Raw genomic sequence first — 57,671 nt, forward strand, 5'->3', positions numbered from 1 at the left:
CTCCCCATCTTTTGGCCAGTTTCCGGGGTGGTTTAAGCTACTCTCTGCCCCTGCTGGTCGGTTTCGATCTGGTTGAAGTAGACCACGGCGGGCGGCTGTCCGCCATGGGCGGCGTGAGGCCGCTGGTGGTTGTAGAAGGTGATCCATTGGCCAACCCCGGCCTTCGCCTGCGAGCCCGTCTCCCAGGCGTGCAGATAGACGCACTCATACTTCAGGGACCGCCAGAGGCGTTCGATGAAGATGTTGTCGAGACACCGGCCCTTGCCGTCCATCGAGATCCGGGTGCCGATCCGTTTCAGCCGGTCGGTCCAGGCGAAGGACGTGAACTGCGACCCCTGATCGGTATTCATGATCTCGGGCGGGCCGAAGCGGTGGACCGCCTCGTTCAGCGCCTCGACGCAGAAGTCGGCTTCGAGCGTGTTCGAGATGCGCCAAGTCAGCACCTTGCGGGTGAACCAGTCCATGATGGCAACCAGGTAGAGGAAGCCCCGCCGCATCGGAAGGTACGTGATGTCGGCGCACCAGACCTGGTTGGGCCGTTCCACCCGCAGGCCACCCAACAGGTAGGGGTAGGTTTTGTGCCCCTTGGCCGGTTTGCTGGTGTTCGGCTTCTGATAAATCGGCATCAAACGCATGAGCCGCATCAGCCGCCGGATACGCTTCACGTTCACAGCGTGGCCCTCGTTCTGCAGGTGCCAGGTCATTTGTTGGACGCCGTAGAACGGGGTTTCGAGGAACTGCCGGTCGATCAGTTGCATGAGCGCCAGGTTCACTGCGGTCTCGCCCAGCGGTGCGTAGTAGAACGACGACCGCGAGATCGACAGCAGGCGGCATTGCGCCCCGACCGACAGCGTGGGGTGAGAGCGTTCGATCATCCCGCGCCTCACTTGCCGGTCCAAGGCTTGAGCTTTCTGGACAAAAAATCGTTGGCGACGGCCAGTTCCCCGATCTTGGCGTGAAGCGACCGCACCGTCTCCTCGTCGACCTCGGCCTTCTTCTTCCCGCCGCGCTCGAAAATGTCAGATGCGCCTTCAAGCAGCGCGCTCGCCATTGTTCTTGAACCAATGGCGCACAATGGCTCGCTCCACTGATGGATCATGGTCGGATGCACGCCGTATTCCGCGGCCAGCTCCGACACCGTGCGCTCGCCCTTCAGGGCTTCCAGCGCCACGCGAGCCTTGAAGCCCGCGTCATGGTTCCTGCGTTTCGACATGTTCTGATCTCCTCGTTCTTAGAGACCAGCAGACGTCAGATAGTAGCTTCCGTCACTGTCCGATTTTCGGGGAGGAGCTCAGTATATATTTGGAACACGCAACCAGTGTTATCGACAAAAACCTTATGACAAAACCTACCTGCCGAAAACGGTGGGTTTTGTCCGTTTCAGAGATACGGCGGATGCTCAAGGGCTTGGCGCGGTCAGAACCCACGGCAAAACTGCCGGTGTTCTGGCAGGTTTGTGGCCCGTCGCGCGCCACATGTGTCCCGCACAAACACCCCTCCCCCTGCGCCCCAAAAACCGGTTCCCCCTGCCCGCCTCCCGCTTCGGGGTCATTGGTCGCACGATTTGTCCGAAAACCGGTTCCCCCTCCCCGCCTCCCGCTTTAGGGTGCGCCGACTTCAACAGGCGGGCAGGACCACATGCAGATCACCATCGTCGGAGCGGGGCTTTCGGGGGCCGTGGCGGGGCGGACACTGGCGGAGGCGGGTCACAAGGTGACGATCCACGACAGCCGCCCCCATGTGGCCGGCAACTGCCACACCGAGCGCTGCACCGAGACCGGCGTCATGGTGCATCTTTACGGGCCGCACATCTTCCACACCGGCGATGCCGAGGTCTGGGAGTACGTCAACCGTTTCACGGCCTTCCGCCCCTACCGCCACCAGGTGAAGACCACGGTGCAGGGCGCGGTCTATGCCATGCCCATCGGGCTGCACACGATCAACCAGTTCTTCGGCAAGACCTTCCGCCCCGAGGAAGCCCGGCTGTTCATCGAGGAGCACGAGGCCGACCGGAGCATCCATGAGCCGCAGAATTTCGAGGAGCAGGCGCTGCGCTTTGTCGGGCCGCGGCTCTACGAGGCCTTCTTCAAGGGCTATACGGAAAAGCAGTGGGGCCTCAGCCCGACCGCCCTGCCCGCCTCCATCCTCAAGCGCCTGCCGCTGCGCTTCGATTACAACGACAACTATTTCGCGCATGCCTTTCAGGGCATGCCGGAAAACGGCTACACACCGATGGTGGAGGGCATCCTCGACCATCCGAACATCGACCTGCATCTGGGCTCCGCCATGGACGCGGCGTCGGCGGGGCGCGGCGATCACCTGATCTGGACCGGGCCTCTGGATGCCTATTACGGTGGCTGCTTTGGCCGGCTGGGCTACCGCACGCTGGATTTCGAGCGCTTCACGGCGTTCGGCGACTGGCAGGGCTGCGCGGTGATGAACTACGGCGACAAGGACGTGCCCTGGACGCGCATCACCGAACACAAACATTTCGCGCCATGGGAGGAGCACGAGGGCACGGTCCTCTACCGCGAGCGCTCCCGGGCCTGCGGGGCCGAGGACATTCCCTATTACCCGATCCGTCTGGCGGGCGAGATGGCGATGCTGGAGAACTACGAACGGCTGGCCGGGGCGGAGGAAAGCGTCACCTTCCTCGGGCGGCTGGGGCGCTATGCCTACATGGACATGGACGTGACGATCCGGGCAGCGCTGGATGTGTCGCGGGGGTTGGTGGAGCGGTTCGGGTGAGGCAGATCGGGCCCCCGACGGCCCATGCCGGGTGACACATTTGTTTTGGGAGCGGCCCTTTTTGCTGTATGCTCGATGAAGGATTTATCCTCGGGGCATCATCGGGAGAGGGCGAATGTCGATCCGGTCAATGGTAACAGCTGCGATCCTTGCCTTGTCAGGCACACAAGCCATCCAGGCGGCCACTCTCCACGACGAGGGTGTCAACGGCGATCTGAACTTCACTACGGCTTCCATCACGAGCGCCGGTGTCTACACGGTCAAGGCAACGACGACCCGCGGGTTCTCCGGTGCGGCAACGGATATAGATGTTCTGGATTTCACGCTAGACCCCACCCTGCAGATCGTTTCGGCAAGTGCGTTCATCTCCGGCTTCTCGTCTTCCGGAACAGGAACGTTCGGCCCTGCGATCGGCATGACCCAGAGCGGGCTGCCCGGTGTGATGTTTCAGCAGTCCTTCGGCTCGACAGGCACGCCAACCAGCACTTTCAACAACCTTCCTTCCACGCTGGGGCACGAGAACTTCCGCATCTCCGGACAAGGCGGATGCGGGGGATGCTCGACCGGCGCCTCCTATACCTATTCGTGGCAACTCGACTTCACGGTCGCGGCGATTTCGGAAGTTCCCCTCCCCGCGTCGGTGCTGCTTCTGCTGACAGGCCTGACAGCCTTGGGTGCGACACGGTCCTCGCGCAGACGCCGCGAGCCGAATGGGTGAATGTCCCCGGGATTGTGGCTTTCTGCCCGCGGTTCCCATGACGGGTTTGCGATATCATGCCGGGCTTGCAGAGCGGAATCCGGCAATCCTTCTTCCAGCGCCCCCACCCCTTTACCCGATCTTAGCCCTCCCCGGGGAACATGCGGTTCAACTGCATTTTCTTCAAAAAGGACGAATCCCCGGTGTCCCTGCCCCAACGCGCTCTTTCCTCCGTTCCGCAAGAAGTCACGCAGGAGGCCGAAAGCCTCGTGCGGCTCGCCACCGAGACGCCGCTGAGCGATGGCGGGCTCCGGACGGCGCATCTGCTCTCCGAGGCCCTCGCCCGCGATCCGCAGCATCACGAGGCCCGCATCCTGCGCGAGCGCCTCTTTCAGCTTTACGTCCCGCGCTGGCATTTCCCGATGCTGGCGGACCGCACCCGCAACCGCGCCTATGCCGAAGCCATCGCCCGCAGCGTGCGCCCCGGCGACATCGTGCTCGACATCGGCACCGGCGCCGGGCTGACGGCGATGCTGGCGGCCCGGGCGGGCGCGGCGCATGTCTATACCTGCGAGATCCAGCCCTTGATTGCCGAGGCCGCAAAACGCGTGATCGCCGCCAATGGCCTTTCGGAGCGCATCACGGTGCTGCCCAAACCCTCTCATGACCTCATCGTCGGCATCGACCTGCCGGAGCCGGCGGATGTGGTGATCTCGGAGATCGTCGATTCCGTGCTGCTGGGCGAGGGGGCGCTGGCGACGCTGAGCCATGCCATGCTGGCCCTCGCCCGTCCGGACGCCCGCGCCATCCCCGAAACCGGCCGCCTGATGGCGCAGCCGGTGGAGAGCGAGGGCCTGCTCGACCTCTGGCGGCCGGGCGAGGCGGAGGGCTTCACCCTCGCCCCCTTCCACCGCTTCGCCAGCGTGGCGCAGCTGCCGCCGAGCGACTTCACCGCCTGCGCGCCGCGCGCGCTTGGCCCGGCAACGACCCTCTTCGAGGCGGATTTCAGGCGGCCCGACACCCGCCCCGCCCGGCGCATGGAGGACCTGCCCTGTACCGCTGCGGGCACCATCCACGCGGTGCTGGCCAGCTTCGAGATGACGCTCTGCCCCGGCATCAGCCTTTCGAACGGCATCGGCGCGGGTGGGCACTGGGGGCGGACCGCCTTCCTGCTCGATGCGCCCAAGGTGGTCGTCCCCGGCGACGCCCTGCGCATCACCGCCCAGCACGACACGGCGCAGCTGAGCCTGTGCGTGCATGGCCGCATCGAAGGGCCCGCGCAGCCGGGCCCCCTGCGCATCCTGTAGGGTTGGGGGCCGGCAAAGCCCCCCACCGTACGGTGCCTTCGCAGGCTGGTAACGACTTGCTTCAATCCTTGGGCGCGACCCGGATCAGGAGCCCCCGTCATGAGCAACTCAGCCCGCCTTTCCCTGCCCTACCTCATGCCCGCGCAGGCGCAGAAGCATGTGACCCACAATGCCGCGCTGGAGCGGCTCGACATTCTCGTGCAGCTGACGGTCGAGGAATTCGACGCCAGCGCCCCGCCGATCACCCCCGTCTCCGGCGGGGTCTGGGCGCTTGGTCCCGCGCCTTCCGGCGACTGGGACGGCCATGGCGGCGACCTCGCCGCCTGGCTCGACAATGCCTGGACCTTCCTCACCCCGGCGGACGGCTGGACCGCGGTGGACAAGGCCACGGGCGCGCTGCGGATCTGCTCCGGCGGGACATGGACCCCGATGCTGCCGAGCGCGCTCGACAACATGGACGGCATCGGCATCGGCACCACGCATGACGCCACCAACCGCCTCGCCGTCGCCGCCGCTGCCAGCCTGCTGAGCCACGCCGGCGCGGGCCACCAGGTGAAGGTCAACAAGGCGACCGCAACCGACACCGCCAGCCTGCTGTTCCAGACGAACTGGTCCGGCCGCGCCGAGATGGGCACCACCGGCTCCGACAAGTTCGCGGTGAAGGTCTCCGCCGACGGCAGCGCCTGGACCCAGGCCCTGGTGATCGACGGGGCAAGCGGAAATGTCGGCTTCGGCACCGATGCGCCGAATTACGCGCTGCACGTCCACCGTCCCGGCGGCCAGGGCGCGGCGCTGCAGCTGACCAACGGCAACAGCGGCGCGAGTGCGACCGACGGGTTCTGGTTCGGCTATTCCAACATGGCCTATTTCTGGAACTACGAGGCCTCCGACATCCAGTTCGCCACCTCCAACGCCGCCCGCTTGACCATCAAGGCCGATGGCAAGGTCGGCATCGGCACCGCCGCGCCCACGACCACGCTCGACGTGGCCGGGCCGGTGCGCTGCGGCGCCTATACCACCGCGGCCCGCCCGAACGCGGCCACGGTCGGGGCCGGGGCGATGATCTTCGACACCGACCTGCAAAAACCGCTGTGGAGCGATGGCGCGATCTGGCGGCTGGCCGGCGGCAACGCCCCCTGACCCGGCCGCTTGCGGAACCCCCGGACCGGCGCAGCCTTCGGGCCGCGCCGATTTTCCCGTATCCGCTGCATTTTCGACCAGCTTTTCCACCCGGGGCCCCTCAAGGGGCCTTCGGCATATTGTGACCCCGGGACCTTTGGGTTAGAGACTGGGCTGCCGGGTGACAGGCCCTGGCAGAATGACCTTCCGAAGTCCAAGAGCCGAGTATGCCCTCAGCGATCCATGCGGTTATCATAAGCTGGGACGGCCAACACGAGAAGGCTCTGGAGATTGCCCGCCGGCTGGACGGGGCGGTGGACAGGCTTTCGGTGATCTATTCCAACACCGCCGGCACCTCCGAGGACGGCCCGGGCACCTGGGTGCAGGTGCCGCAGAGCTGGTTCTTCGGACGCAAGTTCCGCGCCGCGCTCGACCTCGTGGACCCCGGCGAGATCCAGCTGCAGGTCCAGGCGGATGTCTCCTATGACGACTGGCCGGGGCTGGTGGCCGATTGCGCCGCCGCCTTCGACCATCCCGGGGTCGGGGTCTGGGCCCCGGACCTGACCTGGACCCCCTACCCCACGCATGAGGTCGCCGAAGGCCCGTTCGACGGCACGCCGCTGACCCGCGTGGCGCAGACCGATGGCGTGGTCTGGGCGCTCGCTCCCCGCGTCGCCGAGCAGATGCGCAGCCTCGATTACACCCGCAACAATCTCGGCTGGGGCATCGACTGGGTCGCAATCAGCTATGCCCGGCAGGGCGGCCAGCACGCGGTGCGTGACACGAAGCACCGCGTGACCCATCCGGAAAGCCGCGGTTACCATGGCGGCGAGGCCGCGCAGCACATGAAGACCTTCCTGGCGCAACTGCCCGAAGCCATGCAAACGGATATCCTGACTTTGCACGCCCGGCTCCAGGATCGTAAGAAGGCCTCCTTTGAGCCCGCTCTCCCGGCGGGCATCACCAAACCCACATCAAAGACCCTTATGGATACCACCCAGATGTTCAAAACAAAGTCTGCCAAGACCAACCTGTGCGAAATTTCCTTTGCCGGGGGTACGGTCTTCGCCAAGGCGGGTCCGGATTTCCTCTCCGCCGGGCCGCATCTCGTCAGTGGCCGTACCGAAGTCTCCTTCGCGCCCGCCGATCCCGCCCCGACGCTCGAGGAGATCTCCCGCAGCTTTCCCCTCGCCGCCGCGCCGAAGGGCATCGGCGACCAGACCTTCAACGACCTCGGCGAATGGCAGGTGACCGGCTGGAACACCCTGCGCGTGGTGCTCGACCCGCATCTCGGCGCGCAGCCGGTGGCGCTTGGCGGGGAACTGACGCTGTCGCCCGCCGACGGGGATGTGATCTTCATGGCGGAGCTCGCCTGTCACCGGGCGCGCGGCGCACTGGTGCTGCGGCTCTCCGACACCGAGGGCCATCCGGTCTGGTCGGGCCGGGTCAATTTCGACCGCGCGGCGCTCGGCGGGGCCAATGCCGCGGGCTACCAGTCGGTGCAGATGCGCCTGCCCGCCCGCCGCACGGACCAGGTGCTGACGCTGGAGATCGACTACACCGGCGGCGACAGCACCGCGAACGGCGATCCGCATGTCTTCTTCGTGGCGCGGCCCTGCCTGACCCGGGCCGGGGCCTCGGGGCTCAAGACCCCGGTGAGCCTGCATCTCGACACCGACACCACCGGCACCGCCACCTGGTATCGCGCCGATCTCGACATCGGCAAGCTGAACCCCGGCGACGACATCACCCTCAAGGCGGGGGGCGGCTCGCTGCTGCTCCTGCCCGGGCACACCATCGGCGTGCACATCCACAAGGACTGGGGCCATGTGCTCGAGTTCCATTCCAACGGTCCGCTGCGCGCCGTGGCCTGGATCAACGGCAAGCCCGCCTTCCCGATCCGGCTCGAGGACGGCAACAACATGGTGCGGGTGCCGCAGACCTGGCTCACCGGCCAGCACAGCTGGCTGGAGCTGCGCGACCCTTCGGGCAACCGCGTCTACTGGGCCAACTGGTTCCTGCCGCCGCGCCAGCTCACCCCGGTGCCGGTGCTGCAGCACGAGGGCGCCAGGGCGATCGGCAGCGATCTCTTCCCGCAGTCGCCGCAGCGCTTCAAGGCGCTGCGCGCGCATATGAAGGCGGGCACGCCGGCGGAGCAGATGGGCCAGCTGTCGATGGCGCTGGAAGCGCTGGAGGCGGGCTACGAGAAGCTCAAGCTCAAACCGCTCGCCTTCCCGAAGGTCGAGAACCCGGACGTCAGCATCGTCATTCCCGCGCACAACAAGGTGAAGGTGACCTACGCCGGGCTCTGCGCGCTGCTCCTGGCCTGGAACAAGGCCAGCTTCGAGGTGATCCTCGTCGATGACGCCTCCACCGACGAGACCGCCACCATCGAGGAGCTGGTGAGCGGCATCACCGTCATCCACAACGAGGAGCCGCTGCGCTTCATCCGCGCCTGCAACGCCGGGGCGGCGCGGGCGAAGGGCAAGTACATCGTGCTGCTGAACAACGACACCGAGCCGACCACCGGCTGGCTCGACGCGCTGATCGACGGCTTCCGCCGCTTCCCCAAGGTCGGCCTTGTCGGCTCCAAGCTGCTCTACCCGGACGGCACCCTGCAGGAGGCCGGCGGCATCGTCTGGGGCACCGGCGATCCGTGGAACTACGGCAGCCGCCAGAACCCCAACGAGCCGCGCTTCTCCTATGCCCGCCAGGCCGATTACCTTTCGGGCGCCGCGGTGATGACCACGCGCGAGATCTGGGAGGAGGTCGGCGGGCTGTCGTCCTATCTCGAACCGATGTATTTCGAGGACACCGACCTCAGCTTCAAGGTCCGCGACGCGGGCTACACCACCTGGTTCATCCCCTCCTCCGTGGTCTATCACTACGAGGGCATGACCAGCGGCACCAGCACCGCCTCCGGCTTCAAGCGCTTCCAGGAGGTCAACCGGCCGAAGTTCAAGCGCCGCTGGGCAAGCGCCTTCCGCGGCTTCTCCAAGGTCGGCACCGCGCCGGACCTGGAAAAGGACCGCGGCATCGCGGGCCGCGTGCTCTTCGTCGACTACACCACGCCGACCCCGGACCAGAGCGCCGGCAGCTATGCGGCGCTGCAGGAGATCCGGCTGGTGCAGTCGCTGGGCTACAAGGTGACCTTCCTGCCGGAGAACCTCGCGCATCTCGGCGGCTATACCGAGGAGCTGCAGAACATGGGCGTCGAGGTCATCCTCTCGCCCTTCTACCGCTCCATCGACGAGTTCCTGCAGCAGCGCGGGGCGGAGTTCGACGCCTTCTACATCACCCGCTACCACGTGGTGAATTCCGTGGTCGGCCAGATCCGCGCCGCCAACCCGCAGGCGCCGGTTCTGATGAACAACGCCGACCTGCATTACCTGCGCCTGCTGCGCAAGGCCGTCGCCGAGAACGACGAGAGCCAGAAAGAGGCGGCGCGGGCGGTGCAGTCCGAGGAATTCGCCGCCATGCGCAGCGTCGACGCGGTGCTCTCCTACAACGAGATGGAGCACTCGGTGATCGAGGCGCAGTCCGAAGGCGCGATCAAGGTGCTGCCCTGCCCCTGGGTGCTCGACCTGCCGGAGAAGGTCCCGCCGCGCAAGGGCCGCGAGGGGCTGTCCTTCCTCGGCGGCTTCCAGCACCATCCGAACGTCGAGGGCGTCGAGTGGTTCGCGAAATCCGTCATGTCGCGGCTGGCCAATTCCCGTCCCGAGATCGCGCTGTCGATCTACGGCTCGCGCATGGGCGCGGATATCGAGGCGCTGGAGTCGCCGAACGTCAGGCCCATCGGCTTCGTCGACCAGGTCGAGGAGGCCTATGACCGGCACATGGTCTTCGTCGCGCCGCTGCTCTCGGGCGCGGGCATCAAGGGCAAGGTGCTGAGCGCGCTGGCCAGCGGCATTCCCTGCGTGCTGAGCCCGCTCGCCGCCGAGGGCATCGGCCTGCTGCATGGCCGCGACTGCCTCGTGGCAAGGACGCCGGAGGAGTGGGAGAGCGCCATCGTTCAACTCTACGACGACGCGGACCTGTGGCAGAAGCTGGTGACCAACGCCCGCGACCTCGCGGCGCTGCGGTTCTCCTTCGAGGTCGGCCAGGAGCAGATGCGCGATGCCTTCGAGGCGATCGGCCTCTTCTCCAGCGTCCCGCGCTGGTCCCGGTAACAGGTAAGAGTCAGGCCAGGTTTCATGCCGATCATCCGCATCTCGGGCAAGCTCGTCTATTTCGCCCATGTGCCCCGCGCCGCGGGGACCTCGGTGGAGCGCTACCTGCGCGCCCGCTTCGGCCCGCTGGCCTTTGCCGATCCTGCCTATCTCTCGGTGCCCGAGGCGCGGCGCTGGACCCGGTCCTCGCCGCAGCACGTCACGCGCGGGGCGCTGGACCGGCTGTTCCCGGAGGGCTTCTTCGACGCCAGCTTCGCCATCGTGCGCCACCCCTACGACCGGCTGCACAGTGTCTTCCTGCGCCAGCGCGACATCGAGAGCCAGATCCCGCCGGAGACCCCCTTCGGCGACTGGGTCTCGACCCTGCCGCAGCCGGAGGGTGCGCTCGACAACCACACGCGGCCGATGCTCGACTTCCTCCCGAAGGGCACGCGCATCTTCCGGCTGGAGGATGGCCTCGGACAGGTGGTCGACTGGCTCGACGATCTCGCCGGCAACAGCCGCGGCCCGCGCGAGATCGGCGTCTCCAACAGCCACTCCGAGCGGCTGGCCCTGATCGGGCGCGACCCGGAACCGCCGGTCCCGGATGTTGATGAAAGCCTGCGCAGGGCTATAATCGCGCGCTACGCCGAAGACATCTACTGGTGCGGGTACACGCCCCGCGCGGAAAGGCCGAGAATGACGAGACCCGAACAGCCGGAGCGCACGGTTGTCCTGCACTATCACCTGTTCAAGAACGCCGGCACCTCGCTGGACGAGATCCTCAAGCGCAACTTCGGGAACCGCTGGGTCACCCGCGAATTCTCCATGGCCGGCGGCGACAACAGCGCCGAACTGGCGCGCTGGATCGCGGCGGAAAAGGACGCGGTGGCCTTCTCCACCCACACCGGCCTCGGCCCGGTGCCGGAGGTGCCCGGCGTGCGCATCGTCACCGTCATGCTGCTGCGCGACCCGATCGCGCGCATCCGCTCCGCCTATCGCTTCGAGCGCCATCAGGACGCCGACACCTTCGGGGCGCGGCTGGCCAAGGAGACCGATCTCGAGGGCTATGTGCGCACGCGGCTGAAGAACCCGGCGGACCGCCAGTGCCGCGACTTCCAGTGCTCGCGCCTCGGCACGATGATCCCGGGCGAGGCGCCGGAGCTGGAGCGGGCCATCGCCGCGGCGCGCGAGCTGACGGTGCTGGGCAACGTGGCGGATTTCGACGGCACCCTGGTCAGCCTGGCCAGGGCGCTGAAGGACGACTTCCCGGAGTTCCACTGGGAGAGCGTGCAGGCCAACGTCTCGAAGCCGGCGAAGAAGGCGGAGGCCAACAGCGAGGAGGTCACCGAGCTGCTGAAGAAGGCCAACCAGAACGACCTGAAGCTGCTGCAGACGCTCTTCGGCTGAGCCGCCGCGCACCGCGGACCGGACGACAAAAGACCGCCGCCCCGCGAGGGACGGCGGTCTTGTTCTGCGCGGCCCGCGGGATCAGGCGAGGTCGGCGCGGGCGGCGGCGAGCAGGCGCTCGTCGTTGGCGTCCGGCGTGCGGCTCGCCACGTCCTGCTCCACCAGCGCCAGCGTCGCCGCGGATGTCAGCCGGTCGGGATCGAGGTTGTTTCCCCATTGCACCGGCATGGTGTCCATCTTCACGCCGTTGAGCCAGAGCGCGTGGCTGAGGTTGGCATGCGCCCGCGGCTGCGCCGGCCAGTCGGCCCAGTCGAGCGTGCCCGCCTCCACCGTGGTGTGGATCGCCCGGGCATAGATGTGCATCAGCTCCATGGTGGCGATCCCCGCCTGGTCGCCGATCACCAGCCCCGAGGACGGGTGCGTGCGATAGGGGAAGTCTGCATAGAACACCTTGTCCTGCGCGCTGTTGGCGATGATCCGGTGCCAGTTGAAATCGCGGGTGACGCCGTTCACCGCCTTGTCCGGGCGGATGCGCAGCGCCGCGTCGACCTCGATGCCGCTGTCTTCCAGCATGGTCTGGCAGCCGAGGATCTTGTGATACATCTTCTGCGGGTTGGAATAGCCCGTGAAGACGCCGGTCTCGTCATCCTCCACCCGCACATGCTCGATGGGGCAGCCGTAGACCGCCGCCAGCTCCTCGGCGGTGACGTTGCTGGCGTCGTCGAGCGTGGTCAGCGCCGGGTAACGCGCCTGCATCGCCGGATAGCCCATGTTGTTGGCCACCGCCTGATAGGCGACGAGGAATTCGCCGCCGAACATCCGCCAGGCCTGCGCCGGGGTCGGGGTCTTGCGGCCGATCTTCTTCCAGGTGTCGACGAAGATCACCGGCTCGGTGCCCGCCAGCAGGTTCTTCTGCATCTTCGGGAAGGCCAGCTGGTAGCCGCGCAGCTGGCCGGAGATGCAGACCCCCACCCGCGGCTTGCGCTCCAGCGCCAGGCGCGGCGCCGGGAAGCTGCGCTCCGGGTTGAAGATGGTCAGCCCGGTCAGCGCATCGGCATTGCCGCGATGCGCGATGTACCAGTCGTAAACCTGCGGCGCCCGCTTGCGGTGCAGGATCGCCAGCTGGTCGAGCACCCCGGTGGGCATCTCCTCCGGGCAGTCCGCGTAGCGCTCGGGGATGCGGTCCACCCAGCTCTCGGTGATCAGCGTCAGCGCGGTGTCGGGAAAGCCCAGCCCCAGCTTCTCGAAGCTCAGGATCACCTGCGGCGGCAGCACCCGCGCGGTGTAGTCGAAGCTGCCGTCGATGTAGAACAGCCGCATCAGCTCGGGCATCCGGTCGCGCCGGATGGTCCAGACCGCGGTGATCTCGCGGGCATGGGCGACGGCCAGCGCATCGGCCAGCGCCTCGCGCCGCACGCCCTCGACCCGGTTCAGCAGCAGCCGCACCAGCAGCACGTTCTTGGCGGTGCCCAGCCGGTCCGAGACCGCGTCGAGCAGCCTGCGGTGCACCATCAGGAAGGTGGTGTAGGCCTGCGGCGCGGCGACGAACTGGGTCGCGTTGCGCAGGATGAACTCCGACGGGAAGCGGGCCGCGTCGATGCTCGCCTGCTCGACCGAGATCACGAACAGCGTCTCGAGCCGCGGGTCGTCCTGCACCCGGCGCAGCAGGGTCTCGTCATGCAGGGCGACGGCGAGCAGGTGATAGAAGATCGGCACCGCCATCTGGTCGGCGTCGAAGCTGCACACCAGGTCGAGCACGGTGTCGTAGCGCCCGGCCTTGCGCAGCACGTCCAGCGCCCAGGCGTTGCAGAAGCGGTGCTGCAGCCGCCGCGCGTGGCGCTCTTCGGCATAGGCTTCGGCCATCGGCAGGGCGGTCTCGACCTGCCCGAAGGTCGAGGCATACTGGAAGATCGCCGCGCGCTGGATGTCGGTCGGCTCCTCGCCGACGATGGACATCAGATGCGCCAGCCCTTCGGCGTGCTGGCCGGCATTGGCCATCTTCTTCGCCTCGGCCTGCACCTCCTGCCATTCGGCCTCGGATAGAGAGGTCATGAAAAGGTCCTTTCGAAAGTCGTCAGCCACGCGGCGTCAGGTAGGCGTGCATGGCGGTCATCCGGCCTGCGTCCCAGGCGATCAGGTCGACCCCGTCGAGCACGGTGTCGCCGAGGGTCAGGGTGAAATGGATCGCCGAGGCATTGCCGTCGACGAGAATGCGGTGGGCCTCGAAGCTCAGGCCCGGGTTGCCGTCGAACAGCCCCTTGATATAGGCCAGCACCTCGGCCTTCGGGGTCAGCCCGGTGACCTCCGGGTCGGTCAGTTCGAAGCCCTCGGCCATGAAGCTTGCCACCTTGTCCAGATCGCGGGCGTCGAAGGCCGCCACATAGGCGGCGGTCAGGTCACGAATGTCGGTCATCGGCTTGTCTCCACCTTGATGTCGGTCACGTCTGTCACGGGCTCCAGCAGCACGCCCTTGCCCTGGTCCTTCACCCCGTTGAACAGCGGGCAGACGAAGAACAGGTCCCGGAAGGTCTGGCTCTCCGCGTTCTCCAGCCCGTGCGCCAGCGCGCGCAGGTAGGTCGGCAGGTCGCGGAACATGTAGGTGCCCGCGGAGGCATTGTCCGAGATCACCCGCTTTTCCGCGGCTTCCGCGAAGGCGCCGAAGGCGTCCAGCCGCAGATAGCTGTAGGCCGGGTTGTCCGCCTTGAAGGTCAGCGCGATGCCGCCGCAGCCGGGATTGGCGGCAAACACCGCCGCCGGGTCCAGCGTGCTGTCATAAAGGATGTCGGCGAGATCGACGACGATCGGCGCCGCCATCTCCGCCCCGGTCGCCATCCCGGCCAGCGCCGAGAGCGCCGCGCCGCGGGTGTAGCGCGACAGGAAGGTCACCGAGGCGCCCGGATACCACTCCGCCAGTGCCCCGGCGGCAAAGGCGCGGGTCTCCGGCGCGTCGATGAGCACAAACGAATGATCCTCCGGCTTCACCGCCCCGGCCCAGGGCCGGGAGGTCAGCACGCGGCGCAGCAGCGGCTGCCCGCCGAGGTCGATCTGAGCCTTGAGGGCGCCGCCGTCCCGGATGAAATCCGGACCGGCGAGGGGAACGATCACGCGCATCGCGGCTCAGTCCGGCCGGTCCTGCGACGCGGGCGCGCCGCGCCCGGCGAGGAAGGCGGTCAGGTCCTCGGGGGTGCCGAGGCCGGACATCGCGTCCATCGGCACCTCGTAGACCCCGATCCGCGCCCCGTTCGCGATCATGTAGTTGTACACCGGGCAGGTGTAGAACTCGCCGTTCACCCGCTCGTTGGCGGCGATCATGTCGGCGGTGGCCGAGACGAAATCGCGCCCGCGGGTGAACAGGTAGATGCCCACGGTGGCGAGATCGGAAATCGGCTTCTTCTCCGCCACCTCGGTCACCAGACCCTCGGAGTCGAGCTTGGCGAAGGACCACTTCGGGTCCATCGAGGGATCGCGGAACACGAGGATCGAGCCGTCGAGGCCGCGGTCGAGGCAGTCCTGCACGTAATCCGTCACGTCGAAATCGACGAGCTGGTCGGAGTTGGCCACCATCATCGGGCGGTCGTTGTCGAAGACCTTGCGCGCCAGCAGCACGGTGCAGGCGGTGCCCTCGGTCAGCCTGTCCACCGGCAGGATGTCGACACCGGCCTTCTCGAAGCCGTGCACGATGGCGGGCTGCGCCTCCATATGCGCCGCCCGCAGCAGCATGGTGACGCTGGCGCCCGCCGGGGCGACGTTGTCGATCACGTGGTCCAGCATCGGCCGGCCCTCGACGTCGATGAAGGGCTTGGGCTTCTTCCAGCCGGCCTTGGCAAAGCGGCTGCCCTCCCCGGCGGCGGGGATGATGACGTTGACGCTCTCGGCGGCCCTGGGGCCGGCGCGCAGGGCGGCGGCCAGCGGGCCGCGCTCGAACTCGGTGATGCGGGCGGGGGCGTAGAAGCTGTGATACTGCCGCCCGTCGATGGTAGAATACATCACGTCACCGCCATCCAGGATGGTCTGGTTGATCGCCGAGGAGATGAAGAAGGCGCCATCGACGTTCACGTCGTTCAGGATGGTCTTCTGCGCCGCGTCGAGGAACTGCCCCGCCTTGCGGAAGTAGTACAGCCCGGCGATGGCGGTGCGCGAGACCACCTTCTTCTCGAAGGTCTGGGCGACGCGGTTGTCCTCGGCCTCGACCACGTAGGACCAGCGCGGGTGGATGGAATCGAAAGTGATGACCCCGGCATCCGCCCCGGCCTTCTCGAAGCGCGCGATATGCGCGCCGAGATCGGCGGTGGTGATCTGGTCGGAGTTGGAGATCAGCAGCGGCGCCTCGGGATCGAGCGCGTCGATCGCCAGCAGGCAGGAGCAGAGCGCACCGGAGGTCTCGCCCATGCGCTCGACCACGCGGGTGCCGGGACCGGCGGCCAGCTCCACGGTGCGGTCGATGGAGAAGGCGCGGGCATCGTCGCGGTGCAGCACCACGGTGAACTTCGGGTCCGGCAGCTGCTTTTTCAGCTGGGTGATGACCAGTTCGATCATCGGACGGCCGGCGACCTCGATCAGCGGCTTGGGAAAGAAATAATCCTCCTCGGGAAAGAAGGAGGAGCGGGCGGACATCGGGATGAGTACTTGCATGGATCCGGGCCTTTTCGGCTTATGCGGCTTCGAGTTCGGCGATGCGGGCCTTGATGGCCTGGTAGGTCACATCGTCCGGCACGCCGATCTTCAGGAGGTTGCCGCCGCTGGCGATGGCCGCCTGGATGCCGTGGTCGTTGTCCTCGAGGATCAGGCATTCCTCCGGCTTCACGCCGAAGGTGTCCATCGCCTTGAGATACATCTCCGGATCGGGCTTGCCCTTCGAGACATCCTCGTTGGAGACCATCACGTCGAGATAGGGCTCGAGGGCGGAGAGCTTCATCATCGCCTCCACCGACTGGCGCACGGAGTTCGAGCAGACGGCGATCCGGTAGCCCTCGGCCTTGAGTTTCGACAGCGCGTACTGGTGGTTGAACACCGGCTTGCAGCGCTGGTGGCTGATTTCCAGCGTGTAGGCCTGCTTGAGCGCGTTCAGGAACTCGTGCAGCTGCTCCGGCAGGCCCCGGGCCTTGGAGAGCATCTTGAGCTTCTGCCGGGTCGGCAGCCCGTCGAAGGTCGACAGGTGGCTTTCGCGGCTGATGGTATAGCCGAAATGTTCCAAGGCACGGTTGAGGGCCTCGTAATGCCAGTCCTTGGCATCGATCAGCACCCCGTCCATGTCACATAAAATCGCTTTGATCATGGTCTATTCAGTCCCCAGAAGGTCGTATGCGTCTTGCGGCAGGTCGGTACAGAGCTCGAAGAGCGGGTTTTCGTGCAGCCCGGCGGCGGCGATGGCGTCCCAGAGCGCGTGGTGCGCGCGGCGGTGCAGCTCGGGCGAGACGATGCAGGCGCGATGGCCCGCCGCCATCAGCCGCTGCGCCTCGGCCACCTGCGGGAAATCGCCGGTGAAATTGTCCACCCAGACCCCGGCGGCGCGGTCGAGGAAGGAGGGCACCGCCTCGTATTCGCTGATCCGGGTGTAGGCCGGGAAGGTGTGGTTCAGGTAGCCGAGCGCGTCCGGCACCGCCATGTCGAAGGCATAGCAGTTGTCCAGCGCGGCGCCGGTCCGGCCGATCACCTCGAGCAGCGGCTTCTGCAGCCCGTCGGCCTTGATGTTGAGCGCAAGCCGGCCGTCCGCGCCGGACCGGGCATAGAGGTCGAAGAAGGCCTCGGCGGTCAGCACCTCGCCCACCGGCGGATCGTGCGAGACGACGACGGTGCCGTTCAGGTCGCGGAAGTCGGTCTCGATCCCGAAGCCCGCGTCCAGCGCGCGTTTCAAGGCCTCGAAACTGTTCTTCTCTTCGACGTCGGTCCACCAGCCGCGGTGCGCCAGAATGTTTGCGTGCTTCATAATCTTTTCCGGATCGCGGCCCGGCCCGTGGGGCCTGCCCGATCCTGCCACTCTCGCTCAGGATGCGCCCTGTTTGCCCTGTATCGCCGGGTACATCAATGGGCGAAAGGGCGCCCCGCGGCAATTGCGCGGCGCCGTGCCGGGGCGGGCCTTTGCAAACGCAAAAAGGGCGCGGTCCGGGTGGAGCGCGCCCTGCCTGTCCCGCCGGGAAGGCGGATCAGAAGATGTCGATACCCGCCGCGAGGCCCGCGGTGCTGGTCACCCCGGTCAGGGTGACGGTGTTGCCGTTGCCGAAGTCGAAATAGACGTTGCCCATGGCGTCGATATGGGCAAATTCGGCGATCACCTGCGCCTCGGTCAGCGCCCCGTGGGTGCCGCTCCAGAGCGCGCTGCGGAACTTCAGCACATCGCCCTCGGCCATGTTGAAGTCGGTGACCACGTCGGCGTCGAAGCTGGCGCCGAAGACGAAGCTGTCCGCCCCGGTGCCGCCGGTCAGCGTGTCGTTGCCCCAGCCGCCCCAGATGGTGTCGTTGTGGGCATCGCCGTAGATGCGGTCGTCATGGGTGCCGCCGAAGATCAGGTCGGTGCCGGCACCGCCATAGAGCGTGTCGTTGCCGAAGCTGCCGTCGATGGTGTCGGACCAGCCGCCGCCATAGATCGTGTCCTGGCCGCCGCCGCCGCGCAGGTCGTCGAAGCCCGCATCGCCGAAGATCAGGTCGTCGTCGCCGCCGCCGCCGATGGTGTCGTTGCCGGTGCCGCCGATCAGCGTGTCGTTCCAGCCGCCGCCCCAGATCGCGTCGTTGCCGGCGCCGCCGTCGATGCTGTCCTCGTGCAGGCGCCCGCCGAGCACGTCGTCGCCGTCGCCGCCGAGGAGCGTGTCGTTGCCGTTGTCGCCGCGCAGGTAGTCGTTGCCGTCGCCGCCGCTGAGGAAGTCGGACCAGCCGCCGCCGAGGATGGTGTCGTTGCCGGCGTTGCCATAGACCGTGTCGGCGCCGTCGCCGGTGCGGATGAAGTTGTCGGCGTTGTTGCCGGTCACCGTGTCGTTGCCGGCGCCGGTGATCAGGTTCTCGATCACCGTGCCGCGGGCGATGATCAGGTTGCCCTTCAGCCCGCCGACATCGGAGATGCCGGTGCCGTTCATGTCGATCTTGCCGCCGACGTTGGTGTAGGTCAGGTTCAGCGTGTCGATGCCGTCGCGGTCATAGATGGTGAAGGTCACCGGGCCGCCGTTGTAGACGCTGGTTCCCGCCCCGCCGGGCAGCGAGTTGAAGAAGGTGCCCATGTAGCCGCCGAGGTTGCTGTTGTCGCCCCAGACCGTGTTGCCGGAGGTCTGGCTGGCGGCATCGGGCGCGCCGTAGAGCCGCTGGATGGCGATGACGTCGACGATCATCGGCGTCAGCACGTCGGCATAGCTGGCCTGGATCGCGGTGTTGTCGATCTGGTCGAAGTAGGACATCACCGACATCTGCCAGCTGTCGTTGGTGAAGACGTTGTTCACCCCGTAGGTGGCATTGCCGTCATAAAGGCCCTGGTGCCCGAGGCCGAGCGCATGGCCGATCTCGTGCACATAGGTGGAGAAGGCATAGGAATCGACCGAGGCGCCGGCGGTGATCCAGCTCGAATGCACGTTGACCGTGGCGCTGGTGATGGCGCCGTTGGTGCTGCTCCAGTAGGAATAGGCACCGTAGTCGTGGTCGGTGAAGGTGATCTCGCCGCCGGAGCTGACCTCCTTGAACTGCAGGTCCGCCACCGCCTCCCAGGCCTGCAGCGCCCAGCGGGCCAGCTGCTGGCCGGCCGGGGTCAGCCCGGTGAGGTTGACCGTGATGACATTGCTCTTGGAGGTGTCCCAGGCCGCGCCGGTGTTGCCCTGGTCGGTCCAGTAGCCGTCGGTCAGATAGGTGGCCATCTGGTCCAGCGTGCCGGTGACCGCGCTGGCCGTGCCGGACCCCGTGGTCCCTGCCCCGATGGAGGCGGTGGCCTGCTGTCCGGCGTCAATGGAAATCTGATCGTTTGTCGGCATGTCTCTTCACCATTCGTCGTGCATCTCGGGTCCGGGCCGGCGCGGGGAGCGGGTGAGCGCCCGCTGTCCCGCCGCCGTCGGGTCGGACCCTTGTCTGACCAGTTTTTGTGGCCTGAATAGGGCCATGATCGTTCAATTTTATTAGGGTTTGGCGTATCCCGGCGGGGCGTCGGCAAGTGCCTGCAACACCGGCAGAAGCGCCGGATCGGAGGTCAGCAGCGCCTGCGCGAACCCGGGCAGCATGCCTGGCCGGAGGGTCGAATCCATGGCCTGCAGGCGCACTTCGGGGCCGGTTTGTGGCCCTTCCGTGTCACCCCTGTCCCAGGCCAGCTGCCCGCTCAGGCCCCGGTCCGACAGCGGGGTGAGCGCCACCGCCAGCCGCAGCCGCGCCGGATCGCCCGGCGCATCGCGGACCACCCGCAGCCCCGGCGCCAGCACCGCCAGCGCCTGCTCCATCGCGGCGCAGAGCGCCTCCGGATCCAGCCCCGCCGCCTGTGGCAGCCGGCAGTCGAGCCGCACGTCCGGGACCTGTGCCCCGCCCGCCTCGGCGCCCGCCGGCGCAAGGCAGCGCGCGGCGATGTAACCTGTCATGACAAGACCGAGCACAGCCCCGCGCATGGTCCCTTCCCCCTTGCCTTGCGGTCAGTCCGCAGAGCGGCGCGTCCTGACCCAGTCCAGAAAGGCGCGATCGGGATCGCGCCCTGCGTGGCGGCCCGCAGTGGCCCGCCATTCGGCCTCGAGCGCGTAGACATCCGCGCCGGGCCAGAGCGCCCGCGCAGCGTCGAGCGTCTCCGGCATCATTCCTGGCATGACCAGCGTTTCGGTTTCGTTACCTCGGCGGGTGAAATGATAAATATCGCCCCCCGCTTCAAGCATCTCGTAATCGGGCAGCTGGTTTTCGGCGGCCATCCGCCGCACCGCCGCGCGGAATACGCGGACCGGCGCCGCGCTGCCCGCCTTCTTGTGCAGCACCGGCAGGCTCACCTTCCACTCCGGCTGGCGGCCGCAGTGCTTGCGGGCAAGCTCGTAGACGCGCCGCTCCAGCGGCTTTCGGAGCCGGAAGTAATCGCGGCTGAGGGTCAGCACCGAACGCGCCTGCACCGCGCGGAACAGCCAGTCGCTGAGCGTGACGGAGACCGAGATCATCCGCCCGCCCTTCGAGCGGCGGCGGATCTCCCAGGCCTCGATCAGGCCGAAGCCGCTGGTGGTCTCCACCCCGCCGGTCTGGATGTTCGTGGTGATGCGCGTGCCGGCGAGCCGCTCGAAGGCTTCCTTGAGCCTTGTGTAGCCATCGCCCGAGGTATCGCGGTTGGTCGCGACGAGCAGGTCATGGGCGCGCAGCGTCAGGGTGCGGGCGATCTCGCGCCCGGCGTTCAGCGCGGCGATGAGCTGGCTGATGCAGTAGATGAGGATGTCCTTGTCGTGGATCGTCGCCCGGCCCCGGACCGAGGGCGTCACGCTGACCTCCACGCCATTGTGCTCGTAGCTCAGGATGCGCCGGTCGGGGCGCGTCGAGAGCGAGAAGATCGGATGTTCCATGGTGCCGAGATCATCCTTGAGGCTCGCCCCGAAGATGTCGCACACGAAGAAGTCGCCCGTGGGGTGGCGGTCGGGCAAAAGCCCCCCTGCACCTGCCTGTGTCATCACTGCCTGCCTCAAGCGGGGCTTTGCCCCTGCCGTTCCGTCCGCTCGTCTCGCCGTCTGCCGCGGCTGTTCCCGTCCCCGATTCCCTTCGGGGTTTCAGTGACACTCAGCCTAGAGTTATCCACAGCCTGCGTCCAGCACCCGAACGGGGGATCGGAGTCGGGCTTTCGGGGGAGCAGAGTCACCCTATCGGGGGTTCAGAGTCGTCTCTCCCGGTCGAGGCGGCAAAAATCCGAAGAGTCACAAGCGCTTGTCCGAAAGCCCCGTGTCCTGTAACTCTTCAATAACACAAAATAACTGGATATGCGGGGAGGATTGCCTGCCCGCTGTTCCCCGATTGCCACGGCATCCCCCGGACGAACCCCCTGATCTGCAAGGAAAATGAACCCGGTGTTCAGCTTTTCCTTCCATGTGCGCCGTTTTCCGCTACACTGGGGAAAAGAGCGCACATCACGGGGTTTCAGCAAACCCCTCAAGAGGCGCAGGCGGTATCATGAGGGCACCATGCGAGCAGAGACCAGGGGCGATCTGCCCCCCTATTTCAACATCAACCCGGACGAAGCGCTGAGTGCGCTTGGACGCCCCGCGACGACGCAGGGCTTTTTGTCCATCGCCCGCGCCTGCGAGGCCGGGCGCAGCGATCTCGCCACCCGGGGCCTTGAGGAAAGCGGCAGCCGCCAGCTCCGCCGCTTCTCCACCTGGGAGATCTGCCGTTACCTGATCCCCGTCGCCCAGGGCCATTTCCGCCGCGTCCTGAAACAGAACCCGGACCTGCCGCAGGGCCTCGCCGAGACCACCAGCGGCGCGAAGTGGTTCACCTTCGACGAGGTCCTCCGCCTCAAGGCGCATTTCGGCAGCGAAGGCTCGAAGTCCAAGGAATACCTGCCCTACCGCCCGAAGGGCCTGCCGGCGAAGATGGTCGCGGTCGCGAACTTCAAGGGCGGCGTCGGCAAGACGTCTACAGCGGCCCATCTCGCCATGTCCGCCGCTTTGGACGGCTACCGCGTGCTGGTCGTGGACCTCGACAGCCAGGGCTCCATGACGTCCATCTTCGGCGGCAAGGTCGAGGACGAATGGCAGACCGTCTTCCCCCTCTTCGCCCGCCATTACGCCAGCCACCTGCGCGAGGCCAACCAGCGCCGCGCCGACCTTGGCGAGGCCCCGGTGCCGCTTGACGAGACCCTCTCCGAGGCCCTCAAGGTCACGGCCACCGACCTCGTCCAGACCACCCACTGGCCGAACATCGACCTCATCGGCGCCCAGCTGAACCTCTACTGGGCCGAGTTCCAGGTCCCGGTCTGGCGCATGCAGGCGCGCGGATGGAAGCTCTGGGAGGCCCTCACCGAGAGCTTCGAGCGCGATGGCCTGCTGGACCAATACGACGTCATCTTCATCGACACGCCCCCGGCGCTTGGCTACCTGACGATCAACGGCCTCGCCGCCGCCGACATCCTGCTTGTCCCCCTCGGCGCGTCCTTCCTGGAGTTCGACTCCACCGGGCGCTTCTTCGACATGCTGCATTCGACCTTCGGCTCCATCGAGGAGGCGGAGAACCTCGCGGCCCGCGCCCTTGGCCGCACCGAACTCAATTTCGAATGGGACGCGGTCCGCGCCGTGATCACCCGCTATGACGGGGCGCAGCAGGCGGAGCTCTCCGCCCTGATGCAAAGCTACCTCGGCCCCACCCTCTCGCCGCACCGCCAGGACTTCACCGCCCTGATCGGTCAGGCCGGTGAACAGGTGCGCGGCATCTACGAGGCCGATTACCGCGATTTCAACCGCGAGACCTATGTACGCGGGCGCGAAACCTTCGACGCCACCTATGCCGCCTTCAAGCAGCTTCTGGTGGGCAGCTGGCGCCGCGACGAACTGGCGACGCAGGCCGAGCCGCAATCGGGGGCAGCGTGATGCCCCGGGGCAGCGTTCGCAGGGTTAACCATGTCCTAACGTCTCACCCGGAAAACCTGCAAGACGCGCTCAGAACGTCTCTCCCGCGGGACGCGCAGCGTTCCGCCGCGCCGATCCTCCCCCCAGGGGAGGCGCGATTGCGCCCCCCCTCGGATCGGCGCTTTCTGAAGGCCGTTTCAGAAAGGACGACCCATGGCTCGTAAACGCCTCACCCCCGCCAACCCGCTTTTCCTCTCTTCAGGCGAAACAGAGACTGTTTCCCCGCCCACCCGCGCCCCCATCGCCAACGTTGCCGCCGACAGTTCCGCCACGGCGGCGCTCGAGGTCATGGCCCGGGAGATGGCCGAGGCGCGGGAGGCCGGGCGGATGATCCTGCGCCTCTCGCTCGACCAGATCGACCTGACCCACCTCGTGCGCGACCGCACCGTGGTCAACGAGGAAGACATGGAGGCCCTCGTCACCTCCATCCAGAAGCGCGGCCAGCAAAGCCCGATCGAAGTGACCCCGCTGGGCGATGGCCGTTATGGCCTGATTTCCGGCTGGCGGCGCTGCAAGGCGATTGCCCGCCTGCGCGACTGGGAGGTGGGCGACGGCATGGTCCTGGCCCTCGAACGCCGCCCCGAAAGCGCCGCCGCCGCCTATCAGGCGATGGTCGAAGAGAACGAGATCCGCGCGGACCTCAGCTATTTCGAACGCGCCCGCATCGTCGCCGTGGCCGTGTCCCAAGGCGTGTTCGAGACGCAAAAGGCCGGATTGCAGGGCCTCTTCGGCACCGCCTCCCGTCCCAAACGCTCCAAGATCGGCAGCTTCATCACCGTGGTCGAGCATCTCGACGGGCATCTGACCTTCCCCGAAGCCATCGGCGAACGCCTCGGCCTGCGCCTCGCCCGGCAGCTGGAAAGCTACGAGGACAAGGCCCAGCACCTGCGCGGCGACCTGGCCCTGCAGCGCTTCGAGACCCCGGAGGCGGAAACCGCCTTCCTCACCGACTGGGCCTCTCGCTGCGAAACCGAGGAAGCGGCTGAGGACAAGGTTCAGGCCACCCCGAAGAAACTCCCCAAACCCAAACCCCTCGAGACCCGCCCCCGCCCCGACCTCCGCCTGCGCTACCACGCGGGTGACAACCGCATGGAGATCAGCGGCGCGGGTTTGACGGAGGAGTTGCGGGAGGCTCTTGGGGAGTGGTTGGCGGGACGGGAGGGGTAGACCTTTTCACCACAGGCGCGGAGCAAAGGCCGCAGGCCGCCGTGCCCATCGACGGCCCGTCATGTCGGAGACATGCTCCCAGCATGATAGGCGCGGCTTGTGTTTGGCTCTTTCCGGCGGTGGCGCACAATCGTGCGGTCACCTTTCAGAGAGTGACGTGATCATAAGTGGGTGGGCCGCTGCCTTTTCGTTGATCAAAGCTTCCGCGGAAAGCGTGTTCGCTTTCAGGCCGTCAAATTCAGCCCCCGTTATGCCGACCATTTGCAAAAAGTCCACTCTGCCATGAGGCGTGTCCGTCCATCCGAGTTCTGGATCGCTACAGAATAGAAGTGCCGTTTTGTCGGTTGTGGAGCCAGCCTTGATCGGGCCGCCGGCCGTGATGTAGTGGCCGTGTTCAAACCATTTTTGAGATTGAAACACGTAGCGGGCGAGGTTTTGCATGAGATTCATCGGCCATTGCGGAACATCGGGTGACTCGTTCGGGCGTTCTGAAGCCTCCAACGCAAGACGAAACGTCAACTCGAACCCCCAGCCACTATACTCTTCACCTACGGCGTTCTCGTCGTAATACAGGGTGGACAGGCCATAAGATATGAAGAGAAGGTGATCGGGATTGCGCCGGATATAGACACTGACGCCGTCAAGCGGGTTGTCTCCTCCCAATGCAAATGGAGTGGCTGCTCCAAAGTGCAAGTCCGCTTCCGGACGGCCAAGGTGCGCGGCGAGATGCGCGTCTATGGCGTCCCATCCCGGCGATGAGTCCGGCGCAAATCGCGCCTTGTATGTATCTATGTCCACTTTCGAATTCCTAGCTATCCTCGTCATCAGATAAGCCAAGATATTGAAACAGATGCAACCGACGGGCGCGGTTTGCACATTGCACGGCGCAGAAGGCATCTGATCGGTTATTCCTTGATGAAAACCCCTCCCCCAAATGTTTCGCGCGCGAAACATTTTCCGGACTTTCGGGCCTGAAGGCAGGACGAAGGCCACCCCCCGTCCCGCCCAAACCCTTACTTCAACAGCCGCAGCAGGTACTGGCCGTAAGCCGTCTTCTTGAAGGTCTCGCCGTGCTGGCGCAGGAGGTCCGCGTCGATCCAGCCGTTGGCGTAGGCGATCTCCTCCGGGCAGCCGACCTGGAGCCCCTGACGGGTCACCAGCGTGCGCACGAAGTTGCCTGCGTCGAGAAGGCTCGAATGGGTGCCGGTGTCGAGCCAGGCGTAGCCGCGGCCGAGTTGCTGGACGCTGAGCATCCCGTCGTGCAGGTAGGTCTCCAGCAGCGAGATGATCTCCAGCTCGCCCCGCTCCGAGGGCTGCACCTTGTGGGCGCGTTCGGGGGCGGTGCCGTCGAGGAAGTAGAGCCCGGTGACGGCGTAGGAGGAGGGCGGCACGGTCGGTTTCTCGACGATGGCCCGAACGGTGCCGTCCTTGTCGAAATCCACCACGCCGTAGCGCTCGGGGTCCGTCACGCGGTAGCCGAAGACCGAGCCGCCGGGGGCGGCGTCGGCGGCGGCGAGTTGTTCGGGCAGGCCGTGGCCGAAGAAGATGTTGTCCCCCAGCACCATGGCCGAAGGGGCCCCGGCGAGGAAGTCTTCCGCAAGGATATAGGCCTGCGCGAGGCCGTCCGGGCTGGGCTGCTCGATGTAGGTGAACTCGAGGCCCCACTGCCTGCCGTCGCCCAGGGTGCGCCTGAACTGCGACTGGTCCTGCGGCGTGGTGATGATGGCGATCTCGCGGATGCCCGCCAGCATCAGCACGCTGAGCGGGTAGTAGATCATCGGCTTGTCATAGATCGGCATCAGCTGCTTGGAGACGCCGGTGGTGATGGGGTGAAGGCGGGTGCCGGAGCCGCCCGCGAGGACGATGCCCTTGCGCTGTGTCATGATGTCAATTCTGTCACTGTTTCGGCCAAAGCGGCCTTCCAATCGGGGGGGGATATGCCGAAGTCTGCCGTCAGGGACGAGCAGTCGAGGCGGGAATTCAGCGGTCTTGCGGCGGGTGTCGGATAGGCGCTGGTGGGGATGCCGGTGACGGTCACGCTTCGGTTCGCGAGGGCAAATGTTTCGCGCGCGAAACATTTCCAGCTTGTCGGGGGGGTGCCGGCGTAGTGGTATAATCCACCGCCCTGCCCGTTCATCATTCTTTCGGCAATGGTCAGACAGGCCTGTGCGATGCCGGATGCGGGCGTCGGCCCGCCGATCTGGTCCTCGACCACGTTCAGCGCGTCGCGGGTTTCCGACAGCCGCAGCATGGTCTTGACGAAGTTCGCGCCATGCGCCGAGAAGACCCAGCTTGTGCGCAGGATGACCGCCTGCGCACCGGAGGCGCGGATGCCCTCCTCGCCCTTGAGCTTGCTGCGCCCGTAAGCGCCCAGAGGCCCGGTCTTGTCAGACGGCTGCCAGGGCGTCTCGCCGGAGCCGTCGAAGACATAGTCGGTCGAGATATGGATGAGCGGGATGCTGAGGGAGGCGCAGGCCCCGGCCATGGCGGTCGGCGCATCGCCATTGACCACGGTGGCGGCGGCCTCCTCCTCCTCCGCCTTGTCCACGGCGGTCCAGGCGGCGGCGTTGATGACGGCGGAAGGCTTGTGGGCTTGAATGGCGGCGGCGCAGGCGGCGGGGTCCGAAAGGTCGGCCTCGGAACGCCCAAGGAAGACCGCACCCGGGCCCAGCCGGGCGAGTTCCGTCGCGACCTGTCCGGTCTTGCCGAAGACGAGGATCATGCCTTCACCCCCAGCCGCTGACCGACGCCCTTGCGGGCCTGCAGCGCTGTCCACCAGGCCTCGTTGTCGAGATACCACTGCACGGTGCGGCGCAGGCCTTCCTCGACGGTGACAGACGGCCGCCAGCCCAGCTCCTTGCGGATGCGGGAAGGGTCGATGGCGTAGCGGGCGTCATGGCCGGGGCGGTCGGTGACGAAGGTGATCTGCTCCGCGTAGGGTTTGCCGTCCGCGCGCGGCTGCAACTCGTCGAGCAACTCGCAGAGGGTCTGCACCAGCTCGAGATTGCTGCGCTCGTTCTCGCCGCCGATGTTGTAGGAGCGCCCGACCTTGCCGCGGGTGACGACGGTGAGCAGCGCGTCCGCGTGATCCTCCACATAGAGCCAGTCGCGCACGTTGGAGCCGTCGCCGTAGATCGGCAGCGGCTTGCCGGCGAGGGCATTGAGGATCACCACCGGGATGAGCTTTTCGGGGAAGTGGAACGGGCCGTAGTTGTTCGAGCAGTTGGTGAGCACCACCGGCAGGCCGTAGGTCTCGTGCCAGGCGCGGACCAGATGGTCCGAGGAGGCTTTGGAGGCGGAATAGGGACTGCGCGGATCGTAGGGCGTGTCCTCGGTGAACATCACGGAGGGGTCGGCGGGCAGGGAGCCGAAGACCTCGTCGGTGGAGATGTGGTGGAAGCGGAAATCCTCCGGTTTTCCCTGCGAAACCCAGTAGCTCCGGGCCGCTTCGAGCATGTTGTAGGTGCCGGTGATGTTGGTCTCGATGAAGGTGCCGGGGCCGTCGATGGAGCGGTCCACATGGCTTTCGGCGGCGAGGTGCATGACCGCATCGGGCTTGTGCTCGGCAAAGACCGCATCGAGCGCGGCGCGGTCGCGGATGTCGGCCTGCACGAAGGCATAGCCGGGACGGTCCGCGACGCTGGCCACGTTATCCAGACAGGCGGCATAGGTCAGCGCGTCGAGGTTCACGACCTCATGGCCACGGGCCATGGCGAGGCGGACGACGGCGGAGCCGATGAAGCCGGCGCCGCCGGTGACGAGAAGTTTCATCGCGTTATCCTTGGTACTCGAAGGGGCTGTCGAAGTCCGCGAGGCGCACGGCCTTCTCGTCCTTCTCGGAGAGGATCGGCGTGCCGGTCAGAGGCCAGTCGATGCCGCAGCTGTCCCAATGCACCGAGCCATCGGCGGCGGGCGCGTAGCCGTGGGAGCATTTGTAGATGATCTCGGTCATCGGCTCGAGGGTGACGAAGCCGTGCAGGAAGCCCTCGGGGATCAGCAGCTGGCGGCCATTCTCGAAGCTGAGTTCGCCGCCGACCCATTGGCCGTAGGTCGGGCTGCCGCGGCGCACGTCCACGGCGACGTCGAAGAGCCGCCCGCGTCCGCAGCGAACCAGCTTGGCCTGCGCATGCGGCGGGGCCTGGAAGTGCAGACCGCGCAGGGTGCCGGTCTTTTCGGACATGGAGTGGTTGTCCTGCACGAAGTCGATGCCCAGACCGGCCTCGCGCATCCGCTCCGCGCTCCAGCTTTCGCTGAAGAAGCCGCGATTGTCGCCGAAGCGTTTCGGGGTGAGAAAGACCAGGCCATCAATTGCCGTGGTTTCGATTTCCATGGGGTCCGCAATCCTCTTTTGGGGTCAATCCGGGGGTCCGGGGCAGGCGGCGCCAAACTGATGGCTTGGGGGCGATTTGACAAGGGCAGGTGTTTCGTGACCTTTGCGCGAAACGGGTGATGAAAGGCAGGGCGATGACTTCGAGGGCAGGGCGGCTGGTGGCGGTGGTGGTGACCTACAACCGGCTGGCGCAATTGCAGGTGACCTTGCCGCGCCTTCTGGAGAGTGCGGAGGAGCATCTTCAGGCGGTCATCGTGGTCGACAATGCCTCGACCGATGGCACCGGGGACTGGCTGGCGGGGCAGGGCGCGGCGCGGCTCGACGTCCTTCGCCTCGAGGCCAACCTCGGCGGCGCCGGGGGGTTCGAGCGCGGGATGCGGCTGGCGGTGGAGCGGTATGACCCCGACTGGATCGTGGTGATGGACGACGACGCGCGGCCCGAACCCGGTGCCCTGGCGCGGTTCCAGGGGCAGGATCGCAGCGAAGCGGAGGCCTGGGCGGCGGCGGTCTATCACCTGGACGGGCGCATCTGCGACATGAACCGGCCCTCGATCAACCCGTTCTGGCACCGGGAGGTGCTCTGGCGGACGGTTCTGGGCAAGGGGCGGGACGGGTTTCATATCGGCCGCGCCGAGTACGAGGGGCAGGAGACGGTCGCCATCGACGGGACGTCCTTCGTCGGCTTCTTCGTCTCGCGGCAGGGGATGCGGCTTGCGGGTTTCCCGGATGGCTCGCTCTTCATCTACGGCGACGATGTGCTTTATACGCTGGGGCTGACGCGGGCCGGGGGGCGGATTTTGTTCGATCCGGGGCTGCGGTTCGAACATGACTTCTCGACCATGACCGACGGCGACCAGCGGTTCCTGCCCTTGTGGAAGAGCTATTACCACTACCGCAACCTCTTGATGGTCTACCGCATGGCCTCGGGTCTGCTGTTCCCGCTGGTGCTGCTGGCGGCCTCGCTCAAGTGGCTGATGAAGGTGCGCCATCACGGCGGCGAGCGGGTGGCGTTTCTGGGGCTGGTGCTGCGGGCGCTGCGCGACGGTCTGCTGAGCCGGACGGATGTGCCGCATGCGCGGGTGCTGGACTGGGCGACGCGGGGCCGTTGAGGCCATCCGCGAAGCGTGTAGACTGCCCCCGACTTCAGAAAGAGCCCCCATGCCCGACACCGCCCGCCCGCCGTCCGACAAGCGTTTCGAGAGCCCCGGCGATCTTGCGATCTTCGGCGCGCCGCCGCTGTTCGACACGCCGCGCCATGTGAACCGACCGCAGGCGCCGGACCGGGCGGCCTTCGAGGCCTTCATGGCAGGGATCTGGGAGCGGCGCTGGTTCACCAATGACGGGCCGCTGGTGCAGGCGCTGGAGGCGCGGCTGGCCGAATGGCTGGACGTGCCGCATTGCGTGCTGACCTGCAACGCCACCATCGCGCTCGACCTGGTGATGCAGGCGCTGGGGGTGCGGGGGGAGGTGCTGATCCCGTCCTATACCTTCATCTCCACCGCGCATCTGCTGACGCTCCGGGGGATGCGCCCGGTGTTCTGCGAGGTCGGGGCGGATATGCTGCTGGACCCGGCGGACGTGGCGCAGCGGATCACGCAGGAGACCGGGGCGGTGGTGGCGACGCATGTCTGGGGCAGCCCCTGCGACGTGGACGGCTTGCAGATGGTCTGTGACAGGGCGGGCGTGCCGCTCATTTTCGACGCCGCCCATGCCTTTGGCGGGCGCTACGGGGGGCATCGCCTCGGGCGGTTCGGGGCGGCGGAGGTCTTCTCCCTGCACGCAACGAAGGCCTTCCACGCCTGCGAGGGCGGGCTGATCACCACCACGGACGCGGCGCTCGCTTTGAGGCTCCGGCTGACGCGGAACTTTGGCTTTGTCGCCTCGGACCAGGTCGCATGCGCCGGGATCAATGCCAAGATGTCGGAATTGCACGCGGCCATGGGCCTCGCCAATCTCGACGCCTTCGAGGGCACAAGGGCGGCGGCCCGGGTCATCCATGCGGGCTATCGCGACGGGCTGGCCGGGGTGGCGGGCATCGCGCTGAAATGCCCGGCGCAGGCGGAGGACAACAACCACCATTACGTGGTCTGCGAGATCGACGAGGGGGCTCTGGGGCTGAGCCGCGACAGGCTGGTGGAGATCCTGACCGCCGAGAACGTCTATGCCCGGCGCTATTTCTACCCCGGCGGCCACCGCAGCCCGCCGCACCTCGCGCGGACCGAGGCGGAGGGGCTGAGCCTGCCGGTGACGGACGCGCTCTGCGCCCGGGTGATGCTGCTGCCCGGCGGCGGCGCGGCGGATTTGGAGGACGTGACGCGCACCTGCGCCCTGATCCGGTTTATCGCGGCACAGGCGGGGGCGATTGGGGGAAGGCTGTAAGGGCTGTTTTCGGGCACCTGTCAGGCGACAGGGTAGAGGCGGGCTGGCAAGATGCGGGACGAAGCGGACCTTTGAAATGCCTAGACGACGGCGATCTTCACGGGTGTTTCTGACATCCGGCCCATCAGGACAAGCGTATCTCTGACCTCTGAAAACGGATACCGTTCATCGGCGCAGGCAAACTCGATGGGTGAATCCTCCGGTGACAAATCTAAGGCGACCGCATCGAAAAATACCGAAACTGCATTTCTCCTGATCTCGATTTGGTTGATAGCGTTGTAGCCCGAATGCTCTTGCCCGTTGATTTCAATGTATATTCCGGCCATCCCAAGCTCGTGATCTTCCTTCGTTGGCTCTTTCTCAAGCTGAAGGATAGCGTAGGAATCCGAGCCGTCTTCGGCATCGCCAAAGGCAACTTGCAGATAGTCGCCCTCATCGGATGCTACAGCCACTTTTACCGTTGAGTGCGTCATCGGCATGCCTCGCTGAACCCGCATCACAGGCTAGTTTGCAATAGGCATATAGCGCCGGCAAGGGCGAAACTGGGCTCAAACCGACCTTCCCCGCGCAGCCCATGAAGGCCTTTTGCGGCGTCATGGGGCGCTTCATGCCCCAAAGCGTTTCTGGTTGACCTTGAGGCACGCATACCCTGCCATGCCTCCGGCATTCCCGGGACATGCGTGCCGCAGGATGTTTCAGGTTGAACCAGAAACGCTTTAGTTGTTGGTCAGCAAATCGCGGTGGTAGCGGCCGAGCAGCAGCACGCCGAAGAACAGCGTCGTCACGCCGAACAGCGCCGGGTTCAGCAGCGAAATGTAATCGGGCCGGTAGGTCGGGTAGAAGCCCACCCGCATCTCGCCGATGATATGCACCAGCGGGTTCCACCACAGGATGTCGCGCACCAGGGGGGGCAGGTCGTCGAACAGGAAGATCACCCCCGAGGCGATCACCAGCGGCCGGTTCAGCACGCCCCAGATCTGGATCCACACCGGGAACATGCCGAACAGCACGCAGTTGATCGTGCCCACCCCGGCGCCGAGCAGGATCGACAGGAACATGGCATAGACCACCGGCGGCAGGTCGATCAGCACCATGGTCCCGGTCACGAGCAGCAGCGTGAACATCACGATCAGCGTCACCAGGATGCCGGTCAGCGCATTCAGCACGACCCGCGCCACGATGGCATCCACCCAGGTCACCGCCGGATACTGCAGCAGCGGCTTGGAGAAGGTGATGGTGTGGGCGGTGGTCTGGGCGATGTTCTGGTAGAGCTGGAACGGCATGAAGCCGGTGGCGTAGAACAGGATGAAGTTGTTGCCCAGCGGCGGGTTGCGGATCAGCAGCGAGAAGGCCATCGCCATGACGACGATCGCGCCGATCGGCTCGAGGATGGCCCAGACGTAGCCGCCCGGCGAGTTGCCGTAGCGCGTGGCCATCTCCCGCAGCACCAGCGCCGAGATCGCCCGGAAGCTGCCGAAGGACCGCACGGTGCCGGCGCGGGGTCTTTGCGGGGCGGCCAGGGGGGGGATCTGGGACATGCTGTGGTTCCGATATTGGCTTCACCGGACCAATATGTAAAAGTCGCGCCGAAAGCAAAACAGCATATCGTTGCACCTCATGAATGATGGATCACAGGGCAGGGGACCGCAGGCCCCCGGACCCGTGGCCCCGGCCGCCAGGCCAGCCCCAGCACCAAAGATCCCAACCCCTGGTCAGGCCCAGGTCGCCGCGGCGCAGAAGCCGCTGCGCCCGATGGCGCAGCCCGCCCGCATGAAGCGGCGGCACTGGGGGCTGGTGCTGTCCTTCGGGCTGATGGTGCTGGTGCCGCTGGTGCTGGTGCTGCTCTACATGTGGCTGGTGGCCGAGGACCAGTATGCCTCCAGCACCGGCTTCACGGTGCGGCAGGAGGAGGATGGCGGCGCTTCGGCGGTGCTGGGCGGGCTGGCGCAGCTGGCCGGAGGCAGCACCTCGGCGGATGGCGACATCCTGCACGAGTTCATCCTCAGCCAGGCGCTGGTGCAGACCATCGACGAGAAGGTCGGCCTGCGGGACCATTACAGCGCGCACTGGAGCACCGACCCGGTGTTCGCGCTGAGCCCCGACGCCACGCTGGAGGAGCTGCAGGAATACTGGCAGCGCATCGTGCGGATTTCCTACGACCAGGGGTCCGGCCTGATGGATGTGCGGGTTCTCGCCTATGACCCGGACAAGGCGCAGCAGATCGCGCAGCAGATCATCCTGGAGGGCCAGGCGATGATCAACGCGCTGAACGACCAGGCGCGCGAGGATGCGATGCGCTATGCGGAGATCGAACTCGACGAGGCGGTGGCGCGTCTCAAGGAGGCGCGCGAGGCGCTGACCAACTTCCGCACCCGCACCACCATCGTCGACCCGGACGCCGACCTGCAGGGCCGGATGGGCGTGATGAACGGGCTGCAGCAGCAGCTGGCCGCGGCGCTGATCGAGTATGACCTGCTGCGCGAGCAGACCAGCGAGGACGACCCGCGCATCACCCAGGTCCGCCGCCGCATCGAGGCGATCCGCAACCGCATCGCCGAGGAGCGCCGCGCCTTCACCTCCGACACCACCGCCAACAGCACCGACGGCGAGGATTACCCGACGCTGATCGCGGAGTACGAGGGGCTGGTGGTGGACCGCGAGTTCGCCGAGGAGAGCTACCGCGCGACGCTGGCGGCGGTGGACGTGGCGCGGGCCAAGGCCTCGCGGCAGAGCCGCTATCTCGCGACCTACGTGCCGCCGACCCGGGCCGAAAGCAGCGAATACCCGCAGCGCCTGACGATCTCGGCGCTGGCGGGGCTGTTCCTGCTGCTGGTCTGGTCGATCTGCGCGCTGGTCTACTACTCGATCCGCGACCGGCGCTAAGCGGTTCCGGGTGCCTCGGAGACGCGACAGGAAGACAGCATGGCGCCCGAAAGTGGGAACCGGTTTCGGGCTCCTCGGACATGCGACAGGAAGAGGGCTGAGCCGGGATGATCCGCTTCGAAAACCTGAGCAAGAGCTACTGGGTCCGCGGCGAGCGCAAGGTGGTGATCGACCATCTCAACAACACGCTGCCCACGGGCCAGTCGCTGGGGCTGCTGGGGCGCAACGGCGCGGGCAAGTCGACGCTGATGTCGATCATCGCCGGCAACCTGCGCCCCGACAGCGGCGAGGTCATCACCGATGGCACGATCTCCTGGCCGGTGGGCTTTTCCGGCTCCTTCCACGGCCAGCTGACCGGGGCGGAGAACGTGCGCTTCATCGCGCGGATCTACGGGGTGGATTCCGACGAACTGGTGGATTTCGTGGCGGATTTCGCCGAGCTGGGCAAACATTTCCACATGCCGGTGCGCAGCTATTCCTCGGGGATGCGCTCACGGCTGACCTTCGGCGCCTCCATGGGCATCCGCTTCGACACCTACCTGGTGGACGAGGCGACGGCGGTGGGTGACGCCGCCTTCCGGGCCAAGAGCCAGAAGTATTTCGCCGACCGGGTGAAGAACGCCAGCGCCATCCTCGTCTCGCACGACATGGGGCAGATGCGCGAGTTCTGCGACGCGGGCGTGCTGCTCTCGGAGGGCAAGCTGCGCTACTTCGAGGACATCGAGGAGGCGATCGAGGCGCATCTGACCCTGATCCGGGACAGGTAGCCTCAGCCGGTGCCCGCGTGCCCCGTCCCCGGCGGGGCGGTGTGGCATTCCGCCCCTGGCGGGGCGGTGTGGTATTCCGCCCCTGACGGGGCGAGGCGGCGTTCGGCGACGATCATCGACAGGTCGCGCAGCGCCTCGGCGGTGCCGTCGGCGCGGCTGCGGGCGTCGAGCGCGGCGAGGGTCTCCTCGATCCGTGTCAGCCGGGCATTCAGCGCGTCCGGCGCGGCGGTGGAGGCGGGGCGGGTGGCGGCGTCGAGCCGGTGGTACAGGCTTTCGAGCCCGCCGAGGGACCGCGCCAGCCGCAACCGCTCCTCCTCCAGCCGCGCGTCGCGCACCGCCAGCAGGCCGGCCATGCGGTCGAATCCCTCCGCGAGCCCGGGCTGCGGCGCGGCGGGGTCCGGCGCGGGCACCTGTGCCTGTGCCTGCGGCAGGGCGCCGAGCGCCGCGCGTACCGCTTCGAGCAGGTCCTGTTCGTCGCGGCGGCGCTTGCGGGCGGTGGCGAGCTTGCGGTCGAGCCGGTCGAAGCCGCGGGCCAGCAGGTCCTCCAGCCCGTCCAGCCGCGCCGCCAGTCCGGCCCGCTCCGCCCGCAGCCCGGCGATCCCTTCGCCGAGCCGGGTCAGCCCGGCCAGCAGCCGCGCGGGCAGGGCGGCGGCGTCGAGATCCTCCGGGGCGGCGGTGAGCTGGTGATGGAGGTCCATGACCGCCAGTTCCATGTCGTCGAAGCGGCGGCTCATCTCCGCCTCGCTGCCCGCGATGGCCTCGAACAGGTCGGTGTATTCCGCGTCCGGGCCGGTCTCCGCCTCCGGGGCGGCGAGGGTGAAACGAGGGGGGTGCGCGTGCATGCCGTCTCCGATCCGGGTCTGGTCCGGGTCTCGACCTGACCCTGCGGCAGTCTAGGGCGGCGGGCCTAACGCGGGCTTAAGGCGCCCCGCCTTGACCCTGCGCCACAAATACCCTGTCGCCCCTGCGGTGCTATCGGGACATGTGTGGCGCAGGGTCATTCGGGGAAAAGGCGGGACGCTGTAAAGCGTTTCCGGGTGAACGCGAGGCACGCATGCCTTTCCATACTTCGTATTCCCGGGACATGCGTGCCGCGCGATGGTTCGGGTCAAGCCGGAAACGCCGTAGGGACGGCATCCGCTGCGCGGGTTTGCACCGGCGGAGGCCCGCGCCGGGGGATGCTTGCTTGAAACGACGGGGGCGCTCCGTCATAAGGCGCCAATCCGGACGACCCGGGCCGGACCTGACCGAGAGACCAGAGCAGATGCGTCAGCCAAAGACCCTTTACGTCCATGTGGGGCACTACAAGACAGGGACAACCGCGCTCCAGGCCTTCCTGAGCCACAATGCGAAGAAGCTGCGGCGCCACGGACTCGATTACACCGATCTGTTCTGCCACCTGCACAAGCATTCGAAATACGCCTTCTCGCTCTATCGCGGCGCGGGGGTCACGACCCTGATGCACGGCTACAACGATCCCACCCGGGGCGAGACGATCTGGGCGAAGCTGTTCGAGGCGGTGCAGGCCAGCCCGGCGGACCGGGTGCTGATCAGCTCGGAGGAGTTCATGCGGCTCGGGGCGCATCCGGCGGCGGCGGCGCGGCTGAAGGCGATCGTCGGGCAGGCGCCCGCGGGGATCGACTTCCGCATCATCGCCTATCTGCGCAGCCCGGGGGCGCACCTGCGCTCGTGGTACAACCAGATGGTCAAGATGAGCGCCGCCACCAGCGATTACAACACCGCCGTCTGCCAGGTGATGGAGCCGGTCCACTACGATTACGGGCTGGCGCTGAAACCCTGGATCGAGATCTTCGGCCCGGAGGCGGTGATCGTGCGGCCCTATGACGAGGCCTTCCGCCACAACGGCGGGCTGTTCCGCGATTTCCTCTCGCTGTTCGGCTTCGACTACGACAACCCGCCGGGGGTGCGGGGCTGGGCGGTGCCGGAACAGGACCTGAACCCGCGGATGGACGACCGCCTGCTGGAGCTGGCCCGGGCGCTGCATCTCGCCGGGGTGCCCGCCGATCTCGGGCACTGGATCACCCACCGCGCCGAGACCGTGCTCAAGCAGCAGGACGCGGAGGCGCGGGCCGGGGCCAAGGGCTTCGACACGGTGGCCGCCGAGGTCCAGCAGGGGCTGGCGAGCTTGCGGGCGCTGCCCGGCTGCGGCGTCGATCTCGACGCCTTCCACACCGACCTGCCGCGTCCGGAGGCGCCCTGGCGGGCGGACCTCGGCCTCGTGCTGGCGACGCTCCTGCGCGAGCAGAACCTGCTGCGCGAGCGCATGCAGGCCCGCACCGACGAGCTGCGCAGCCGCATCGCCGCGCTCGAAGCCCGGATGAAGCAGGACAACTGAGCGTGCGCGTCCTCTATTACAACTGGGTCGACTACCTCGACGAGGAGCGCCGGGGCGGCGGTGTCTCGGTCTACCAGCGCAACCTGATGCGGGCTCTGGCCGACGTGCCGGGGGTGGAGGCGTCGTTCCTCTGCGCGGGCGTCTCCTACGATTTCCCGGGCGGCGGCGCACCGCGCTGGGAGCAGATGCGGCACGGCCCCGACCAGGACCGCGCCCGGCGCTTCGAGATCGTCAATTCGGCGGTGCTGGCCCCGGCGCATCACGGCTACGGCAGCCCGGCGCAGGTCTCGGACAAGGCCACCGAGGCGGCCTTCGTCGATTTCATCGACAAGACCGGGCCTTATGACGTGATCCATTTCAACACCCTCGAAGGGCTGCCCGCCAAGGTGCTGGAGCGTTGCCGCATCTGGCCGGACATGCGGGTGGTGCTGTCGCTGCACAACTACTACCCGTTCTGCCCGCAGGTGAACCTGTGGCATCTCGAACGCGAGACCTGCGGCGATTTCGACCTGGGGCGCAAATGCGTGAACTGCCTGCCGCATGTGCACGACCCGCGCCACATGCGCCTGTCCGGCGGTCTTGGCTACAAGCTGCGGCTGATGGGGCTGACGCCGGGGACCTGGGCCTTCGACCAGGCCTATCGCTGGACCATGCGCATCGGCGGGCGGGCCTCGCGGCTGATGCGCAAGGTCAGGGGGCAGGGCGAGCGGCTGCGCCGGGGCGGCAGGCCGGGCGAGCTGCGCCCCATGCAGCCGCCCGATGGCGCGCCCTTTGCCGCGCGGCGGGACGCGGTGGTGCGGCTGATCAACGACCATTGCGACGCGGTGCTGGGCGTGTCGGACGCGGTCTGCCGTCTGGCGCGTGGCTTCGGCGTGCTCCCGGACCTGCTGCACACCAGCTACATCGGCACCCGCGAGGCCGCCGCCTGGCACCAGACCGCGCCGCGGGTGTTTCCGCAGGCCGAAGACGGCACGCTGCGGCTGGCCTACCTGGGCTACATGCGGCGCGACAAGGGGTTCTATTTCCTGCTCGATGCGCTGGAAAAGCTGCCCGCCGATCTGGCCTCGCGCTTGCGGCTCGAAGTGGCGGCGAAGCGCGGCGACCGGGCGACGATGACGCGGCTGTCGGAGCTGTCGGGGCGGCTCGCCGGGCTGACCCATGCGGACGGCTATTCGCACGACGATCTCGACACGCTGCTGGCGGAGGTGGACGTGGGGCTGATCCCGGTGCTCTGGCACGACAACCTGCCGCAGGTGGCGATCGAGATGCACGCCCGGCACATCCCGCTGCTCTGTGCCGACATGGGCGGGGCGCGGGAGCTCGGGAATTGCCCCGCGATGACCTTTGCGGCGGGGGATGCCGCGGCCTTCGCGGACCGCATCCGCGCGCTGCTCGCGGGGGAGGTGGATATGGACGCCTATTGGCGGGGGGCCACGGCGCCGGTGGAGATGGAAAGCCACCTGGCCGAGCTGATGCGGCTCTATTCCGGCGCAGATCCGCGCTGAGGCGGGGGCAGGCTGCGCCGCCAGTCCTCCAGCTGTGCCACCACCAGGGCGCCATAGGCGGCATTGGCGTGATGCGGATCGTCCGGGGTTTCGCTGCGGTAGCGGGCCAGCATGAAGCCCTCCGCGTCGCGGCAGCCCGCGGGGATGTCGAGCACCGGGATGCCCCGCTCCGCCAGCGCCGCCAGCATCACCGCCCGGTAGGCCTCGGCCTGGCCGAGGATCTGCCCGGCGGGTCTGTAGTCGGTCAGCCCGTGATCGCGGAACAGCCCGGGGCCGGAGAGCGCCGCCACGGGCAGGCCGATCCGCTGCATCAGGGCGAAGAGGGCGAGCACATGCGCCTGCTCGGCCAGAACGATCTGCCGGAAGACGGCCTGCGAGACCGGCTGCAAATCGCCGTGAAAGCCCACCAGCGCCTGCTTCTTCATGAACAACTGGTAGATCACCCGCATCGGCCAGAGCGGCATGGAGAAGGCCAGGGCCGTCACCGGCGGCTTTTCCGGGGGCAGCCGGGGGATGCGGGCGCGGTAGAGATCGGCGGTGATCTGAGCATGGTCGCCCGCGTCGCGGAAGAAGGGCGTGGGCAGCAGGTGCCCGCCGCCCAGCGGCCAGACGCGGATATCCGCCAGCGCCTCCCCCGCCGCCCGGCGTGCCAGCAGCCCGCGGTGGATCGGGCCGCAATGCGAGTCCCCCGTGACGAGCAGGGTCATGACGGCTCCGGCCCGAAGGTGGCGAGCAGCTCCTCGTCGCATTTGATGCGCTCGGCCTCGGAGAGCGCGTCCGGGGCGGGCGCCGGGGTTCCGTCCACCGGGGTGGGCGGCGGATGTGCGGCGAAGAAGGTCTTCATCACATGCGCCACGCCATGCGGCGAGACCGCGCGGGCGTCCGGTTCGTAGAAGACCCCGCGCATGAAGGGCGCGGTGACGATCTCGTAGGAGGGGAAGTAGTCGACGCGGGGATCCGCGGCGCAGATCTCCCCGGCCACCGCCCGCAGCACCGCTTTGGAAAAGCTGCTTGCCACCGCCACCTGGTCGGCCGTCGCGGTGGCGGCCAGCGGCACGGGGCTGACGGTCAGCAGGAGGCGCAGGCCGGGGTTGACCGCCCGGGCGAGGGCGAGGAAGGCCTCCAGATCGGCCCGGACCTCGGCCGTGGTGAAGTTGTGGAAGCGGTGCCGCGCCGGATCGAAGGTGCCGCCCGCGGTGCCGGGGCAGAGCGGGAAGACCGCGCCATCCGCCACCGACAGCCAGGCCTCGGTCAGGCCGAGGGTGAAGACCAGCACATCGGCCTCGTGCAGCAGCGCCGCCACCGCCTCCAGATGGCCCTGGCGCAGGGCGTCGAGTTCGGCCTGCGTGCCGAAGGGTTCGGGCTCCAGCGTCGGGCGGAAGCTGTCCACCAGCCCGCCGTCCCGCTCCCAGGCCTGCTCCTGCGGGGTGAAGCGCCCCAGCGCCCGCTGCGCCAGCTGCAGCAGCTGCCGGGCGGTGTAGATATTGCCGTATCGGGCGGAATAGAGACTGTATCCGTACTCCTGATGCCGCGCGGCGGGCAGCCCGTCCGGGGCCGGTTCGCGGTCGAGCCAGGCAAAGCCCGCCGCCTTCAGCGATCGTCCGATGTGCTGGGCGAAACAGCTGCCGGCGGTCATGATCCTGGCCTCGCCGAGGGGAAACTTCGGGTCGTACCACGCCGCGACATCCAGCGGATGCCGCTCCGCGATGCTGCGCCGCCAGAAGGCTTTCGGCGGTTGATCGGCATAGGGGTGGGACATGCGCTTTCCTCCTCAGCCGGTGGGCGGGGCCAGCCGGGCACGCACGAAATCGCAGTCCGTCCAGCGCACCGAGAGGTCCGGATCAAAGATCACGCTGCGCCCTTCGGAGGCGAGGGCGAGGTATTTGCGGTATTCCTCCGCGTCGTTGAAATGCTGGCGCCGTGTGACTTCGGTCTGCGCCTTCTCGCGGAAAGCGGCGTTGTACTTGAAATGGGCGAAGAGCAGCTCGCGCCGGGCGAGTTTGACGTCGCCGACGTAATGCAGCCCGTCCGAGAGCCGCATGAAGGGGTGATACTTCAGGAGCGCCAGCTTCTGCGCCACGAAGAGCGTCGCCCGCGAGCCGGGGATCAGCCGGTGGCGCAGGGCGGAGGTCCAGGTGGGGCGGTCGGAGTAGGGGCCGCGCACGGAGGTATTGGTCAGGAAAGGCTGCGCATCGCAGAACCCGGCCTCCGCGAAGGGATCGCCGCTGGCGAAATCGACGGCTTCGAGCGGCCCTTCGGGATACATGTCGAGCATGAAGATGCGCGCCGCCTCGGCCTCTGCGAAAGCCTCGGTTTCCAGAAGATCGGGCAGGGATAGAGACTGTTTTACGTCCAGCACGAGCAACTCGTCCGCATCCGCGACCAGAGACCACTTGCCCGTCCGGAAGGCGGCGATCATCGCCTGTTGCCAGGCCACGCCGTAGTGGGACAGCTTGTAATCGGTATCGACGGAGAAGAGCGCGACGTCTGGTTGGTCGAGCAGGTATTCGCGGGTGCCGTCGTCGGAGGCGTTGTCCGCCACGAGGAAGCTGGCGACGCCCATGCGGCGGTAATGCGCGAGGAAATGCGGCAGCATGAACATCTCGTTGCGCATGACGGCGACGACGGCGATGTCGGCGGCCTTGGCCCGGTCGATCGTGTGCAGGGGCGAAATGAGTTCGAGCGCGTTGCTCTGGTAGCCGAGCCTCGCACCCTGGTAGCTTGGCCAGATCTTCGGCGGGTAAAGGCCGGGGGTTTTGAGGCGCTCCAGCGCGAAGGGCTGGTCCTTTTCGGTGTCGAGGTGGATCAGCTGCAGGGGCGCGGTCGGCCCGGGGAAGAAGCTGTTGACCCAGGAGGCAACGGGGGTTGCGGCGCCGAAGGTGCGACGGCGGACGGAGACGCGGTAATCCTCGTCGGCCACATGGATGCCGCGCAGGGCGAGCAGGTCGCCCAGCATCTTGTCTTCCATGAAGGAGAGGCCGATGAGCCGTTGCCCCTCGGGGCTTTGCGCGGCGTGCAGGGCCTCGCCCATGGCGCGGCGGCTCAGGGCGTAACCAGACCCGCCGTCGGCGTAGAAGGAGGGTTCCGGCGAGCGGTCGAGTTCGTGCTTTCCCCGTTCGGAGGCGGATTTGCCCTGATGCCAGGCCCGGTCCATCTGCCCGACGCCCCGGGTCAGCTTGCGGCCGTAGTAGTCGTGTTTGCGCCAGGTCAGGCTCTCGAAGAACAGCGGCGCGTTGAGGAAGCAGTCGTCGTCGATCTTCAGCATATGGCCGAAGTCGGTGTTGTCATGCACCCAGCGGATCGCGGCGAGGGTCTTCTGCGGCAGGCCCTCGTAATCGTCGGGGGCATCGAGGTGGACGATGTGCCCCTCCCGGCGTCCGTCGCCGTCGCCGATGACGACAATGTAAGGGATGTCCAGCGCCTCCAGCAGCGAGAGCCAGCCGCCTTGCAGGGCGGGGATGCGGGAGGCGAGGTAGGGTTTGCAGGAGAAGACCACGACAAGCGTGTCGTAGAGCGGGGTGTGCGAGGTCAGGTCCGGATTGGCGGGCAGCTCCGGTCTGCCAAGGACGTGCGCGAGCGGGTCGTCGTCAGACAGGCGGGCCAGCGCGGCGCGGGGGGCGGGGGCGTCCTTGAGGGTCTGCATTTCGTCTTCGGAGAAGCCAGCGAGGCGGTCCGCCAGCCATGTTCCGACCGCCTCCGGTGCCTTGTCCCGCAGCAATAGGGCGAGGCCGATGCCGAGGAAGCCGTGGGCGGGGCCGGAGAGGCGGGTGCAGAGGGCCAGAACAGTCTCTATCTCGCCTGAATTCGGGGCCTCCGGCCCATGCAGAAGGGCGTTCACGCGCTGGCCCAGATCCCGTTGCAGGGCGCTGTAGGGGGCTTCGGGCGTGGGGGCGTAGAGCTTTGGCAGGGCAGAGGCGGCGAGGTCCGAGACCTCCGCGGGCACCGCCGCGCTGCCGGGGCAGGCCATGTGGCGCAGGGCGGCGAGGTCCGGGGTTTTGGCGTGTTGCAGGAGGGCATCGGCGCGGGTCTCGCCGGGCAGACCGGAGGGGCCGAGACGCTCGACGCGCAGGCGCGGCGCATCAGGGCAGCCGAGGTCCTCGAAAAAGCGCAGGGCGGCGTCCATCGCGGCGGGATCGGTGCCGGTCTCGATGGCGGAAAACAGTCTCTGTGCCAGCGCGATACGCGGATCGGGGGCCTGCCCGGCGGGGCCACGCTCCGCCATCAGACGCCAGAACAGCCGCGACAGGCCATAGGCCTGCAGCACGCTCCGGACCACCTCGCGCCCGAGGAAATCGTCGCGCTTCAGGTCCAGCAGCAGGGTGACGGCGGCCCCGGTCAACTCGCGGCAGGGGGTGCGGTCCCAGTAGTGCCCGGCGCGCTGTGTCAGCAGCGTGAGGAAGGCGCGGATCAGGGCGGCGCGGGCCTCCTCCGGCATCGCGTCATCGGTGGCGGCCTGCCGGATCGTCCAGGCGATCGGCGGCGTCAGGATCCAGCCCGGGGAGGGGTAGGCGATGGTCTCCAGCGCCTTTGCGGCGTCGGCATGGCGGCGGGCTTTCAGCAGGTAGGGCAGCAGGGCGGAGAGGCTCCAGGGGTCCTTCGGCAGGGGCATCTCTGCGAGGCCGGAGGCGGCGGCCTGCGCGTGCAGCCCGTCGAAATCGCTGCCCTCGCGGCAGAAGATGTCCGTCAGTGCGAGGAAAAGCCCGCGTTGCGGCGCAGGCGGCAGGGTCAGTTCCCGCACCACGTCGAGCGGATCGGGGGCGGGCGTGACCTGCTGGCTCAGGGCCAACCGGGCCAGGGCGGCGTCGATGCGCTCCGCGTCGCTGATCCCGGGGGGGAGGGGTTTGGGTGCCTCCCCGGCGGCGGGGGCGATGTAGGCGCCAAGACCGTAGTGCTCCGCAAGCCGTGCCAGCGCGGCGCGGGTCTCGGGCTTGAGCAGCGGCTGGAGCCCTGCGTGGCGGATGTGGTCGAAGAGGTTCAGAACCAGCGTGCCGTCGGCGGGGCCGGGGGGCGCGGTCATCAGCGCGTCGATGCGGGCGGCGAGATCGGCGCGGGTGAGGGTGAAGGCTTCGGCGTTGCCGTCCAGCAGGACCAGCGGCGCATCGGGGGCGAGGCCCTGCCAGTGACGGCCCGGCAGATCGACGAGGGAGCCGGTGCCGGAGAGGGTGTTTTGGGGCGTAACAGAGACTGTTTCGCCCGAATGCGGCAGGGTGAGGGTCGCGGGCAGTGGGCCGCTGCAGCGCAGTTGCAGGCGCGGATCGAGCGCCAGCGCCGGACCGGCCTCGGCGGGCAGGATGTCGAGCGGCGTGACGCCGCCCTGCGTGGCCAGCCAGGCGATGCGGTCGAGCCCGGTGAGCCCGGCGCGGTTGCGGGCGGTGCGTTTGCCAAGGCGCAGCACCTCCGCGCCGTCCACCGTGACGCGCACGACGGGCGGCGTGATCTCGACGCAGACCGTGACGCCGGTTTTCGGCAGGGCGAAGGGGAAGGGCCGCTCTGCCCGCCAGGCCCCGTCCGGGCGGCTGTCGTTGGCGACGATCACGCCGTCCTTCTGGCGCAGCGAGAGGTGAAAGGGCACCTCCACCCCATCCTCCGCGACGAAGGAGAGATTGGCGAAGGGATCGGCGTGGAAGTCGGCGCGGAAGCGGAACAGGCCGCGGCCCCGCAGGGGGAAGGCGTAGAGCAGGTGCTCGCCCCGCGTGGCCTCGCCGCTTTGGGTGGGCGGTGCCTCGCCGGGCGCGTCCGGGGAGAGGCCGGAGACATGCGGCACCAGCGGTGCGCCCCTGAGCAGCGCGGCGGGGTTCAGCAGGCGGGCGAGCCCCGGCCCGAAGGAGGGATCGAAGCCGGCGGGATCGCGCTGCGCCCCGGTCAGGCCCCGGGTCAGCGCCCCGGCCATCATGCCGCCGAGGACCATGGCCTTGCCGGGTTTCGAGCCGGGCAGGCCGAAGCTGACCTGATCGCGCAGGGCGCGGGCATAGAGGCGGCGCTGCCAGCCTTTCGGCAGGCGGGTTTTTACGCTCTCGGGCAGGGCGCGGATGAGGGCGTCATGGCCCTTGGCGAGGGCGCGGCTGCTGTGCGGCGTCTGCCGACCGCGTGCGCCGTCCGGCGCGAGGTCCAGCGCCAGCCCCGGCCAGTCGACATAGGCGCAGGGGCCAGCGAGCGGCGCGGCGAGGCAGAGCGCCCAATGCGGGCGCGGGCCCCTGGTGAAGCCGGGCAAGGCGGTGAGCGCGTCGCGCCGGAAGATCCGGGCCGAGAGCTCCGGCGCCATGCCGAGCACGGCGGCGGGGGTGAGGTCCAGAAGGCCCGCGGGCGGCGTGCCGCCGGGCAGGGCGCGCATGTCGTCGAAGCCGTTGTGGGGCAGGGCGTCCGCCTCGGTGCCCTGCCAGAACTGGCTCAGGCCGCTGTCCGCGCCGGTGCGCAGCATCGTCTCGACCCAGGCGTGCAGGGCGTAGGGTTTCAGCCGGTCGCCGGGGCGCAGGAAGCAGATGTAAGCGCCCTGCGCGGCCGCGAGGCCGGTGGCGAGGGCGGCGCTGAGGTCCGCGCCTTTCGGCGGCAGGAGGCGGGTGCCGGGGAAGCGCTGCGCCAGCGGCTGCGCCTGCGCCGAAGCGCTGACCAGCAGCACCTCGCGCCCCGGCCCGTCCTGCGCCGCGAGGCAGGCGAGGGTGGCTTCGAGCGCGGGCGCGTCTTCGCCGTCCCAGGGCAGGACCACGCTGAGCGGCAGCGTGCCGTCCATCTCCAGCCCCCAGGCGCGGGCGATGCCCTCGTCCCAGTCGGGGGTGAAAATCAGACCCTGTTCCTGCAGAAATGCCGCTGCGGCCCGGGCGAAGCGTGCCCGGCGCTCGGGGTCCTTCAACGCTCCGGAGCGTTCGAACAGCAGGCGCGAGGCGATGCGGGCGAAGGCTTCGTCGGCCCCCGGCTTGCCGCTGGCCATGACGGCCCGCATGTCCGTCAGGACGGAGAGCTGTTCGAAGACCCGCTCGTCGTCGCTGGTGGTGATCTGGCCGGGCCTGCCGCGTGTCTGGAGATAGAGCGGCTGCGGCAGGTGCAGGATGTGATCGGTGCGCAGCGCGGCGCGGTAGAAGAAGGTGTGATCCTCGAACCAGGTGCCTTCGTCGAAGCGCAGCCCCTCGATGAGGGACCGGCGGTAGAGCTTGTTCCAGGCGGAGGGGAAATGCCGGATGACATCGGACCAGTCCCGCAGCCCGTAGCGCCGGGTCACCGGATGCGCGCCCATCTCCGGGGCGTCATGGATGGCGGAATGCACCTGACTCGGGGAATCGGGAAAACAGGAGCGCACGGCGCAGGCCACCCAGTCGGCGCCGCTGGTCTCCAGCGCCTGCCAGAGCTGGCCGAGGTAATCGGGCGTCACCCGGTCGTCGCTGTCGACGAAGGCGATGAACCGGCCGCGTGCGGCGTCGAGCCCGGTGTTGCGGGCGCCGGAGAGGCCGCGGTTGTCCTGATGGATCAGCTGGAAGCGCGGATCCCCGCCGATGGCCTCTCGCGCCCGCGCCGCGCTTTGATCGGTGGAGCCGTCATCGACCACCAGCACCTCGAAGTCCGCCAGCGTCTGCGCCCCGAGGCTGGCGAGGCAGGCCGCCACATGGCCTTCGACGTTGTAGACGGGCACGATGACCGTGATCAGCGGCGCGGTCGGAGAAGCGGAGGAAGGCGTGGCCGGAACATGGGTCATGGTCCTCTTGTTCCGCATTGCCCGGGCAAGGTAAAGCCCATGGCGACCGGCGGCTTGCTCCCTCATGGCCAAGGTGCTACCCAGCCGCCCAATCGGCAGTCTTCCAAGGGTACGACGGTGAGCTTTCCCTACATTATCTGGACCATGCAGCGCACCGGCGGCACCACCCTCGCGACGCTGCTGGCGGAGCTGTCCGAACATCCGGGCGTGCAGCACGAGCCGTTCAACCAGGACCGGAAGTTCGGCCATGTGGTGACCCACTGGCAGGACCAGGAAAAGCTGCGGAGCGAGCTGGAAGAGGCGCTTGCCGCCCGCCCGGTGATCAAGCATTGCCACGAGCTGATGCCGCATGTGCTCAATGCCACGCTGATGGAGGTCTCCATCGCGCTCGGTTATCGCCACATCGTGCTGGAGCGCGGCGCGGAGGTGGACCGCATCCTGTCGCTGGAACTGGCCAAGATCACCGGCGCCTGGGGCAGCGACCAGGCGAAGCGCATCTACCGCCGCATCGAGGCGGGCGACATCGAGGTCGAGCCGATCGACATTCCCCGTGCGCTCGCCCACATGCGGCTCTGCGCCGAGCGCCGCGCCGTGCTCGAAGGGCTGTTCGACGCGCATGGCCAGAGCCCGTACCGGGTGCGCTTCGAGGATGTCTATACCGACCCGGCGGCCGGGCGCGGCCTCGTGGAGGACCTGCTGGGCTTTCTCGGCATCGACTACGCCGCCCGCGGCGATTTCGACGCGCTGGTGACGGAGGCGCTGCTGAAGAAGGGCCAGAACTCCGTGCGCGTGGCCGACGCGGTGCCGAATTACGCCGAGGCGCGGCTGCGCCTGACGGACGCGCTGGAAGGCGGTCCGGCCACGGCGCTCTGAGATCACTTACCATAACCCGCGTTATGGGGCTGCTTGGCGCTTGTCCCGCCGGGACCTGCCCGTTACCACCGCCGGGACCGAAGCGGGAGACGGGAAAGGCCGCCGATGACACAGCTGTCGATCGTCCTGAACACCTATGACATGGCGCGGGAGGCGCCGCGGACGCTGCGCTCGATGCTGCCGCCGCTGCAGCGCGAGGTGGCGCCGGGTGAATATGAGATCCTTGTCATCGACAACGGCTCCCCCGCGGCGCTGGCGCTGGACGGGATGGAGTTCGGCGGCATCGCGGTCCGCCTGATCCGGGTCGATCCGGCGCAGAGCCAGCCCTCCCCGGTCTTCGCCATCAACGCGGTCATCCGCGAGCAGGCGCGGGGCGCGGCGGTGATGGTCTGCATCGACGGGGCGCGGATGTTCAGCCCCTATCTCGTGCGCCGCACCCTCGATGCGCTGGCGCGGGCGCCCGGGGCCTTCACCTATGTCGGCTCGCGCCACCTTGGCCCGGATGTGCAGATGCGCTCGGTGCTGGCGGGCTATGACCAGGCGGAGGAGGACCGGCTGCTGGCGGGCTGCGGCTGGGAGGCGGATCTCGACCGGCTCAACGGGATCAGCGTCTGGGCCGGGGCGCATCGCTACGGCAACGCCTTTTCCCAGAACGAGAGCAATGCCTTCGCGGTGGAGCGGGAGCTGTGGCTGGACATGGGCGGCTACAACGAGGGGTTTGCCCGCGCCGGTGGCGGGCTGTGCAATCTCGAGGTCTTCAACCGCTTCACCGAGCGGCAGGACGCGCAGAACATCCTGCTGCTGGGCGAGACCACCTTCCACCAGGTGCATGGCGGCGCGGCGACCTCCGCCAGCGGCTTCTTCGCGGGCAGCAAGGACGAGTTCCGGCAGGCGGCGGGTTACGACTATCGCCTGCCGCGCTACGATTTCGAGGTCGACACCGGCCGGGCCTGGCGGCGCGAAGAGGCCGTGGGCAAGTGGTACTTCGGCTGATCAGCCGCGCAGGCCGGCCCGGATCGCGGCCAGCAGGGCGGCCTTCTGCGCCTCCGGGCCGAAGCGCTCCAGCGCCTGCCGGCGGGCGGCGCGGGCCAGGGTGGCGCGGGTGTCCGGGCTGTCGATCAGCCGCGAAAGACGGTCCAGCCACTCCGCTTCGGTGGCGGCGAGAAACCCGGTGACGCCGTCCTCGATGGCGGCGGCGAAGGGCGGCGTGGGGCTGGCCACGGTGGGCACGCCGACGAGGGCGGCCTCGAAATACTTCAGCTCGCTCTTGGCGTCGCAGAACGGATTGCCCGGCTCCAGCGGCGCGAGGTTGATGGCGATGTCCGAGAGCGCCTGCGGCAGGTCCTCGAAGGGCACCTCGGGGCGGTGCTCGATCTGGCCGCGCACCGCGTCCAGCGCCGCAAAGCGGCTGGCCTCGATATGGCCGATCAGGGTCAGGCGCAGGTTCGGGTGGCGGTGCAGAAGGTCCGCCAGCACCGGCGCGAGCGGGGCGAAATCGCGGTCATGGGACGGCGAGCCGCTGGCGTAGCCGATGCGCAGCAGGCCGTCATCGGGCCGGGACAGGGCCTGTTTCAGCCCCTCCTCCGCGCGGCGGATGCGCCCGGCGGCGAGGCCGTTGGGCACCACCTGCACGGCGGGGTTGACGCGGCGGGCGTGTTCGGCCAGCGCCTCCGTCGAGACCCAGGCCCCGTCCGCCTCCGCCAGTGCGCGGCGATAGTTCTCCGCGCGCGCCTCCCAGAGGGCCCGCTGCGGCGGCGGCAGGCTGTCGAGATAGGCGATGTACCCGGGTTTCATGTACGCCGGGTCGAAGACCAGGTCGTCGATGTCGAAGATCACCGGCACGCCGCGTGCCTGTGCCGCGCTGTAGAGCGCCTCCACCGGCGGCGACCATTCGGCGCGGAACAGCACGATCAGGTCCGAGTCCGCGGCGAGGGCCTCCGGGTCGTCCGTGCCGAGCGTGGCGAGGGCGGCGGCGACGGGGGTGGTCATCAGGCTCTCGAGGCGGTTCTGCACCCGGTAGATATGCCCCTTGGACTGCGGCGCGCCGGAGAGGAAGGTGACCTGTCTCTGCGGCAGGTCCATCGCCGCGGCGAAGCGGCGTTCGAGCCGGACCAGCGCCGCGCCGGTCTCCTGCGGATGGGTGGCGGCGGCGCCGCGCGCGGCGTCGGTCTCCGCCGTGAGGCTGTCGAGGCGGGCAAGGTCGGCGTCCAGCGCGGCGGGGTCCGGGGCGCCGTCCCGCAGCCGGGCATGGATGCCATCGGCGAAGCGGGCGCTGGCCCAGCCCGCCCCCGCCCCGCCGCGCTGGCGGTGCAGGGCGGGATCGACGGCGGTTGCCCCCTCGGGCATCGTCAGCGGCAGGTCCGCCGCGCGGATGGCGCGGGCCAGCGTGCCCCGCGGATCGGCCAGCAGGTCCGGGAAGTCGATGAAGGCGCGGGGCACCCCGCGCGCGTGACGCTCGGCCTCGAGCATGGAACGCGCGGTCAGCACATGCGCCCGGGTGGCGCCGAGCAGGGCGGCGGGGCGGAAGGCGGTGGTGTGGATGCGCTGGAACAGCGAGCCGGCCACCTCGGCGGGCGCGCGCAGCGCGATCAGCACCCGGGTCTCGATCCCCAGCCGCCGCGCCGCGCCGAGCCAGAGCGGCATCAGCCGCGACAGCCGCGGGTCCTTCATGGCGATGCAGCCGCCGCCTTCGCAGATCGCCGCGAGGGTCCGGTCGATCTCCGCTCCGAACGCCGCGTCGAGCCTGTCCAGGGTCTCCGCCGCCAGCGCCCGGTCATCGCACCAGCTGTGCCCGGCGGCGGCCAGCATCCGGTTGTCGAGCCGCACCACGTCCCGCGCTTCCCAGTAGCCGGTGGGATTGTCCGCGTTGCCCGGCAGCATCTCCCCCGGAATCCGCGCCCCGGCATCCTTCAGCAGGCGCATCAGCACGGAGGTTCCGCTGCGGTGCATGCCGGCGACGACGATCAGCAAGGCGACGTGTTCCTTTCCCCGGGATGGCATCGGCCGAGGCGATGGTCCGGCTCTCTCCCCACAGGCTATAGGCAGCCCCGCCCCGGAGTGCGACCGCTTTTTGCCCCGGGCGGGCGCCACATAAAACACTCTGGTGACAGAAAATTCGCTATGACTCCGCCCTGACTGGGGTTACCTTGGGTCAAATTGTGCTTCGGATCACAATCCGGGCACAGTTCTGTGTGATAGGATCCGGGCGCGAAGAGCGTGATTCTAGGTCAGCGGTGCAACGGGATCCGGGAGCGCCCCGAAGCGGCACCAGGACCACGCCACGAGGGATACGCGGGGGGAGGGACCCCGTTGAACAACAGGAGATTTGTCATGTCCATTCATTTGTCTGGCCTCAGGGCCGCCGCCTTTGGTGCCACCGCCCTTGTCGCCCTTGCCGGCGCGGCCGCGGCGGATCAGGTCATCCTTGACGATCTGATCGTCGACGGCTCCTTCTGCGTCGGCTTCGACTGCGTCAACGGCGAGGCCTTCGGCTTCGACACCATCCGCATGAAAGAGAACAACGTCCGCATCAAGGCGGACGACACCTCGAGTTCGGGCAGCTTCCCGAACGTCGACTGGCAGCTGACCTTCAACGACAGCTCCAACGGCGGCGCCAACAAGTTCTCCATCGACGACATCACGAATGGCCGCACGCCGTTCACCATCGAGGCGAACACCCGCTCGAACCAGCTGTACCTGTCGGACAGCAACAAGGTCGGCTTCGGCACCTCGACGCCGGTGCTCGATCTGCACATCAAGCAGGGCAATACCCCGTCGATCCGTCTCGAGCAGGACGGCACCTCGGGTTTCCAGGCCCAGACCTGGGACGTGGCGGCCAACGAGACCAACTTCTTCGTGCGCGACGCCTCGAACGGATCCAAGCTGCCGTTCAAGGTCTTCCCGAACGCGCCGACCAACGCGCTGATCATCGAAGGCACGACCGGCGATGTCGGCATGGGCATCGCCTCGCCCACCTCCGCGGTACACGTCTTCCGCAGCGCCGGCGCGGCGCTCGACGCGGTGAAGGTCTCCAACACCGGCGGCTCCTTCATGACCTTCGAGAACCGCACCACCGGCAGAAGCTGGTTCTTCACCCATGAGAACGCGGCGACCGGCCGCTTCATCATCTCGCGGGACGATGCCGGGGCCGAGGGCATGTTCGTCGGGGCCGACGGCACCTTCCGCGTGGGCGGCGATGCCACCCCGGCGACGGGCGGCATGTCGCTCGATGCGGCGGGCAACCTGACCATCGGCGGCACCCTGTCGGAGAGCTCGGACAAGAACGCCAAGATGGCCATCGTGCCGGTCGACGGCGCCGAGGTGCTGGCCAAGGTCGCGGCGCTGCCGCTGAGCAGTTGGACCTACATCCACGATGCCGATGCCGGCGTGCGCCACATCGGCCCGATGGCGCAGGACTTCCGCGCCGCCTTCGGCCTCGGGCACAACGACACCACGATCTCGACGCTGGACACCGCCGGCGTGGCGCTGGCCGCCATCCAGGAGCTGAACGCGCAGAACGCGGCGCAGCAGGCGCTGATCGCCGAGCTGTCGGCGCGCATCCAGCAACTCGAAGAGACCGTCGCCGACTGATCCCGGCATCCTCGGAACAAAGCAGCGCCGCCCTGCGAGGGGCGGCGTTTTCCGTTTGGCGCGGGGAGGCTCAGGCGAACCAGAAGTCGCCCGGGGTCATCTGGGACAGCTGGGTGTTCATCAGGGTGACATCGCCGCCCGGCAGGTGCAGCACCACGTTGGCGCCGACCTGGTCCATGTCCAGCTGCTGGAACGTCCAGATCGCGCCGTGCTGGATCTTGATCACGTCGACGCCGTCCTCGAAGTCGAGGATGGTGTCCGCGCCATGCAGCCCGGCAAAGACGAAGGTGTCGGCCCCGGCCCCGCCGGTGAGCACGTCGTTGCCCGCGCCGCCCGCCAGCTCGTCGTTGCCGCCGCCGCCGTTCAGCGTGTCGTTGCCGGTGTAGCCGCCCAGGGTGTCGTTGCCCCAGCCGCCGTTCAGCACGTCGTTGCCGGTGTTGCCCCAGATCTGGTCGTTGCCGCTCTCGCCGTAGAGCGTGTCGTCGCCGGAGAAGCCGCCGACCGTGTCGTCGCCATCGCCGCCGTAGAGCAGGTCGTCGTCGTTGCCGCCCCAGACCAGGTCGTTGCCGAGACCGCCCCAGAAGGTGTCGTCGCCGTTGCCGCCGCCCATGATGTCATGGCCCCAGCCGCCCCAGCCCCGGTCGTTGCCGTCCCCGCCCCAGACCGCGTCCGCCCCGTCGTCGCCGTAGAGGGTGTCGTCGCCCGCGCCCCCGGCCACCGTGTCGTTGCCCGCGCCGCCGGTCAGCAGGTCGGCATCGTTGCCGCCCCAGATGTCGTCGTTGCCGGTGCCGCCGTCGATGGTGTCCCGGCCGTCCGCGCCGGAGAGCGTGTCGTCGCCGCTGCCGCCGCCGATCAGGTCGTCCCCGGCATCGCCGTACAGCAGGTCGTCGCCGGTGTAGCCGCCCAGGGTGTCGTTGCCCGCCCCGCCCCAGCCGCTGTCGTTGCCGGTGTTGCCCCAGATCTGGTCGTCGCCGGTGCCGCCGTAGAGCCTGTCGTTGCCGGCAAAGCCGCCGACGGTGTCGTTGCCGTCGTCGCCGTGCAGCTCGTCGTCGTCGTTGCCGCCCCAGACCAGGTCGTCGCCGTCCTGGCCCCAGAAGCTGTCGTTGCCGTTGCCGCCGCCCAGGGTGTCGTTGCCGGTGCCGCCCCAGGCCCGGTCATGACCATCGGCGCCCCAGAGTTCGTCGTCGCCGCTGTCGCCGAACATCAGGTCGTTGCCCGCGCCCGCGCCGATGGTGTCGTCATCGGCCCCGCCGCGCACCGTGTCATTGCCGTCGCCGGACCAGATCTCGTCGGCGCCGCCCTCCCCGAGGAGGCTGTCATGGCCCGCGTCGCCGGTGATGGTATCGCCGAGGAAGGTGCCGGTCAGCACGTCGTTGCCGGCGGTGCCGGGCAGCAGCTTTCCGCTCGGCGGCGGCGAGGGCATGATGTGATCGGCCCAGGGGAAGCCGGTCGGGAAGAGATGCGCCTCGGTCAGCGGACCACCCCCGGCGGAGCGCACCTCGATGGTGGTGCCGCGGATGGTGATCAGCGCGCCCCAGGCGGTGGAGGTGATGGTCAGCTGCGCGGTCGAGCGCAGCATGGTGATGCCCGAGAGGTCGAGGCTGTCCTGGCCGGGCTGGAAATCCATGATCCGCACGCGCTGCGCCGCGTCGGTCTCGGAGATCACGAAGATGTCCTCGCCGCCGCCGCCGTAGAGCGTCGCGCCCCCTGCCCCGGCCACGAGGATGTCCTTGCCGCCGAAGCCGTAGAGCGTGTCATGCCCGGTCTGGCCCGCCTCCAGCAGGTCGTCGCCCATGGTGCCGTCGAGCCGGGTGCTGCCGCTGCCGGTGTCGCGGATCACCGCCCCGAGGGTGCCGAGCGGGATGTTGAGCTGCGTGATGCCATCGTCGGTGCCGCTGGTGACGAAGACCTGCAGCGTGCTGCCGACCACATCCGCGGCGATGGCGGTGACGTTCTCCAGCCCGAGGCCGATGTCGTGCTCCAGCGTCTCGAGGTGTAGGAGCCGCCCGTCCGGCAGCAGCGTGAACAGGCTCAGCCCGTCGTCCGCCCCGCCCGCGATCACGAAGACCTGGCCCTTGTGCTCGACCACCGCCAGCGCATCGACGCCGCCGAAGCGGGTGCTGAGCCCGTCGATCACGTGATCGACCGGGGCCAGCCCGCCGCCGGGGGTGACCCGGAACACGCTGAGCGAGGAGCTGCCCGCCGCCGCCACGATGGCCCAGGTGGCCCCGAAGGCCTGCACCGTCTCCAGCGCCGTGGGCGTGGCGATGCCCATGCCCTTCCCCGCGCCCTCGTAGTCCACGGGGGTGAGCGCGCCGGTGGTGCCGTCGATGGCATAGCTCAGGAGCCCGCCGCGCGTCAGGTCCGTGGCCAGAAGGATCTCCTGTCCGCCGACGCGGGCGATCTCGAGGTCGACCCCGACGCCGAGGTCATAGGCCGCCCCGCTGCGGGTGAGGGTGCCCCCGGCATTCGGCAGGTAGGTGCAGAGCAAGCCGGTGGCGGAATCGACGACATAGAGCGCCCCCCAGGCGCTGCCGGAACAGGCGATGTCCGAGATGTTCCAGGTGCCCGCGGTCAGCCCGCCGGTCTGGTCGAGGAAATTGATCTGGCCGTCGCTGCCGACCTGGTAGCCGCGCAGGGTGCCGCCCCCGGTGGGCGCGCCGCCGCCGAAGAGCAGCTGCGGCGTGCCGTCCACCACCGCGTAGTGCAGCATGTCGCCCGCCGTGCCACCCAGCCAGGACGGGAAATAGACCCGGTCGAGCACCCGGGCGGTGGCGCCGCCCGGGTTGAGCGTATAGGCGGTGATCCCGCCCCCCTGCCCGGTGCCCGCATAGAGCACGCTGCCCGCCGGACCGCTGACGATCTCCAGCGCTTGCAGGTTGTTGTCGAGAAACGGATCCCCGGTGCCGAAACGGCCCTTCCAGTCGAGATACATGCCAAGGCCCCCACGGCTGTTGCACGGAGGCAGGAATGCGGGGGCAAGACGGGCTCAGGGCGCCGGGATTGGGGCGAAACCGGGCCTTTTATTTAGGGTTTGTTTTAACTGGGGGGTGATGGGTTGCGCGTAAGGCGGTTGATGGGACGTTTCAGCCGATAGACTTCGCGACCCGGTGAAAACGGTGGTTTTCGCCGGTAACAGAAACGTACGGGTTTTGGCCAGTTTTTCAGTCTTATCCTTCTATTTGAGAGACAAGATGACAAAAATCAATTTTTTTTGAACTTGATCAGCTTCATTGTAGCGCAACTTTTGAAAATGCGCCACGACTGATGAGAATATCTACTAGGTGTGGAAAGTAGCTGGTAAAGGCGTTTATTCCGTCTGGTTGATCTAAAATGAAATCGACCATTGCTAATCTGCTACAAGGCACCCCCTGCAGCGTTCCCGTGAACTCGCGCCGCTTATCTCGCGCGGAATTGTCCCTTAGCGCATTCAGATGAGATCGATCTTCGTCACAAGTAACAACGGCTAAAATCCCTATTTCTCCTGAAGGGTTGTCTAAGAATACATCGGTAAAAAAGATGTTTAATTTAGCCAGATTAACTGCCCCAAGCTCTTCCATAAAACCGCGTTCGACGACACTGGGCAAGTCAACTTCATCGGATTCGTGAGGACAGTCTTCTTGTACTATTCCCTCATTTACGGCCAAATGAAATCTTCCATGCTGCATTTCATTTGATGTCGACGATGCAGTTCGAGTCAGGACCACTTCGGTCATAGCTTCCTGGGCCACTGAAATAACAAAGCAGTTCAGACCGATGGAAGTCGAAAAATGGGGACAGTGATAAAGCTGCTCACCGACGGTCAGAGTGGGGTAGCGCGACATATCCGCGAATGCTTTGGGATGTTCAACGCGCAATTGGCGGTATACTCTAGCCATGACTGTTTTCGTAAAAAAATCTGTATCATAAAGCATAACTTTGCATGCGCCTGTTTCCAGGTGTCCAGTTGGTACAAATTCTTCGATGCTCCAAACACCAAACTTTTTCTTGTTGTAGGGCTTTTCGCGTACGGCAGCGCTTTGAAACTTCGACAATATTTGTTCGGACACAATCATACGGTGTCGCTCAATGAGTTCATTGACCAATCCAGCAGGAAATGGTCCGTTCAGATCATACTCTTCGTTGAATAGCTTTAAGCTTTCGGTGTGGGTGTCATACTTGACGCGACCTGATTGTGCCGCTGCCAATAGTTCGTCGCTTGGCGGCACGAAAAATGAAGTCTTACTAGATTTTAGGACTAGTTCTTGTGGCTGAAACCCCACCAGCCTAGAGCCCAGCCGACCACCCCATGCAAGTGCCGTAAAGTCCTTCCGTACTGCGCTAAGAGCAGCATTCCATAGATCACGACGAGAATAGACCTTTCTAGAGAACTCTTTCTCAATATCATCAAGTTTGCGCTTGGCTTCATTCGAATGCCTAAAGGCGATTTCAAGACGCGAACGTACTGCTGCTGCGTTCCTACGGCCCCGTGGTGCGAACAGTTTGAGTAAGTCTTGAAAGTTCTTGTGACTTGGTACAGTCCCGTTTCGCCAATTGGAAACAGTGTTGCGAGTAACGTCTAGTTCAAGTGCCAGCTCATCTGTGGTCCAACCTTCGCCTGGTTGACGATCTTTCAGACCATGCCCAGCCTCCATGACTTCGATCAGTGCTTCTGCGAAGAAGGGTTGGAGCTTTGGGTGATTTCTCATTTATTTTTTCGCTTTTTTATCAGATGATTACGCGACTACATTTACCAACGACTTGGTGAATCCGCTTCACGCTTGTCGGAGACATCACCGTCCTCGGCCACAGTTGCAGAACAGTCCAGGTATCGCAATAGGAGGCGGTGATGAAAGTTCTGAAGAAGGTGGTAGAGGACATCTACAAGAAGATTGATACAGTTCGCGTAGGCTACCTGAGTGTTTCTGGTGTCTACATGGCCTATGCGATGCATCTTATCGATGGCTCTTTGTTGGGTGCTGCAGTTAGCCTGATATATTTCGTGTTTGCTATCCTGAGTGTTCACTAATTGTGAGGGCAATTATATTGCCCTCACAACGCTGTATGAGCTACTCCCCATCTTTTGGCCAGTTTCCGGGGTGGTTTAAGCTACTCTCTGCCCCTGCTGGTCGGTTTCGATCTGGTTGAAGTAGACCACGGCGGGCGGCTGTCCGCCATGGGCGGCGTGAGGCCGCTGGTGGTTGTAGAAGGTGATCCATTGGCCAACCCCGGCCTTCGCCTGCGAGCCCGTCTCCCAGGCGTGCAGATAGACGCACTCATACTTCAGGGACCGCCAGAGGCGTTCGATGAAGATGTTGTCGAGACACCGGCCCTTGCCGTCCATCGAGATCCGGGTGCCGATCCGTTTCAGCCGGTCGGTCCAGGCGAAGGACGTGAACTGCGACCCCTGATCGGTATTCATGATCTCGGGCGGGCCGAAGCGGTGGACCGCCTCGTTCAGCGCCTCGACGCAGAAGTCGGCTTCGAGCGTGTTCGAGATGCGCCAAGTCAGCACCTTGCGGGTGAACCAGTCCATGATGGCAACCAGGTAGAGGAAGCCCCGCCGCATCGGAAGGTACGTGATGTCGGCGCACCAGACCTGGTTGGGCCGTTCCACCCGCAGGCCACCCAACAGGTAGGGGTAGGTTTTGTGCCCCTTGGCCGGTTTGCTGGTGTTCGGCTTCTGATAAATCGGCATCAAACGCATGAGCCGCATCAGCCGCCGGATACGCTTCACGTTCACAGCGTGGCCCTCGTTCTGCAGGTGCCAGGTCATTTGTTGGACGCCGTAGAACGGGGTTTCGAGGAACTGCCGGTCGATCAGTTGCATGAGCGCCAGGTTCACTGCGGTCTCGCCCAGCGGTGCGTAGTAGAACGACGACCGCGAGATCGACAGCAGGCGGCATTGCGCCCCGACCGACAGCGTGGGGTGAGAGCGTTCGATCATCCCGCGCCTCACTTGCCGGTCCAAGGCTTGAGCTTTCTGGACAAAAAATCGTTGGCGACGGCCAGTTCCCCGATCTTGGCGTGAAGCGACCGCACCGTCTCCTCGTCGACCTCGGCCTTCTTCTTCCCGCCGCGCTCGAAAATGTCAGATGCGCCTTCAAGCAGCGCGCTCGCCATTGTTCTTGAACCAATGGCGCACAATGGCTCGCTCCACTGATGGATCATGGTCGGATGCACGCCGTATTC

General features: G+C 67.2%; 43 protein-coding genes (1 of these 43 running past the window's edge). 18 read left to right on the forward strand and 25 right to left on the reverse strand.

The annotated features are described in order from the left end of the window. Positions 1-32 precede the first annotated feature (32 nt). Positions 33-1,213, reverse strand: a protein-coding gene (locus ACP159_RS24085; RefSeq protein ID WP_425098180.1) for an IS3 family transposase whose coding sequence is annotated in 2 segments (ribosomal slippage) — positions 33-916 and positions 916-1,213 — 1,182 coding nt in all. Because the reading frame shifts where the segments join, the coding sequence is not laid out codon by codon here. A gap of 425 nt (positions 1,214-1,638) precedes the next feature. Between ACP159_RS24085 and ACP159_RS24090 the strand changes: the two genes are divergently transcribed. The 6 genes from ACP159_RS24090 (at position 1,639) to ACP159_RS24115 (ending at position 11,429) form a co-directional block, all read left to right on the forward strand. Continuing rightward, complete coding sequence (locus tag ACP159_RS24090) at positions 1,639-2,748, forward strand: UDP-galactopyranose/dTDP-fucopyranose mutase family protein (protein ID WP_425102279.1); 1,110 nt, start codon at positions 1,639-1,641, stop codon at positions 2,746-2,748. 115 nt (positions 2,749-2,863) lie between these two features. Further along, positions 2,864-3,466: a hypothetical protein gene (locus ACP159_RS24095; RefSeq protein WP_425102280.1), complete on the forward strand. Its 603-nt coding sequence runs from the start codon at positions 2,864-2,866 to the stop codon at positions 3,464-3,466. Positions 3,467-3,648: 182 nt separating this feature from the next. After that, positions 3,649-4,752, forward strand: coding sequence for a 50S ribosomal protein L11 methyltransferase (locus ACP159_RS24100; protein ID WP_425102281.1), 1,104 nt, complete (start codon positions 3,649-3,651; stop codon positions 4,750-4,752). Between the two features lie 99 nt (positions 4,753-4,851). Beyond that, on the forward strand, positions 4,852-5,892 hold the full coding sequence (locus ACP159_RS24105; protein ID WP_425102282.1) for a DUF2793 domain-containing protein: 1,041 nt from the start codon (positions 4,852-4,854) through the stop codon (positions 5,890-5,892). Positions 5,893-6,098: 206 nt separating this feature from the next. Beyond that, positions 6,099-10,040, forward strand: a complete 3,942-nt coding sequence (locus tag ACP159_RS24110) for a glycosyltransferase (protein ID WP_425102283.1) — start codon at positions 6,099-6,101, stop codon at positions 10,038-10,040. 24 nt (positions 10,041-10,064) lie between these two features. Further along, entirely contained in the window at positions 10,065-11,429 is a 1,365-nt protein-coding gene (locus tag ACP159_RS24115) for a sulfotransferase family 2 domain-containing protein (RefSeq protein ID WP_425102284.1), read from the forward strand. Positions 11,430-11,510: 81 nt separating this feature from the next. Here ACP159_RS24115 and ACP159_RS24120 read toward each other — a convergent pair whose 3' ends face one another. From ACP159_RS24120 to ACP159_RS24160, 9 genes are all read right to left on the reverse strand, one after another. Further along, positions 11,511-13,481, reverse strand: coding sequence for a hypothetical protein (locus ACP159_RS24120; RefSeq protein WP_425102285.1), 1,971 nt, complete (start codon positions 13,479-13,481; stop codon positions 11,511-11,513). A gap of 22 nt (positions 13,482-13,503) precedes the next feature. Further along, entirely contained in the window at positions 13,504-13,842 is a 339-nt protein-coding gene (locus ACP159_RS24125) for a nuclear transport factor 2 family protein (RefSeq protein WP_425102286.1), read from the reverse strand. Next, on the reverse strand, positions 13,839-14,540 hold the full coding sequence (locus ACP159_RS24130; protein ID WP_425102287.1) for a hypothetical protein: 702 nt from the start codon (positions 14,538-14,540) through the stop codon (positions 13,839-13,841). Before ACP159_RS24130 ends, ACP159_RS24125 begins: the two co-directional genes overlap by 4 nt. A 6-nt stretch (positions 14,541-14,546) precedes the next feature. Continuing rightward, positions 14,547-16,061, reverse strand: coding sequence for a glycosyltransferase family 2 protein (locus tag ACP159_RS24135; protein ID WP_425102288.1), 1,515 nt, complete (start codon positions 16,059-16,061; stop codon positions 14,547-14,549). A 19-nt stretch (positions 16,062-16,080) separates the two neighbouring features. Then, entirely contained in the window at positions 16,081-16,704 is a 624-nt protein-coding gene (locus ACP159_RS24140; protein ID WP_425102289.1) for an HAD family hydrolase, read from the reverse strand. 3 nt (positions 16,705-16,707) lie between these two features. Beyond that, entirely contained in the window at positions 16,708-17,355 is a 648-nt protein-coding gene (locus ACP159_RS24145; RefSeq protein WP_425102290.1) for a hypothetical protein, read from the reverse strand. Positions 17,356-17,572: 217 nt separating this feature from the next. Next, a complete protein-coding gene (locus ACP159_RS24150; RefSeq protein WP_425102291.1) occupies positions 17,573-19,375 on the reverse strand; it encodes a M10 family metallopeptidase in 1,803 nt (600 codons plus the stop codon). A 141-nt stretch (positions 19,376-19,516) separates the two neighbouring features. Next, positions 19,517-19,966, reverse strand: coding sequence for a hypothetical protein (locus tag ACP159_RS24155; protein ID WP_425102292.1), 450 nt, complete (start codon positions 19,964-19,966; stop codon positions 19,517-19,519). Positions 19,967-20,017: 51 nt separating this feature from the next. Beyond that, positions 20,018-21,019, reverse strand: a complete 1,002-nt coding sequence (locus tag ACP159_RS24160) for a replication initiator protein A (RefSeq protein WP_425102293.1) — start codon at positions 21,017-21,019, stop codon at positions 20,018-20,020. A gap of 504 nt (positions 21,020-21,523) precedes the next feature. Here ACP159_RS24160 and ACP159_RS24165 point away from each other — a divergent pair. Beyond that, entirely contained in the window at positions 21,524-22,927 is a 1,404-nt protein-coding gene (locus ACP159_RS24165) for an AAA family ATPase (RefSeq protein WP_425102294.1), read from the forward strand. 192 nt (positions 22,928-23,119) lie between these two features. After that, a complete protein-coding gene (locus tag ACP159_RS24170; protein ID WP_425102295.1) occupies positions 23,120-24,133 on the forward strand; it encodes a ParB/RepB/Spo0J family partition protein in 1,014 nt (337 codons plus the stop codon). A gap of 138 nt (positions 24,134-24,271) precedes the next feature. On the opposite strand, the gene ACP159_RS24175 is transcribed toward ACP159_RS24170, so the two are convergent. The 5 genes from ACP159_RS24175 to rfbC are packed head-to-tail and all read right to left on the reverse strand — an operon-like array spanning position 24,272 to position 28,463. Beyond that, complete coding sequence (locus ACP159_RS24175) at positions 24,272-25,126, reverse strand: suppressor of fused domain protein (protein WP_425102296.1); 855 nt, start codon at positions 25,124-25,126, stop codon at positions 24,272-24,274. 20 nt (positions 25,127-25,146) lie between these two features. Beyond that, positions 25,147-26,016, reverse strand: a complete 870-nt coding sequence (rfbA, locus tag ACP159_RS24180; protein WP_425102297.1) for a glucose-1-phosphate thymidylyltransferase RfbA — start codon at positions 26,014-26,016, stop codon at positions 25,147-25,149. Next, complete coding sequence (gene rfbD / locus ACP159_RS24185; protein WP_425102298.1) at positions 26,013-26,855, reverse strand: dTDP-4-dehydrorhamnose reductase; 843 nt, start codon at positions 26,853-26,855, stop codon at positions 26,013-26,015. Before rfbD ends, rfbA begins: the two co-directional genes overlap by 4 nt. Continuing rightward, on the reverse strand, positions 26,852-27,904 hold the full coding sequence (rfbB, locus tag ACP159_RS24190; protein WP_425102299.1) for a dTDP-glucose 4,6-dehydratase: 1,053 nt from the start codon (positions 27,902-27,904) through the stop codon (positions 26,852-26,854). Before rfbB ends, rfbD begins: the two co-directional genes overlap by 4 nt. A 4-nt stretch (positions 27,905-27,908) precedes the next feature. Further along, complete coding sequence (gene rfbC / locus ACP159_RS24195) at positions 27,909-28,463, reverse strand: dTDP-4-dehydrorhamnose 3,5-epimerase (RefSeq protein WP_425102300.1); 555 nt, start codon at positions 28,461-28,463, stop codon at positions 27,909-27,911. A 119-nt stretch (positions 28,464-28,582) separates the two neighbouring features. On the opposite strand from rfbC, the gene ACP159_RS24200 reads away from it, so the two are divergent. Both ACP159_RS24200 and ACP159_RS24205 read left to right on the forward strand, forming a co-directional pair. Then, entirely contained in the window at positions 28,583-29,572 is a 990-nt protein-coding gene (locus tag ACP159_RS24200) for a glycosyltransferase (RefSeq protein ID WP_425102301.1), read from the forward strand. Positions 29,573-29,621: 49 nt separating this feature from the next. Continuing rightward, the gene (locus ACP159_RS24205; protein WP_425102302.1) at positions 29,622-30,842 is read left to right on the forward strand and encodes a DegT/DnrJ/EryC1/StrS family aminotransferase; all 1,221 of its coding nucleotides are present in this window, start codon (positions 29,622-29,624) and stop codon (positions 30,840-30,842) included. Positions 30,843-30,922: 80 nt separating this feature from the next. Here the strand turns inward: ACP159_RS24205 and ACP159_RS24210 are convergent, their stop codons facing one another. Both ACP159_RS24210 and ACP159_RS24215 read right to left on the reverse strand, forming a co-directional pair. Further along, complete coding sequence (locus tag ACP159_RS24210; protein ID WP_425102303.1) at positions 30,923-31,321, reverse strand: hypothetical protein; 399 nt, start codon at positions 31,319-31,321, stop codon at positions 30,923-30,925. A gap of 237 nt (positions 31,322-31,558) precedes the next feature. Further along, a complete protein-coding gene (locus ACP159_RS24215; RefSeq protein ID WP_425102304.1) occupies positions 31,559-32,380 on the reverse strand; it encodes an ABC transporter permease in 822 nt (273 codons plus the stop codon). A 214-nt stretch (positions 32,381-32,594) separates the two neighbouring features. Here ACP159_RS24215 and ACP159_RS24220 point away from each other — a divergent pair, with 214 nt between their 5' ends. Both ACP159_RS24220 and ACP159_RS24225 read left to right on the forward strand, forming a co-directional pair. Next, the gene (locus ACP159_RS24220; RefSeq protein ID WP_425102305.1) at positions 32,595-33,725 is read left to right on the forward strand and encodes a sugar transporter; all 1,131 of its coding nucleotides are present in this window, start codon (positions 32,595-32,597) and stop codon (positions 33,723-33,725) included. Positions 33,726-33,832: 107 nt separating this feature from the next. After that, positions 33,833-34,492, forward strand: coding sequence for an ABC transporter ATP-binding protein (locus ACP159_RS24225; protein WP_425102306.1), 660 nt, complete (start codon positions 33,833-33,835; stop codon positions 34,490-34,492). Between the two features lie 2 nt (positions 34,493-34,494). On the opposite strand, the gene ACP159_RS24230 is transcribed toward ACP159_RS24225, so the two are convergent. Then, positions 34,495-35,334 (reverse strand): hypothetical protein, encoded by an 840-nt coding sequence (locus tag ACP159_RS24230; RefSeq protein WP_425102307.1) that lies wholly within the window; start codon positions 35,332-35,334, stop codon positions 34,495-34,497. A gap of 422 nt (positions 35,335-35,756) precedes the next feature. Between ACP159_RS24230 and ACP159_RS24235 the strand changes: the two genes are divergently transcribed. Next, complete coding sequence (locus ACP159_RS24235; RefSeq protein ID WP_425102308.1) at positions 35,757-36,848, forward strand: sulfotransferase family protein; 1,092 nt, start codon at positions 35,757-35,759, stop codon at positions 36,846-36,848. Positions 36,849-36,850: 2 nt separating this feature from the next. Continuing rightward, complete coding sequence (locus ACP159_RS24240) at positions 36,851-38,353, forward strand: glycosyltransferase (protein ID WP_425102309.1); 1,503 nt, start codon at positions 36,851-36,853, stop codon at positions 38,351-38,353. Here the strand turns inward: ACP159_RS24240 and ACP159_RS24245 are convergent. The 3 genes from ACP159_RS24245 to ACP159_RS24255 are packed head-to-tail and all read right to left on the reverse strand — an operon-like array spanning position 38,329 to position 46,037. Next, the gene (locus tag ACP159_RS24245) at positions 38,329-39,060 is read right to left on the reverse strand and encodes a hypothetical protein (protein WP_425102310.1); all 732 of its coding nucleotides are present in this window, start codon (positions 39,058-39,060) and stop codon (positions 38,329-38,331) included. The genes ACP159_RS24240 and ACP159_RS24245 overlap by 25 nt on opposite strands. After that, complete coding sequence (locus tag ACP159_RS24250) at positions 39,057-40,112, reverse strand: GSCFA domain-containing protein (protein WP_425102311.1); 1,056 nt, start codon at positions 40,110-40,112, stop codon at positions 39,057-39,059. The genes ACP159_RS24245 and ACP159_RS24250 overlap by 4 nt, the downstream gene beginning before the upstream one ends. A 12-nt stretch (positions 40,113-40,124) precedes the next feature. Continuing rightward, complete coding sequence (locus tag ACP159_RS24255) at positions 40,125-46,037, reverse strand: glycosyltransferase (protein WP_425102312.1); 5,913 nt, start codon at positions 46,035-46,037, stop codon at positions 40,125-40,127. Between the two features lie 117 nt (positions 46,038-46,154). Here ACP159_RS24255 and ACP159_RS24260 point away from each other — a divergent pair, with 117 nt between their 5' ends. Both ACP159_RS24260 and ACP159_RS24265 read left to right on the forward strand, forming a co-directional pair. Continuing rightward, positions 46,155-46,910, forward strand: a complete 756-nt coding sequence (locus ACP159_RS24260) for a hypothetical protein (RefSeq protein WP_425102313.1) — start codon at positions 46,155-46,157, stop codon at positions 46,908-46,910. Between the two features lie 105 nt (positions 46,911-47,015). Beyond that, positions 47,016-47,903, forward strand: coding sequence for a hypothetical protein (locus ACP159_RS24265; RefSeq protein ID WP_425102314.1), 888 nt, complete (start codon positions 47,016-47,018; stop codon positions 47,901-47,903). Here the strand turns inward: ACP159_RS24265 and ACP159_RS24270 are convergent, their stop codons facing one another. Next, positions 47,904-49,880 (reverse strand): glycosyltransferase family protein, encoded by a 1,977-nt coding sequence (locus ACP159_RS24270; RefSeq protein ID WP_425102315.1) that lies wholly within the window; start codon positions 49,878-49,880, stop codon positions 47,904-47,906. Between the two features lie 360 nt (positions 49,881-50,240). Between ACP159_RS24270 and ACP159_RS24275 the strand changes: the two genes are divergently transcribed. Beyond that, positions 50,241-51,500 carry a tail fiber domain-containing protein gene (locus ACP159_RS24275; protein WP_425102316.1) on the forward strand — a complete coding sequence of 420 codons (1,260 nt, stop codon included), beginning with the start codon at positions 50,241-50,243 and terminating at the stop codon, positions 51,498-51,500. A gap of 70 nt (positions 51,501-51,570) precedes the next feature. On the opposite strand, the gene ACP159_RS24280 is transcribed toward ACP159_RS24275, so the two are convergent. Next, a complete protein-coding gene (locus ACP159_RS24280) occupies positions 51,571-54,435 on the reverse strand; it encodes a calcium-binding protein (protein ID WP_425102317.1) in 2,865 nt (954 codons plus the stop codon). Positions 54,436-54,730: 295 nt separating this feature from the next. Beyond that, the gene (locus ACP159_RS24285) at positions 54,731-56,188 is read right to left on the reverse strand and encodes a hypothetical protein (protein WP_425102318.1); all 1,458 of its coding nucleotides are present in this window, start codon (positions 56,186-56,188) and stop codon (positions 54,731-54,733) included. Positions 56,189-56,328: 140 nt separating this feature from the next. Here ACP159_RS24285 and ACP159_RS24290 point away from each other — a divergent pair, with 140 nt between their 5' ends. Further along, positions 56,329-56,508: a hypothetical protein gene (locus tag ACP159_RS24290; protein ID WP_425102319.1), complete on the forward strand. Its 180-nt coding sequence runs from the start codon at positions 56,329-56,331 to the stop codon at positions 56,506-56,508. A 75-nt stretch (positions 56,509-56,583) separates the two neighbouring features. On the opposite strand, the gene ACP159_RS24295 is transcribed toward ACP159_RS24290, so the two are convergent. Continuing rightward, a protein-coding gene (locus tag ACP159_RS24295) for an IS3 family transposase (RefSeq protein WP_425098180.1) occupies positions 56,584-57,671 on the reverse strand; the annotation gives its coding sequence in 2 pieces (ribosomal slippage) (positions 56,584-57,467 and positions 57,467-57,671; 1,182 coding nt in all) (it continues 93 nt past the right edge of the window).

Origin of the sequence: Tropicibacter sp. S64, from assembly GCF_049803835.1 — a bacterium.
Classification (GTDB): Bacteria; Pseudomonadota; Alphaproteobacteria; order Rhodobacterales; family Rhodobacteraceae; genus Pacificoceanicola.

Excerpts from the sequence above, each read along its gene's own strand:
- ACP159_RS24090 (WP_425102279.1), top strand. The coding sequence starts at position 1,639 with ATGCAGATCACCATCGTCGGAGCGGGGCTTTCGGGGGCCGTGGCGGGG.
- ACP159_RS24095 (WP_425102280.1), top strand. The coding sequence starts at position 2,864 with ATGTCGATCCGGTCAATGGTAACAGCTGCGATCCTTGCCTTGTCAGGC.
- ACP159_RS24105 (WP_425102282.1), top strand. The coding sequence starts at position 4,852 with ATGAGCAACTCAGCCCGCCTTTCCCTGCCCTACCTCATGCCCGCGCAG.
- ACP159_RS24110 (WP_425102283.1), top strand. The coding sequence starts at position 6,099 with ATGCCCTCAGCGATCCATGCGGTTATCATAAGCTGGGACGGCCAACAC.
- ACP159_RS24115 (WP_425102284.1), top strand. The coding sequence starts at position 10,065 with ATGCCGATCATCCGCATCTCGGGCAAGCTCGTCTATTTCGCCCATGTG.
- ACP159_RS24120 (WP_425102285.1), bottom strand. The coding sequence starts at position 13,481 with ATGACCTCTCTATCCGAGGCCGAATGGCAGGAGGTGCAGGCCGAGGCG.
- ACP159_RS24125 (WP_425102286.1), bottom strand. The coding sequence starts at position 13,842 with ATGACCGACATTCGTGACCTGACCGCCGCCTATGTGGCGGCCTTCGAC.
- ACP159_RS24130 (WP_425102287.1), bottom strand. The coding sequence starts at position 14,540 with ATGCGCGTGATCGTTCCCCTCGCCGGTCCGGATTTCATCCGGGACGGC.
- ACP159_RS24135 (WP_425102288.1), bottom strand. The coding sequence starts at position 16,061 with ATGCAAGTACTCATCCCGATGTCCGCCCGCTCCTCCTTCTTTCCCGAG.
- ACP159_RS24140 (WP_425102289.1), bottom strand. The coding sequence starts at position 16,704 with ATGATCAAAGCGATTTTATGTGACATGGACGGGGTGCTGATCGATGCC.
- ACP159_RS24145 (WP_425102290.1), bottom strand. The coding sequence starts at position 17,355 with ATGAAGCACGCAAACATTCTGGCGCACCGCGGCTGGTGGACCGACGTC.
- ACP159_RS24150 (WP_425102291.1), bottom strand. The coding sequence starts at position 19,375 with ATGCCGACAAACGATCAGATTTCCATTGACGCCGGACAGCAGGCCACC.
- ACP159_RS24155 (WP_425102292.1), bottom strand. The coding sequence starts at position 19,966 with ATGACAGGTTACATCGCCGCGCGCTGCCTTGCGCCGGCGGGCGCCGAG.
- ACP159_RS24160 (WP_425102293.1), bottom strand. The coding sequence starts at position 21,019 with ATGACACAGGCAGGTGCAGGGGGGCTTTTGCCCGACCGCCACCCCACG.
- ACP159_RS24165 (WP_425102294.1), top strand. The coding sequence starts at position 21,524 with ATGCGAGCAGAGACCAGGGGCGATCTGCCCCCCTATTTCAACATCAAC.
- ACP159_RS24170 (WP_425102295.1), top strand. The coding sequence starts at position 23,120 with ATGGCTCGTAAACGCCTCACCCCCGCCAACCCGCTTTTCCTCTCTTCA.
- rfbA (WP_425102297.1), bottom strand. The coding sequence starts at position 26,016 with ATGACACAGCGCAAGGGCATCGTCCTCGCGGGCGGCTCCGGCACCCGC.
- rfbD (WP_425102298.1), bottom strand. The coding sequence starts at position 26,855 with ATGATCCTCGTCTTCGGCAAGACCGGACAGGTCGCGACGGAACTCGCC.
- rfbB (WP_425102299.1), bottom strand. The coding sequence starts at position 27,904 with ATGAAACTTCTCGTCACCGGCGGCGCCGGCTTCATCGGCTCCGCCGTC.
- rfbC (WP_425102300.1), bottom strand. The coding sequence starts at position 28,463 with ATGGAAATCGAAACCACGGCAATTGATGGCCTGGTCTTTCTCACCCCG.
- ACP159_RS24200 (WP_425102301.1), top strand. The coding sequence starts at position 28,583 with ATGAAAGGCAGGGCGATGACTTCGAGGGCAGGGCGGCTGGTGGCGGTG.
- ACP159_RS24205 (WP_425102302.1), top strand. The coding sequence starts at position 29,622 with ATGCCCGACACCGCCCGCCCGCCGTCCGACAAGCGTTTCGAGAGCCCC.
- ACP159_RS24210 (WP_425102303.1), bottom strand. The coding sequence starts at position 31,321 with ATGCCGATGACGCACTCAACGGTAAAAGTGGCTGTAGCATCCGATGAG.
- ACP159_RS24215 (WP_425102304.1), bottom strand. The coding sequence starts at position 32,380 with ATGTCCCAGATCCCCCCCCTGGCCGCCCCGCAAAGACCCCGCGCCGGC.
- ACP159_RS24220 (WP_425102305.1), top strand. The coding sequence starts at position 32,595 with ATGGCGCAGCCCGCCCGCATGAAGCGGCGGCACTGGGGGCTGGTGCTG.
- ACP159_RS24225 (WP_425102306.1), top strand. The coding sequence starts at position 33,833 with ATGATCCGCTTCGAAAACCTGAGCAAGAGCTACTGGGTCCGCGGCGAG.
- ACP159_RS24230 (WP_425102307.1), bottom strand. The coding sequence starts at position 35,334 with ATGCACGCGCACCCCCCTCGTTTCACCCTCGCCGCCCCGGAGGCGGAG.
- ACP159_RS24235 (WP_425102308.1), top strand. The coding sequence starts at position 35,757 with ATGCGTCAGCCAAAGACCCTTTACGTCCATGTGGGGCACTACAAGACA.
- ACP159_RS24245 (WP_425102310.1), bottom strand. The coding sequence starts at position 39,060 with ATGACCCTGCTCGTCACGGGGGACTCGCATTGCGGCCCGATCCACCGC.
- ACP159_RS24250 (WP_425102311.1), bottom strand. The coding sequence starts at position 40,112 with ATGTCCCACCCCTATGCCGATCAACCGCCGAAAGCCTTCTGGCGGCGC.
- ACP159_RS24255 (WP_425102312.1), bottom strand. The coding sequence starts at position 46,037 with ATGACCCATGTTCCGGCCACGCCTTCCTCCGCTTCTCCGACCGCGCCG.
- ACP159_RS24265 (WP_425102314.1), top strand. The coding sequence starts at position 47,016 with ATGACACAGCTGTCGATCGTCCTGAACACCTATGACATGGCGCGGGAG.
- ACP159_RS24275 (WP_425102316.1), top strand. The coding sequence starts at position 50,241 with ATGTCCATTCATTTGTCTGGCCTCAGGGCCGCCGCCTTTGGTGCCACC.
- ACP159_RS24280 (WP_425102317.1), bottom strand. The coding sequence starts at position 54,435 with ATGTATCTCGACTGGAAGGGCCGTTTCGGCACCGGGGATCCGTTTCTC.
- ACP159_RS24285 (WP_425102318.1), bottom strand. The coding sequence starts at position 56,188 with ATGAGAAATCACCCAAAGCTCCAACCCTTCTTCGCAGAAGCACTGATC.
- ACP159_RS24290 (WP_425102319.1), top strand. The coding sequence starts at position 56,329 with ATGAAAGTTCTGAAGAAGGTGGTAGAGGACATCTACAAGAAGATTGAT.